Origin of the sequence: Hymenobacter ginkgonis (assembly GCF_009755225.1) — a bacterium.
Classification (GTDB): Bacteria; Bacteroidota; Bacteroidia; order Cytophagales; family Hymenobacteraceae; genus Hymenobacter; species Hymenobacter ginkgonis.
In genome coordinates this window covers 115344-173014 of the sequence record NZ_WQKZ01000006.1, presented here as the reverse complement: position 1 = coordinate 173014, position 57671 = coordinate 115344, and the positions used below count along the sequence as shown (strand labels likewise).

At 60.9% G+C, this 57671-nt stretch carries 41 protein-coding genes and 1 other RNA gene (2 of these 42 cut by a window edge); 18 read left to right on the top strand and 24 right to left on the bottom strand.

The annotated features are described in order from the left end of the window. Together GO988_RS20575 and GO988_RS20570 are read left to right on the top strand one after the other, a co-directional pair. Positions 1-92 carry the final stretch of a glycosyl hydrolase 53 family protein gene (locus GO988_RS20575; RefSeq protein ID WP_157569140.1) on the top strand. Its footprint begins 1651 nt before the window's first position, so only the last 92 of its 1743 coding nucleotides appear in the window; its start codon lies off the left edge, out of view; it ends in the stop codon at positions 90-92. A gap of 157 nt (positions 93-249) precedes the next feature. Next, the gene (locus GO988_RS20570; protein WP_157569138.1) at positions 250-1368 is read left to right on the top strand and encodes a T9SS type A sorting domain-containing protein; all 1119 of its coding nucleotides are present in this window, start codon (positions 250-252) and stop codon (positions 1366-1368) included. Positions 1369-1694: 326 nt separating this feature from the next. Here the strand turns inward: GO988_RS20570 and GO988_RS20565 are convergent, their stop codons facing one another. Beyond that, on the bottom strand, positions 1695-4607 hold the full coding sequence (locus GO988_RS20565; protein ID WP_157569136.1) for a DUF4961 domain-containing protein: 2913 nt from the start codon (positions 4605-4607) through the stop codon (positions 1695-1697). Positions 4608-4854: 247 nt separating this feature from the next. Here GO988_RS20565 and GO988_RS20560 point away from each other — a divergent pair, with 247 nt between their 5' ends. From GO988_RS20560 to GO988_RS20535, 6 genes are all read left to right on the top strand, one after another. Beyond that, entirely contained in the window at positions 4855-6042 is a 1188-nt protein-coding gene (locus tag GO988_RS20560; protein WP_157569134.1) for a Smr/MutS family protein, read from the top strand. Positions 6043-6234: 192 nt separating this feature from the next. Next, positions 6235-6669: a hypothetical protein gene (locus GO988_RS20555; RefSeq protein ID WP_157569132.1), complete on the top strand. Its 435-nt coding sequence runs from the start codon at positions 6235-6237 to the stop codon at positions 6667-6669. Between the two features lie 10 nt (positions 6670-6679). Then, positions 6680-7603, top strand: a complete 924-nt coding sequence (locus GO988_RS20550; protein WP_157569130.1) for a metallophosphoesterase — start codon at positions 6680-6682, stop codon at positions 7601-7603. Between the two features lie 142 nt (positions 7604-7745). Further along, positions 7746-8105: a cupin domain-containing protein gene (locus GO988_RS20545; protein ID WP_157569129.1), complete on the top strand. Its 360-nt coding sequence runs from the start codon at positions 7746-7748 to the stop codon at positions 8103-8105. A 15-nt stretch (positions 8106-8120) separates the two neighbouring features. Next, positions 8121-8519, top strand: an RNA gene (gene rnpB / locus GO988_RS20540) — RNase P RNA component class A. 146 nt (positions 8520-8665) lie between these two features. After that, positions 8666-9835 carry a sigma-54-dependent transcriptional regulator gene (locus GO988_RS20535; RefSeq protein ID WP_317164942.1) on the top strand — a complete coding sequence of 390 codons (1170 nt, stop codon included), beginning with the start codon at positions 8666-8668 and terminating at the stop codon, positions 9833-9835. A 121-nt stretch (positions 9836-9956) separates the two neighbouring features. Here the strand turns inward: GO988_RS20535 and GO988_RS20530 are convergent, their stop codons facing one another. Continuing rightward, positions 9957-10958 carry an acyl-CoA synthetase family protein gene (locus tag GO988_RS20530; protein ID WP_157569127.1) on the bottom strand — a complete coding sequence of 334 codons (1002 nt, stop codon included), beginning with the start codon at positions 10956-10958 and terminating at the stop codon, positions 9957-9959. 113 nt (positions 10959-11071) lie between these two features. Here GO988_RS20530 and GO988_RS20525 point away from each other — a divergent pair, with 113 nt between their 5' ends. Then, on the top strand, positions 11072-11650 hold the full coding sequence (locus GO988_RS20525) for a hypothetical protein (protein WP_157569125.1): 579 nt from the start codon (positions 11072-11074) through the stop codon (positions 11648-11650). A gap of 67 nt (positions 11651-11717) precedes the next feature. Here the strand turns inward: GO988_RS20525 and GO988_RS20520 are convergent, their stop codons facing one another. Beyond that, on the bottom strand, positions 11718-14144 hold the full coding sequence (locus GO988_RS20520; RefSeq protein ID WP_157569122.1) for an alpha-ketoacid dehydrogenase subunit alpha/beta: 2427 nt from the start codon (positions 14142-14144) through the stop codon (positions 11718-11720). A gap of 190 nt (positions 14145-14334) precedes the next feature. On the opposite strand from GO988_RS20520, the gene GO988_RS20515 reads away from it, so the two are divergent. The 3 genes from GO988_RS20515 to ald all read left to right on the top strand — a co-directional run bounded on the left by GO988_RS20515 (position 14335) and on the right by ald (position 16949). Beyond that, positions 14335-15105 (top strand): DUF1573 domain-containing protein, encoded by a 771-nt coding sequence (locus GO988_RS20515; protein ID WP_157569120.1) that lies wholly within the window; start codon positions 14335-14337, stop codon positions 15103-15105. Between the two features lie 122 nt (positions 15106-15227). Next, the gene (locus tag GO988_RS20510) at positions 15228-15746 is read left to right on the top strand and encodes a VOC family protein (RefSeq protein ID WP_157569118.1); all 519 of its coding nucleotides are present in this window, start codon (positions 15228-15230) and stop codon (positions 15744-15746) included. Positions 15747-15821: 75 nt separating this feature from the next. Then, entirely contained in the window at positions 15822-16949 is a 1128-nt protein-coding gene (ald, locus tag GO988_RS20505) for an alanine dehydrogenase (protein ID WP_157569116.1), read from the top strand. Positions 16950-17024: 75 nt separating this feature from the next. Here the strand turns inward: ald and GO988_RS20500 are convergent, their stop codons facing one another. Beyond that, on the bottom strand, positions 17025-17390 hold the full coding sequence (locus tag GO988_RS20500; RefSeq protein WP_157569114.1) for a winged helix-turn-helix transcriptional regulator: 366 nt from the start codon (positions 17388-17390) through the stop codon (positions 17025-17027). A 169-nt stretch (positions 17391-17559) separates the two neighbouring features. Between GO988_RS20500 and GO988_RS20495 the strand changes: the two genes are divergently transcribed. Further along, positions 17560-18432 carry an SDR family oxidoreductase gene (locus tag GO988_RS20495; protein WP_157569112.1) on the top strand — a complete coding sequence of 291 codons (873 nt, stop codon included), beginning with the start codon at positions 17560-17562 and terminating at the stop codon, positions 18430-18432. 689 nt (positions 18433-19121) lie between these two features. On the opposite strand, the gene GO988_RS20490 is transcribed toward GO988_RS20495, so the two are convergent. Further along, on the bottom strand, positions 19122-19880 hold the full coding sequence (locus GO988_RS20490; protein ID WP_157569110.1) for an SDR family NAD(P)-dependent oxidoreductase: 759 nt from the start codon (positions 19878-19880) through the stop codon (positions 19122-19124). 648 nt (positions 19881-20528) lie between these two features. Continuing rightward, positions 20529-21281 (bottom strand): SDR family NAD(P)-dependent oxidoreductase, encoded by a 753-nt coding sequence (locus GO988_RS20485; RefSeq protein WP_157569108.1) that lies wholly within the window; start codon positions 21279-21281, stop codon positions 20529-20531. A 106-nt stretch (positions 21282-21387) separates the two neighbouring features. On the opposite strand from GO988_RS20485, the gene GO988_RS20480 reads away from it, so the two are divergent. Then, a complete protein-coding gene (locus GO988_RS20480) occupies positions 21388-21741 on the top strand; it encodes a winged helix-turn-helix transcriptional regulator (protein WP_157569106.1) in 354 nt (117 codons plus the stop codon). Positions 21742-21948: 207 nt separating this feature from the next. Here GO988_RS20480 and GO988_RS20475 read toward each other — a convergent pair whose 3' ends face one another. Both GO988_RS20475 and GO988_RS20470 read right to left on the bottom strand, forming a co-directional pair. Then, positions 21949-22809, bottom strand: a complete 861-nt coding sequence (locus GO988_RS20475; RefSeq protein ID WP_157569104.1) for a fumarylacetoacetate hydrolase family protein — start codon at positions 22807-22809, stop codon at positions 21949-21951. A gap of 38 nt (positions 22810-22847) precedes the next feature. Then, positions 22848-23333 carry a type I restriction enzyme HsdR N-terminal domain-containing protein gene (locus tag GO988_RS20470; RefSeq protein WP_157569103.1) on the bottom strand — a complete coding sequence of 162 codons (486 nt, stop codon included), beginning with the start codon at positions 23331-23333 and terminating at the stop codon, positions 22848-22850. Positions 23334-23483: 150 nt separating this feature from the next. Here GO988_RS20470 and GO988_RS20465 point away from each other — a divergent pair, with 150 nt between their 5' ends. Next, on the top strand, positions 23484-24254 hold the full coding sequence (locus tag GO988_RS20465; RefSeq protein ID WP_157569101.1) for an AMP nucleosidase: 771 nt from the start codon (positions 23484-23486) through the stop codon (positions 24252-24254). 252 nt (positions 24255-24506) lie between these two features. After that, positions 24507-26183 carry an amidohydrolase gene (locus GO988_RS20460; RefSeq protein ID WP_157569099.1) on the top strand — a complete coding sequence of 559 codons (1677 nt, stop codon included), beginning with the start codon at positions 24507-24509 and terminating at the stop codon, positions 26181-26183. 73 nt (positions 26184-26256) lie between these two features. Here GO988_RS20460 and GO988_RS20455 read toward each other — a convergent pair whose 3' ends face one another. The 11 genes from GO988_RS20455 to GO988_RS20405 all read right to left on the bottom strand — a co-directional run bounded on the left by GO988_RS20455 (position 26257) and on the right by GO988_RS20405 (position 39916). Next, a complete protein-coding gene (locus tag GO988_RS20455; RefSeq protein WP_157569097.1) occupies positions 26257-26778 on the bottom strand; it encodes a DinB family protein in 522 nt (173 codons plus the stop codon). 45 nt (positions 26779-26823) lie between these two features. Next, entirely contained in the window at positions 26824-28254 is a 1431-nt protein-coding gene (locus GO988_RS20450) for an MFS transporter (protein ID WP_232341621.1), read from the bottom strand. Positions 28255-28368: 114 nt separating this feature from the next. After that, positions 28369-28986, bottom strand: a complete 618-nt coding sequence (locus tag GO988_RS20445; protein WP_157569096.1) for a nucleotidyltransferase family protein — start codon at positions 28984-28986, stop codon at positions 28369-28371. Between the two features lie 162 nt (positions 28987-29148). Then, positions 29149-31479 carry a xanthine dehydrogenase family protein molybdopterin-binding subunit gene (locus tag GO988_RS20440; protein WP_157569094.1) on the bottom strand — a complete coding sequence of 777 codons (2331 nt, stop codon included), beginning with the start codon at positions 31477-31479 and terminating at the stop codon, positions 29149-29151. Positions 31480-31614: 135 nt separating this feature from the next. Next, positions 31615-32595, bottom strand: coding sequence for an FAD binding domain-containing protein (locus tag GO988_RS20435; RefSeq protein WP_157569092.1), 981 nt, complete (start codon positions 32593-32595; stop codon positions 31615-31617). Positions 32596-32599: 4 nt separating this feature from the next. Continuing rightward, a complete protein-coding gene (locus tag GO988_RS20430) occupies positions 32600-33247 on the bottom strand; it encodes a (2Fe-2S)-binding protein (RefSeq protein WP_157569090.1) in 648 nt (215 codons plus the stop codon). A 260-nt stretch (positions 33248-33507) separates the two neighbouring features. Then, entirely contained in the window at positions 33508-33906 is a 399-nt protein-coding gene (locus GO988_RS20425) for a DUF983 domain-containing protein (RefSeq protein ID WP_232341620.1), read from the bottom strand. An 88-nt stretch (positions 33907-33994) separates the two neighbouring features. Continuing rightward, entirely contained in the window at positions 33995-34873 is an 879-nt protein-coding gene (locus GO988_RS20420) for a helix-turn-helix domain-containing protein (RefSeq protein ID WP_157569088.1), read from the bottom strand. A gap of 356 nt (positions 34874-35229) precedes the next feature. Further along, the gene (locus GO988_RS20415) at positions 35230-37653 is read right to left on the bottom strand and encodes a M1 family metallopeptidase (protein WP_157569086.1); all 2424 of its coding nucleotides are present in this window, start codon (positions 37651-37653) and stop codon (positions 35230-35232) included. 177 nt (positions 37654-37830) lie between these two features. After that, positions 37831-38433 carry a HupE/UreJ family protein gene (locus tag GO988_RS20410; RefSeq protein WP_157569084.1) on the bottom strand — a complete coding sequence of 201 codons (603 nt, stop codon included), beginning with the start codon at positions 38431-38433 and terminating at the stop codon, positions 37831-37833. 64 nt (positions 38434-38497) lie between these two features. Beyond that, positions 38498-39916, bottom strand: a complete 1419-nt coding sequence (locus GO988_RS20405; RefSeq protein WP_157569082.1) for a pectinesterase family protein — start codon at positions 39914-39916, stop codon at positions 38498-38500. Between the two features lie 271 nt (positions 39917-40187). Here GO988_RS20405 and GO988_RS20400 point away from each other — a divergent pair, with 271 nt between their 5' ends. Together GO988_RS20400 and GO988_RS20395 are read left to right on the top strand one after the other, a co-directional pair. After that, entirely contained in the window at positions 40188-43097 is a 2910-nt protein-coding gene (locus GO988_RS20400) for a glycoside hydrolase family 2 TIM barrel-domain containing protein (protein ID WP_157569080.1), read from the top strand. Positions 43098-43262: 165 nt separating this feature from the next. Next, a complete protein-coding gene (locus GO988_RS20395) occupies positions 43263-45020 on the top strand; it encodes a hypothetical protein (protein WP_157569079.1) in 1758 nt (585 codons plus the stop codon). Between the two features lie 25 nt (positions 45021-45045). Here GO988_RS20395 and GO988_RS20390 read toward each other — a convergent pair whose 3' ends face one another. The 5 genes from GO988_RS20390 to GO988_RS20370 all read right to left on the bottom strand — a co-directional run. After that, a complete protein-coding gene (locus GO988_RS20390; RefSeq protein ID WP_157569077.1) occupies positions 45046-48480 on the bottom strand; it encodes a DUF4450 domain-containing protein in 3435 nt (1144 codons plus the stop codon). Next, entirely contained in the window at positions 48480-50957 is a 2478-nt protein-coding gene (locus GO988_RS20385; protein WP_198172949.1) for a glycosyl hydrolase 115 family protein, read from the bottom strand. The genes GO988_RS20390 and GO988_RS20385 overlap by 1 nt, the downstream gene beginning before the upstream one ends. A 176-nt stretch (positions 50958-51133) precedes the next feature. After that, positions 51134-54136 (bottom strand): glycoside hydrolase family 2 protein, encoded by a 3003-nt coding sequence (locus tag GO988_RS20380; protein WP_198172947.1) that lies wholly within the window; start codon positions 54134-54136, stop codon positions 51134-51136. Positions 54137-54295: 159 nt separating this feature from the next. After that, positions 54296-55792 (bottom strand): RagB/SusD family nutrient uptake outer membrane protein, encoded by a 1497-nt coding sequence (locus GO988_RS20375; protein ID WP_157569071.1) that lies wholly within the window; start codon positions 55790-55792, stop codon positions 54296-54298. Positions 55793-55863: 71 nt separating this feature from the next. Next, positions 55864-57671, bottom strand: partial view of a SusC/RagA family TonB-linked outer membrane protein gene (locus tag GO988_RS20370; RefSeq protein WP_157569069.1) — the 3' portion only. The gene runs 1408 nt beyond the window's last position; the window shows 1808 of its 3216 coding nt (coding positions 1409-3216); its start codon lies off the right edge, out of view; it ends in the stop codon at positions 55864-55866.

Here is a 57671-nt window from a genome sequence, read left to right as displayed (position 1 = left end):
TCCCCGTTGCCAGCACCTTGCCAACCGGCAGTTACCTGGTGCGCATCGACTGCGGCGGCACCCGCTCGGCTCTGCGGTTCACTAAATGGTAGCCCCGATTGCGTATGCTAGGCCAATCAGCTGATAATTAACTCCTCAATGAGTGTTAGGTGGCCGAAATAGTTGCAGAATATCGGTAAATTTTATAACCAAAAATCGAATTGGTTCTTACATTTGCTCGCACACATTTCCCACCTAACTTCTCTTCTTATGAAGAATATTTTACCCCTGCTTACTGCTGGTGCCTTGATTTTTGCCTCGCTCGGGGCGCAGGCGCAAATAACCGTTGATGGCACCTTATCGGCAGCCGAAATCGGCACTGGCGTCGGCAAATACCAGTTGGCCGGCTCTTACACCAACACGCACTCCGACGCCGACCGGGGCTTGCAGAGCATGTACGTCGGCTACAGCGCTACTACCCTTAACATCATGCTGGTAGGTGCCATCGAGGCCAGCGGCACCACCTACAAGTCGCTGGTAGTGTACTTGAACACGCCCGGCCGCACCGGCGTGGCCCGCGGCACCAAGCTATCGGGCGGCGCCGACCCGCAGTCGCCGCTCAAGCACAAGCCCACCATGGATATGGAGGTCGACTACGGCTTCCGTCTGTCGCTGGGTGGCACGGGCAACGCGGCTACCGACGTGTATTTCAGCCGTGTATCGTACGTGTCGGGCACTACGGCCAGCGGCGCAGCCGTGCCGGCAGGCACCGACACCTACTTGGGCCAGGGTAGCAAAACCGGCGCCGTCTACACTGCCACCCTCGCCGACCTGCCCGGCTTGATGCTGGCTTATAAGAACTCGGCTTCCATCAGTGCCAATACGGCTAATAATGGACTGGAAATCTCCATCCCGCTGTCGGCCCTCAGCAGCACGACTACTGCGGTAGCCGCCGGCAGCCGCATCGACGTGTTTGGCGCCTACACCGACTCGGACGGCATCTTCACCACCGACGTGATTCCGCAGATTGCGAACCGCACCACTGCCCTCGGTGCCGACCCTGACTTCACGACCATTGCGGGCACGCAAACGGTAAGCTTTGTGCTGGGCACGGGCGTACTCGGTACGCGCAGCGAGGCCGCTACTGCGCTAGCTTTCAGCGTGTATCCTAATCCCGGCACGGCCGCTGAGGTAGTATACACAGTGCCACAGGGCAAGCAGAGCGTGGCCCTAAATATCTTCGACAACACCGGCCGCCGCGTGCGCTCGCTCGCTGCCGACCAGGCCGGGCCGCAGTCGTACGCCCTGGCTGGCCTAGCCGCGGGCATATATGTGGTGAAGCTCGACGTAGCCGACCAGCACACCAGCCAGAAAGTGGTTATTGAATAGCTGTCTGCCGCTTTTAACTTCTTAAAAGGGAGCCCGTTGCTGGGCTCCCTTTTTTATTGCGGCTTCCCTACCCCCTCTAGGCTGGCCCAGCCTACAGGCAGCGTGCTTTACCAGTGCAGGGCGCAGCGCTAACGGCCGCCGTTGGATAGTCGATTATTGACTCACGCGAAGGCAAGCCGCTCTCCCTATCCCAAAGCCCGCCCAGCAAGCTGCCTGCCAAAGCAGGGGGTAGGGAGGCACTAGACACCAAAAAAACTCCGGGTGGCAGGCCGAAGCTTTGCTTCGACCCGCCACCCGGAGCGGATAATACTAAGAGCAAGCGGCGATTATTGAACCAGCAAGCGCGTCGTTTGTGCTTGGTCGCCAGCCTGGAGCTTCACCAGGTACACGCCGGCGGCGAGGCCTTGCAAAGGCAGCGTCTGGGCCTGCGCACCGGCCGCCTGGCGGGCGGGGGCGAGCTGGCGCACAGTTTGGCCGAGCAGGTTTTGCACCGCGATGGTGGCCGTGGCGGCAGTAGGCAGCTCGTAGGCAATGGTGGTAGTGCCGGTAGCCGGGTTAGGCGCCAGGTTTAGCTTGAACACGGCCTCCGTCTGCTGGCGGGTGGCGAGGGTAGTGCCGGCAGGCACGCTAATCCGGCGGCTCGTGTATACGGCGTACTGGCCGGGCTGCAAGGTCATGGACGTAGCGGCCGTAGTCACGCTCAACTGCTGCCCCGTGAGGTAGTTGTACCACACGCCCGTTTGCGGGAAGGTAACGGTAGCCGTGCTGGCCACCACGTCGAAGTTACCCACCGATACCACGCTCAAGTCGGCGTTGGCAATGCTGATAGTCTTGACGGCGCCGCCCAGGTTCTGGGTATAGGAAGTAGGCGCGGCAAATACCGGCTGCTGCTTCAGCGTGATGAGGGCGCGGTAGGTATCGTAGAGGTGGCGGCGGTTGGCGTCCTTGTAGTAGTCCCACAGAATCGGCTTGTTGCCGGTGCGGCCATTCTGGTCGATGCTGATGTCGTAGCCTACTTCGCCAAACTGCCACATTAGGCGCGGGCCGGGCTGGGTGAAGAACAGCGCCGCGGCCAGCTCGTCGCGTTTGAGGCCCGTAGCGGGGTCTTTGGTCGAGTAGCTGCCGTTGGCGTTGCCGTAAGTGATGTTCTTAAACTGCATCCGCTCCTCGTCGTGGCTTTCCATGTAGGCGATGAAGTTGGGCTGGCTTAGGCCCCTACCCCCCCCGGTGGTGCCGTAGTAGCCACCGCTCAGGTCCCAGCTCGGGTTGGTGGCGTAGCCCATGGCGGCTTGCGTGTAGGCCGGGTTCTGGTTGCCCCAGAACATCATGCCGGCCGCCGACAGCACCTTGCCTTCATCAGTAGGGTTGGTGGCGCTTACCTGGTGGGGGAAGAACTCCAGGATGGGGTAGGACGTATTATCCACGCTCATCTGCGCGTTGTAGTAGTCCTGCCAAATGTTTACGCGCGACTGGTCGTAGTCTTCGTAGGTGCCCTCCGTTTTGGTTACCTGGCTGAAACCACCGGCGAGGTCAAAGCGATAACCATCGATGTGGTACTCCTGCAACCAGAATTTGATGACGTTTTTGGAGAAGTAACGCGTGTAGGGGCTCTCGTGGTTGAGGTCGTTGTACACGCTGTAGGGGTGCGGGGCGGCGGTATTAAACCACGGATTGTCGGCCGTGGGGCCGGTCGTTACGTTGCCGTAGAGCTGCACCATCGGGCTGTTGCCGGTCGAGTGGTTGAGGACCATATCGAGCACCACGGCAATGCCGCGGCGGTGGCATTCGTCCACCAGCGCCTTCAGGTCGTTTTTGGTACCGTAGTATTTATCGGGAGCGAAGTAAAACGACGGGCTATAACCCCAGTTCTCGTTGCCATCAAACTCGTTGACGGGCATCAATTCCAGCGTGTTTATGCCCAAGCGCTGCAAGTAGTTCAGCGAGTCGCGCACGGTGCGGTAGTCGTGGCGCGCCACAAAATCGCGCACCAGCAGCTCGTAAATAACCATGTTGGTGCGGGCCGGGCGCTGGAAGCTGGTCGTCTTCCAGGTGTAGGCGGCCTCGCCCGGCGACAGCACCGACACGAGGCCCGTGGTCTTGCCGGTGGGGTAGGCCTTCAAATTCGGATATACCGTGTAGGCCGCGGTGTTGATATACTGGTCGTTTTCGGAATCCAGAATCTTCTCGCAATATGGGTCAGCCACGCGCAGCTGGCCATCCACCAGAAACTGGTAGGCGTACTCCTGGCCCGGCACAAGGCCATCAACCTGCACCCACCAGCGGCCGGCGGTAGCATCAGTGGCCGAGGCGGGGTCGCTCAGGGTGCTGGGGCTGCTGGCCGTGGTGCGGCTCATGTAGCTGGCGGCGGTGGGCTGCCAGTTGTTAAAATCGCCCACCACGTACACAAACTGCTTGCGCGGCGCCGTGAGGGTAAGGATAGCCGAGGTGCCGTTATTGATATAGGTAATGCCGTCGGGCTTGGCGCCGGCCGGCAAAGCACTAACGGCCGGGGCCGCGTAGCCTTGCACTGCCGCCTGAATAGTAGCCGTGCTGCCGCCGCTCGTGGCCGTGGCGCTTAGCGTGCCGGCGGTGGTCGAGGTCAGCGTGATGGGCGCCGTGAGGGTCGTCACGTTGGCTTGCTGCGCCACCTGCGTGCCGTTGAGAAACAAGGTGATGGTGGCCGGCGTGCTCGTCGTCACGGTCACGTTCGTGGCCGTGTTCAGGGCAAAAAAGTAGGGCGGTGTGCCGCTTGGGCTCGTAAAGCGCAGGTTAAAGGCGTCCTGGGCCACGTCCACAAAAATGTCGCCGCCGGTGGCGCTGCGGCCCACCGTAGTGCCCGCTGCGTCCTTAAATATCATGCCCAGGCGGTAAATAGGCGTGCCGCTGGGCACCCCATAAAACGTGCGGGGCACGAAGGTGATGGTGTACAGGTTAGGGTTGGTGGTGCTGCGCGTCATCTTCGCCGCCGGGTCGGCCTGGCCGAAAGTGGGGCTCTTAACGTAGGTCCAGCCCGTGCCGGTAGGGCCACTCGTAACTACCCCCGTCCAGATGTACACGTCGCCGGCAAAATCCTTCAGCGCCGCATTGCCCTGGGTAGCATCGTAGGTGAGGGTCACGGACGTAGCATCCGTAAAAACCGCCGGATTGGTCGTAACCTGGGCCCAGGCCGCTGGGGCTCCGCCCAGCAGCAACAGGATTAGAGCCAGGAGCAAACGCCCGCAGAGTTGAGGTTTTTTCATAAAGTGGGTGGGGAAAGAGAAATACTACCGGGTGCCGGCTAGTGCCTGGTTAACCTAGTGTTCGGCTAAGATACAACTGGAATAAAGCCAGTTTCAGCGTTTTCACTTGTATTTCACCGGGAGGTTCCCCAAACGTTTGCGCTGCTAAAACCGGCGTTGCGCGGGTCGGCCGGGTGCCTACCCGCCCCCCCGCTTACCTTTATTGCCCGCTTCGCGTACTGTGTAGCATTGACAAAAATCGTGTTTTATGAACGTAGGAGATAGAGTACGGCTGCTTACGGGCACCGAAGAAGGCATTATTACCCGCGTGCTCGACAGCGAGCTCGTAGAAGTAGCCATTGACAACGACTTTACCATTCCGGTGCTGCTGCGCGAGCTTGTGCCCGTAGCCGCCGAAGAAGGCCAAGCCTTCCGCCGCGCCGCGCCCGAGCCCAGCCGCCCGGCCACCGGCAGCAAAAAGAACAAGCCCCAGGGCGGCCAGTCTAAGGCTGCCCGTCCAGTTGCCCCTACCCCTGCGGGCCGGCCCCAGCCCGCCGGCCCCAGCGCCGCTATGCCCCCAAAGCCGGCGGCGGCTACTCCCCCGCCACCGGCCGCCAAAGGCCTGTACCTGGCCTTGGTGCACCAAGCGCCCGAGTTGCTGGCCCTGCACCTGCTCAACAATACGGAAGTAGAAGTGGTATTCACCTACGGCGAGGAGCGCCAGGGCAAGTATCGCGCCTTGGCCGCCGACAAGTTGAAAGCCAAAGCGGCCAGCGCTGCCCTGGCTCATCTGCACCTCAAAGATTTTGAGCAGTGGCCCGCCGTGGTATTTCAGTTGTTGAACTTCAAGCTAAACGGCGACGCGGCCTACGACCTGCTCACCAAGCGGCAGTCGTTTAAGGCGACCACATTTTACACCAGCCGCCGCCCGGCGCCGGTTATTGGCAAGGAGGCGTACTTGTTTCAGCTCGACGAGAAGCCCGCGCCCGCCCTCAACCCCGAGAAACTGGCCGCCGCTGAAGCAGCAATTGAAGCTGCGGCTACTCCCCCGCCGGTGCTCGACTCCAAGCAGGCCAACGTGTTGCAGCAAGCCCTGGGCGGCGACAAGCCCCTAACCGTGCCGGCCGCCATTGCCCCTACCCCCCCCAAGCCGGCCGAGGCCCTGGTGGCACCGCCCCACGAATTCGACCTGCACATCGAAGCCCTGCGCCCCGAGGGTGCTGAGGGCCTGAGCAACACCGCCATGCTGCGCCAGCAGCTCGACGCGTTTGAGGATGCCCTGAGCCGCGCACTGGCCACCAACATGCACGAAATCATCTTCATCCACGGCGCCGGCAATGGCACGCTGCGCAAGGAAATTCACCGCCAGCTGAGCCGCAACAAGGACATCAAGTTCTTCGAAGATGCTCAGAAAGAGAAATTTGGCTACGGCGCCACGCTGGTCCGGCTGAAGTAGTGAAGCTGTTTTAAAATGTTACTAGCACGTCCTGCTCATCTGGCGTTTGTTTGCCGAAGCAGCTCGCCTCATTAACTAGATGCGGTAGAGACGCTACGGCAGGCGGACATCAGATAAGCAGGACGTGCTAATTTATGGTTGTAACACTTCTCAAACAGCTCCAGTAGTTGTCTGCTAATTCCCGCTTAGTTAATGCCTTGTATTATAAGATTCAGCGCGCCCAACTGCGACCTTGATGCGATAGCCGCTAGCCTGGATTTGGCCATTTATGGCTTGTACCGCCAAGGGCAGCTGCGAGCCGCGCACCAGCCCGAAAGAGGCGTTTTTATGACTTCCGGCTTTCAGGTAGCGGCCAGCGAGGCTCCGTTTGCAGATTTTAAGCAGCAGGTAACGGATACGCTGGATTTTATCAAGCTGAACCACCCGGCGTTGCGGCGCCTGGCCACCGCCGCGGCCGACTTAGCGGATAGCCAGTTTCTGTTTGATTTTGGCATTACTACCCGCATGTTCAAGGTCGGGGCACAAATTGATTTCTTTCCGCCCGAGTTAGTTCGGCTCGTGGGCGAGTTGGGCGCGGGCCTTATGCTTTCGCAATACCCACCGACTGAGGAGGAAAAATCCTCCTAATCTGCTGCTTATGTACGACCTTATTGGCGACATTCACGGCCACGCCGACGAGTTGCGGGCCCTACTGCACCACCTCGGCTACCGGCCCGATGCGGCCGGGGTGCCGCGCCACGCGGGGGGTAGGCAGGTCATTTTTTTGGGCGATTACGTGGACCGCGGCCCCAAAATCCGTGAGACCTTGCAGCTAGTGCGCGGCATGGTCGAGGGCGGGGCGGCCTTAGCCATCTTGGGCAACCACGAATATAACGCGCTGGCTTTTTGGCAATTTCACCCAGACGGCGGGCACTTGCGGCCGCACAAACCGGTGCACATCTTGCAGCATATCGAAACCATCAAGGAATTTCGAACAGAGAAGCTGTTTGCCGAATGGCTAGATTACCTGGCCTGGTTCCGTACCCTACCCCTGCTGCTGGAGCTGCCCGGCCTGCGGGCGGTGCACGCCTGCTGGGAGCCCCGGCACGTCGAGTACCTGCGCCGCGAATTGCCCAACTTGTGCCTCACGCCCGACTTTTTGCTGCGCGCCTGCCGGCGCGGCAGCCCCGAGTTTGCGGCCGTTGAAGTCACGCTTAAAGGCCGCGAAGTGCGGCTGCCGGGCGGCCTCTCCTTCGCCGATAAAGATGGCCACCACCGCACCCGCACCCGCGTGCGCTGGTGGCAAAGCCCTGCCACGGCGGCCGCCTACCACGAATATTTTCTCGAAGACCTACCCGAACTGCGCGGCCAACCCGTCGATTTGGCCAACCTCGACCCGTGGTATTATCAGGAGGAAAAGCCCGTCTTTTTTGGCCATTACTGGCTACGCGGCGAGCCCCGCATCTTGCAGCCCCACGCCGTGTGCCTCGATTACAGCGTGGCCCGCGGCGGCCAGCTCATCGGCTACCGCTGGGACGGTGAAACCACGCTCAGCGCTGATAAATTGGTGTGGGTTTCGTAGCAATCGCCGTTCACAAAAAAGAACGTCATGCTGAGCTGGTCGAAGCATCTCGCTCGCACCATTGAACGAACCCAGACGATGCGAGCGAGATGCCTCGACCAGCTCAGCATGACGTTCTTAATTAAACAAGTAACAATCAATCATGACCTATTCCACGCCCGCCTTTTCCCCCGCCGCTGACCTTCGCTGGGAAGAAACCAGCCCCGGTGTGCGCCGCACCCTGGTGGCCTACAACGACGACCTGCTGCTGGTGAAAGTAGCGTTTGAAGCCGGCGCGGTGGGCGCGCTGCACCAGCACGTACACAGCCAGATTTCGTACGTGGAGTACGGGGAGTTTGAGGTGACTGTGGGCGATGACATGCGGGTGCTGCGCACCGGCGACTCGTTTTATGCCGCGCCCAACGTGCCGCACGGCGTGGTGGCCCGGCAGGCCGGTGCGCTGCTCGATTCGTTTAGCCCGCTGCGCCAAGATTTTCTGCCCGCGGCCCTACCCCCCGCGTAGCGTACCTTTGCCCCCGCAGTGAGCCACCCCACCGCCGCGCCCAACGCAAATGCGGGCGGGGAGGAAAGTCCGGGCAACGCAGGGCACCCTGCTTCCTAACGGGAAGGACTGGCCAATCGGGCCAGGACAGCCAGTGCCACAGAGAATAACCGCCCGCAAGGGTAAGGGTGAAAAGGTGCGGTAAGAGCGCACCAGCGGCTAGGTGACTACGCCGGCTGGGTAAACCTCAGGGGTTGCAAAACCAAATAAGCGAACACGTTGGCGGCCTTCGGGCAGCTGGCACCGGGCGGCCCGCTCGGGTTCGCGGGTAGGTTGCTAGAGCCCGTCGGCGACGGCGGGCCTAGATAAATGGTGGGGCTGCTTCGGAGGAAACTCGGGGGCAGACAGAACCCGGCTTATCGGCTCATTGCTTAATTTAGGCGGCTGCTTTCGTTTTGGCGAGGGCAGCCGTTTTTAGTTGAATTATGAGCTGAAAAACTGTGAATTAGAAGTTAAGGCTTCTTTTCTCGCGCAGTGGCCAACTCTTACTCCCTACTTTTTTTACTTATACCTCCCCCACCGTGCCCCGCATTCTCATTATTGACGACGAAAAATCCATTCGCAACACGCTCAAGGAAATTCTGGAGTTTGAAGATTACACCGTGGACCAGGCGGAAGACGGCCCGGCGGGGCTGGATTTATTGATTCAGCAGAAGTACGATGTGGTACTCTGCGATATTAAAATGCCCAAAATGGATGGCCTCGAAGTGCTGGAGCGCGCCCGCACCCTGGCGCCCGATGCGGCCTTCATTATGGTATCGGCGCACGGCAACATCGAAACGGCCGTGGACGCCACCAAGAAAGGCGCCTTCGACTTCTTGCCCAAGCCGCCCGACCTCAATCGCCTGCTCGTGACGGTGCGCAATGCCCTCGACCGCAGCAAGTTGGTAACCGAAACCAAGACACTTAAGAAGAAGCTGGCCACTGCCGGCAAAACCGGCTCCGACATGATTGGCGCTTCCACCACGCTGGGCGCGGTGCGCAAAGCCATCGAAAAAGTGGCCCCCACCGATGCGCGCGTGCTCATCACCGGCCCCAACGGCGCGGGCAAGGAAATGGTGGCGCGGCAGCTGCACCAACTCAGCCCGCGCGCCAATGGCCCGCTGGTAGAAGTAAACTGCGCCGCTATTCCTTCAGAGTTGATTGAAAGCGAGCTTTTTGGCCACGAAAAGGGCTCGTTCACTTCGGCTGTGAAGCAGCGTATCGGCAAGTTTGAGCAGGCCGACGGCGGCACGCTTTTCTTGGATGAGATTGGCGATATGAGCCTTTCGGCCCAGGCCAAGGTGCTGCGCGCCTTGCAGGAAAATAAAATAACCCGCGTGGGTGGCGAAAAGGAGATTTCGGTAAATGTGCGTGTGCTGGCCGCTACTAATAAAAACCTGCTGCAGGAAATCGCCGACAAAAATTTCCGCGAAGACTTGTACCACCGCCTATCGGTAATTCTCATTCAGGTGCCCTCGCTGAATGAGCGCCGCGAGGACATCCCCGAGCTGGTGCAGAAGTTTCTGCAGGACATTGCCGCCGACTACGGCAACAAGCCCAAGAAAATTTCGACTGACGCGCTCAAATACCTCCAAGGCCTCGACTGGCGCGGCAACATCCGCGAGTTGCGCAACGTGGTCGAGCGCCTGGTAATCATGAGCGACGCCACGATTGAAGAAGCTGACGCCAAGGCGTTTGCGGGCAAATAGATTTTCCCTACTCCCTGTTATTCTTGCGAGCCCTACCCCTACTTGTTATTGCGAGCGAAGCGCGGCAATGACAAGTAGGGGTAGGGTTAGGATAGTATGAGCAAGGAGAATAATTTAGCAACTACACCAGTTGGCTGCATCCCCGAATATCGGAGTTATCCATGCGCCCCAGCACCTCAAACGAGCCGTCGGGGTGCATGCGGGCGAGGTCCTTGGTTTCGATAAAAGCGCAGCTATCGACGTTGGCTAGGTCGATGACGTTGATGGCACCGTCGGCCCGGTTTTCGGCTACCGAAAACGGGTCGGCAGGGTCGCGCAGCAGCACGCGCAGCTGCGGCGGGCAGTAAAATAGTCCCTCACCCGGCGAGTATGCCTGGCTCAGCAGCTCGGTCATGCCATACTCCGAGTGAATGGGCGCCGGGCCGAAGGCTTGCTGCAATTCTTGGTGCAATTCTTCGCGAATCATTTCGCGGCGGCGACCTTTCATGCCGCCGGTTTCGAGGATGGTAATGCCTTGTAATTCAGCCCTACCCCCGTATTCGGCGGCGAGGTCGAGCAGCGCGTACGTAACGCCAAAGAGCATGACGCGGCGGCCAGCCTGGGCTTTGGCTTCGCCCAGGGCTTGCACCAGCCCGGCGTGGTCGCGCAGGAAAAATGCTGGCTGCGCTTGCCCCGAGCGCTGGGCAAAATCGGCCACCATCGCTACCAGCGACGACTCACCTTGCTCCAAATAAGAGGGTAGCAGGGCCAAGAAAATCCAGTCGGTCAGCGGCCCGTATGCCGTTTCAAAGATGGCCGCCGCGTTGGCACGGTACAGCGCTGGGTCGCGCACAAGGTGGCGGCTGCGCTGCTGCATGGTGGTGCCGCTGCTGCGAAATACCTCCTGCGGCTGCCACTCGCCGGGGTCGGTGCGGACTTCGTGGGTTTTGAAAAACTCGATGGGTAGAAACGGAATGTCCACGGCCCGCGCCACACGGGCCGGCTGGCAGCCGAGCGCCGCCAAATAAGCGGTATAGGGTGGGCAGGCCACGGCTTGGTACTGAAACAGGCGCAGGGCCGCGGCATCGGCCGTGGCCGCCGTGACGAGGGGTAGGGAGTGGAGGTAATCGGCGCGGAAACTCATAGGGTGCCACAAGGGTTAGCAGGGTTCACAACAACCGGAGGGGGCACAACGTTGTGTGCTGGCGTATCTTCGGCTTCGGCTATCGGCGGGGGTAGCATCCTTAAATCTTGGTTATGAATCTGTTTCGACTTACACTAACAATGGGTGGCCTGGGCCTGCTGGCCAGTGGCTTGAGCAGTTGCCTGAGCGAGCCGACGTACTCGTCGACGCCCGTTATTGAGTTTGCGAGTATCAATCCGATTCGGGTGGCGCCGAAAGTTTCGGGCGGCCAGCCCGTTGATTCGGTCTTGATTACCATTCGCTACCAGGACGGCGACGGCGACCTGGGCCTGAGTGCGGCCGACCAAAAGCTGCCGCAGTATACGTTTCCGAGCCGTTTTAGCAAGAACTACTTCATCGAGCCACTCCTGAAAGTAGGCAACAAGTACCAATCGCTGGCAACCATCGACAGCCTGGCGGGCAATACGGCGTACGTGCGCGGCGGCTACTACGGCACCTTCGACCGCATCACCAGCCTGACCGACAACAAAAGCGCTCCTATTAAGGGTACGCTCACGCGCAACATCAACTTCGGCTACGGCGACGTGTTCACCGCGGGCCAAACCGTCCGGTTCCGCGTCAGCATTGCCGACCGCGCGCTGCACGTCAGCAATGTCATTACCACCGACAGCATCGTTATCAAACCGCGCTAGGCCAAGCGGTCAATTTAAAAAGTGGGGGTAGGGAATGGCACGGCGCCTCCCCTACCCCCGCTTTTTATTAGTAGATGGCCGGGTACTTGGCGGGCTCTACTTCGCGCATCATTTCGTACACCAGGTCGAACAAGTCCTCCACGTTGGGCTTCGAGAAGTAGTCGCCATCGGAGCCGTAGGGCGGGCGGTGGGCCTGCGCCGTGAGGCAGCGCGGGGCCGAGTCGAGCAATTGATAAGCATTTTGGTTATCAAGTACTTGCTGCATCATATAGGCCGTGGCACCACCGGGCACGTCCTCGTCGGCAAATACGACGCGGCCGGTTTTACGCAAGCTATCGGCGATGAGCTGGTCGGTGTCGAAGGGCAGCAGCGTTTGCACGTCAATCACTTCGGCCGAGATGCCGACTTCGGCCAGCTGCTTGGCTGCATCAAGCACGATGCGGCACATCGAACCGTAAGTAACGAGCGTAATATCAGCGCCTTCGCGCAGCACCTCGGGCTGGCCGAGGGGTAGGGTAAACTCGCCCACGTTGGTGGGCAGCTTTTCCTTGAGGCGGTAGCCGTTCAAGCACTCAATCACCAGCGCGGGCTCATCGCTACGCAGCAGCGTGTTGTAGAAGCCCGCCGCCTGCGTCATGTCGCGCGGCACGCACAGGTGCATCCCCCGAATGGCGCCCAGTATCATCTGAATGGGCGAACCCGAGTGCCACACGCCCTCCAGGCGGTGCCCGCGGGTGCGCACGATGAGCGGCGCCTTCTGGCCGCCTTTGGTGCGGTATTGCAGGCAGGCGAGGTCATCGCTTAGCGGCTGAATGGCATACAGCAGGTAATCAAGGTATTGAATCTCGGTGATGGGGCGCAAGCCACGCAGCGCCGCGCCGATTCCCTGCCCAATAATGGTGCACTCGCGAATGCCAGTATCAGTCACGCGTAGCTCGCCGAACTTCTCCTGCAAGCCCGCAAATGCCTGGTTAACGTCGCCAATCTGGCCCACATCCTCGCCAATGGCGAAGATGCGCGGGTCGCGCTCAAAGTTGGCCGTGAAGCACGCTTGCAGCACCTCGCGACCGTCTACCTGCGGCGCGTCGGCGGCATATTCTACCGGCACTTCTTCGATGTTGCCCACAGCCTCTTCGCTTTGGCTGAACAGGTAGGAATTGTAGTAATCGGAGCTATTGGCCAGGCACTCTTCGAGCAGGCGCTGAGTAGCGCGGCGGCCGGCAGTGGGCTTGTTGCCGCGCACAGCGCGCAGGGCCTTGCGCAACGTCCGCACAATGTCGGCCCGAATGGGTGTCACGTTGGTTTGCAGACCTTTGACCAATTCGGCCAACTGGTTTTCGGCGCCGTTGTCGGCCACCAGTTGATTGAGGACTACCAGAGCTTCTTCGCGCTCCTGCTGAATAGGATTGAAAAACGCGGCCCACGCGGCCGTGCGGGCCTGCTTGATGGTAGCGGCCGCGTTTTTTTCGATTTGAGCCAGCTCGTCTTCGCCCGCGATGCCTTCGGTGAGCAGCCACTCGCGCATCTTGGTCAGGCAGTCGTGCTCTTCCTCCCAGCTCAGGCGGGCCTTGGGCTTGTAGCGCTCGTGCGAGCCGCTGGTGCTGTGGCCCTGGGGCTGCGTCACCTCCGTCACGTGCAGCAGCACGGGCACATGCTGCTCGCGGCACACGGCCGCAGCACGCTGGTAGGTATCGAGCAGGGTAGGATAATCCCAGCCGCGCACCACGTAAATCTCGAAGCCGTCCTGGCCTTCGCCCTCGCGCTGCAAGCCGGCCATAAGGGCCGAAATGCTTTGCTTGGTCGTCTGGTACTCGGCGGGCACCGAGATGCCGTAGTGGTCGTCCCACACCGAAATCAGCAGCGGAATCTGGAGCACGCCGGCCGCGTTCAGGGCCTCGAAAAACATGCCTTCTGACGTGCTGGCGTTGCCGATGGTGCCAAACGCCACTTCGTTGCCGTTTACCGAAAAGTCGCTAAACGGATGCAGCTCGGGGTTTTGGCGGTACAGCTTGCTGGCGTAGGCCAGGCCCACGAGGCGCGGCATTTGGCCGGCGGTGGGCGAAATATCGGCCGACGAGTTTTTGCTCGACGTCTGGGGCTTGAAGTGGCCGTCCTCGTCGAGTAGGCGGGTAGCAAAGTGGCCGTTCATGCAGCGGCCAGCGGTGGCGGGGTCGGCCTCGGGGTCGGGGTGGGCGTAGAGCTGGGCGAAGTACTGCTCCCAGGTTAGCTCGCCGGCGGCCACCATAAAGGTTTGGTCGCGGTAGTAGCCAGCTCGGAAATCACCGGCCTTGAAGGCGCGCGCCATGGCGAGCTGCGGAAGCTCTTTGCCATCGCCGAAAATACCAAATTTGGCCTTGCCCATAAATACCTCGCGGCGGCCCGCCAGCGAGGCGTGGCGACTTTCCCAGCCCAGGCGGTAATCGTCGAGGATATCGGCTTTGGAAAGTGCAAGGAGGGCCGGGGCTTCGGTAGCAGCAAGCAAGGGCACGGACATAACGACTGGAGTTGGAGTGGGCGGGTGGGATGGAAGAAGGGTAGTACAAATCTACGAAATGGGCCGGGGGCGGGCTGTATATTTGCTAGGAAGGCCCACGCTGGCTGGGGGCAGCTTGCGCTCCTTTACAGCAACTGGTGGGCGGCCTTTGTTCAACTTATTGGCCTGGCTGCGGCCGGGCGCCCTCACTATGCGCTTCGCTTCTACCCTCGTTTTCTGCTTGTTGGCTTTGGCAGCCCGTGCCCAGGGTGTGCTCACGTTTGAGAGCACCGACCACGATTTTGGCAAGGTGCCCGAAGGCACGATGGCGACCTACGAGTTTAAATTTAAAAACACTGGCAACCAGCCCATCGTCATTGCCAGTGCGCAGGCGAGCTGCGGCTGCACCACCCCCGAGTGGACCAAAGCTCCGGTGATGCCCGGCAAATCGGGCGTTATTAAAGCTGTGTATAATAGTGCGGGCCGCCCCGGCGTGTTTGCCAAAACCGTAACGGTAATGAGCAACGCTACTGACAGCAACAAAATACTCAGCCTCAAGGGCACAGTGCTTACTAAAGAGGAGCTGCGCGCTACGCTTACCCCCGCCCAGCTGGCGGCCTCGCCCCGGCTGGTGCTCGAGCGCAGCAGCTACGATTTTGGCCGTATCGAGGTCGGGCAGCAGTCAATAGCCCGCATCGGCGTGCGCAATAACGGGCCTAAGGATTTGGTGCTGAGCACGCTGTCATCACCGTGCTACTGCGTGGGCTACCGGGCGGCGCCCGCCCCCATCAAGCCTGGCCAAAGCGTAGTAGTCGAGCTGGTGTATGCGCAGCGCACCGTGGGCGCGGCGGCCGAAGAAGTCAAAATCTCCTCTAATGACCTGCACGGCGATACCAAGCTGACGCTCAAAGCCAACGTGGTGAAGGACCTAGTGCCCACGAGCCTGGTGAAGGAAAGCGGGTCGTCGGTGCCGTTTAAATAACAAAAACTTCACGCCTTTGGCGTGGCAAGGGGGTAGCCCGGCCGATTGGGCAGGGCTATTTTTTTGGCTTGCTAATCAATGTAGGTACATTACTTTTGCAACTACACTTTGCGCTCGTACTCATGAACCCTACTGCCCCTACTCCCTCCCTTGCGCCGTACATTGCCCCGGCGGGCACCAGCATCGGCCACGTCCATTTGCAAGTCACGGACTTGCAGCGGGCGCTCGCTTTTTACCACGGCCTGCTAGGTTTTGAGGTGATGCTGCTGGCGGGTGGGCAGGCGGCATTTTTATCGGCCGGGGGCTACCACCACCACATTGGGCTCAATACCTGGCACAGCGAGGGTGGGCGCCCGGCGCAGCGCCAGGGGGTAGCGGGCCTCTACCACGTGGCTATTTTGTACGCCACGCGGCCCGAGTTGGCAGCCATCGTGAAGCGCTTGCTCGATGCGGGCTACCCCCTGCGGGGCGCCTCCGACCACGGCGTGAGCGAGGCGATTTACCTCGACGACCCCGACGGCAACGGCCTAGAGCTGTATTGGGACCGCCCCCGCGCCGACTGGCCCACCACGCCCACCGGCGAATTTACTATGTACACCCACGCTCTCGACCTGCCTGGGCTACTGGCGCTAGCCAGCTAAAGCGGAGCCCGAGCGTAGCGGGGATTGTATCTTTACGACACGTTTTTCCCCTATCTACTCCCCTCCCCTGCTCCCATGATTATTGGTGTTCCGAAGGAAATTAAAAATAACGAAAACCGCGTGGGCCTTACCCCCGCGGGTGTAGCCGAGCTGCGCAAAAACGGCCACTCGCTTTTTGTGCAAGCAGGTGCGGGCGAAGGCTCGGGCTTTACCGATGCCGAGTACGAGACGGCGGGTGCCATGCTGCTTCCCACCATTGCCGACGTGTACGGGCAGTCCGACATGATTATCAAGGTGAAGGAGCCAATTGCCGAGGAGTATCCGCTCATCAAGGAGAACCAGCTGTTGTTCACCTACTTCCACTTTGCCAGCGGCGAGGAACTGACCCACGCCATGATAGCGCGCAAGGCCATTTGCCTGGCTTATGAGACGGTGGAAACGCCTTCGCGGGCCCTACCCCTCCTCATTCCGATGAGCGAAGTGGCCGGCCGCATGGCCCCCCAGGAAGGCGCCAAGTACCTCGAAAAACCCCTCAAAGGCCGCGGCATCTTGCTGGGCGGCGTGCCCGGTGTGAAGCCCGCGCACGTGCTCGTGCTAGGCGCGGGCATCGTGGGCACACAAGCGGCGAAAGTGGCCGCCGGTCTCGGCGCTCAGGTTACGGTGATGGACATCAACCTGAACCGCTTGCGCGAGTTGGATGATTTCATGCCTAAAAATGTGGTGACGCAGTATTCCAACGAGTACAACATTCGCGAAGCCATTAAAACGGCCGACCTCGTGGTGGGCGCCGTGTTGATTCCGGGTGCGAAAGCCCCGCACCTCATCACCCGCGACATGCTCAAGACCATGCGCCCCGGCACCGTGCTCGTAGACGTGGCCGTGGACCAGGGCGGCTGCATTGAAACTTGCCGCCCCACTACCCACGAAGACCCGACCTTCATCATCGACGACGTGGTGCACTACTGCGTGGCCAACATGCCCGGCGCGGTGCCCTACACCAGCACGCTAGCCCTCACCAACGCTACCCTGCCCTACGCCGTGAAGCTCGCCAACAAAGGCTGGCAGGAGGCGTGCCGCCAAGACGCGGCCCTGCGCCTCGGCCTAAACGTGGTGCACGGCGAGGTAGTCTACAAAGGCGTGGCCGAAGCCTGGAACCTGCCCCTTGTGGACGTGGATTCGGTGCTGGAAGGCGCGACTGTATAGTGCCGCAGCGCGGACTACCAAGTCTGCATTTAGTTAAAAAAGGCCTGCCGGACGCTTGTCCGGCAGGCCTTTTTTTTAGGCGGGGCTAGCGCCAGCGTCCGGGCCCATAATCATTGCCCGGTGCTTCAGGCCCCAGTCGCGCAGGGCAAAAATGACAGGGTCAAGGCTATCGGCGTAGGGGAGCACCTCGTAGGTCACGAGCACGGGCGGGCCCTCCTGCACGGTACGTTTGATGAGCTTGTGGGCTTCGAGGTCCTTCAGCTCCTTGGCGAGTACTTTGGAAGAAATACTGGGAATGCTGCGCTCTATTTCGCGAAAGCGCTGGTGTCCAGTGGTAATAACCACCAAAATTTGCAGTTTCCACTTGCCGTTGATAACGTCGAGCGCATCGCGCAAGGGGCGAATAGACGAGATGCAGTGGCCGGGGGTGAGGAATTCCATGCGAAGCGAGTGGTTACGTCGGGGTAAGCGCTTACCTAGAGGTAGCTGCTGACTTTTGGTAAGCAAAGGTAGCGACCTTTGTCGCCTCCTCCAGCCGCGATTTGCGCTACTAGGCTGGGAGGGTTTTTCACCACAACCGGGGCTACCAGCCCTACCCCCCTTTAGTTATATGAGCAAAATACTCGTAACCGGCGCCACGGGCGGCCTGGGCAAAGCAGTAGTTGAGAACCTGCTGAAAACCGTCGGTGCCGACCAGATTTCCGTTTTAGTGCGCGACCCCGCCAAAGCTGCCGACCTACAAGCCCGGGGCGTAACCGTCCGCAAGGGCGACTATGCTGATTACGATTCTCTCACGGCAGCTTTTGCAGGCATCGACAAGCTGCTGCTTGTATCGGGCAACGACATCACGCAGCGCGTGCCGCAGCACACCAACGTGCTAAAAGCTGCTGCGGCCGCCGGCGTGCAGCACCTCGTTTATACCAGCGCGCAGCGCAAAACGGAAGATGGCTCTTCGGCAGTTGCCTTCGTGACGGAAGCCCACTTGGCTACCGAAAAGCTGCTGAAAGCATCGGGCCTCACCTACACCATTCTTAAAAACGCGCTGTACCTCGACGTGCTACCCCAGTTTATGGGGCCGGCACTCGAAATCGGCACTATCTACTTGCCGGCCGGCGAAGGGCGCGGTTCGTTTGCGAGCCGCGCCGACATGGGCGCCGCGTGTGCTGCCGTGCTCACGGGCACCGGCCACGAAAACCAGTCCTATGAGATAGCCAGTAATGAGTCGTTGTCTTTCGCTGATATCGCCAAGATTTTAAGCGACTTATCGGGCAAAGAGGTGCACTACGTGTCACCCACCGCTGAGGAGTTTGGTACGCAGCTGGCGCAAGCCGGCGTGCCGGCCGAAGGCATTCAGATGGCCGCGGGTTTTAGCGTGGCCATTGCGCAGGGCGAATTTGACCTCCCCAGCTCTACCCTAGAAAAGCTACTGGGCCACAAGCCCGAGTCAGCGGCCGATTTTTTGAAGGCGGCCTACCAGTTGTAAAGCGTAGGCCAACTGGTTAATTAACAGCCCGTCCCACTGGCGATAGGAAGCAACTCTACCGCTTCGCTGAACGGCGTGGCGGAGCTGCTTCCTGTCGTCAGCAGGACGGGCTGTTTTTTATTAACTCAAGTTGCGGAGTAGGCGGCTCCTAAAAAAAGTTTGTTCGGCGTAAACAGGCCAGGTTTGGATTTCTGACCTCCCAACCTACTATGCGCAAACAGACCGTTGCACTGCATTGCCTCCCAGACGATTTACTACCCCCGCCCCGCCGGCTGACAGACGCGCAGGTACTGACGACGGCGCTGGTGTGCCTGTCGAGTTTTACCTCTACGCTGGAAGCTAGGCCAACATCACCGGCCTGCGGGCCATGGCCGTGAATTTACTGATAGGTAGCACGTACTGCCTCGATGCCGCCTACACGACTATGCGCTGGAAGACGTGTTTGCCCAGGCCATAGGTAGCCCGCAGCAGACGGCGCGTCGCAAGCACAGTAAGCGTCCCTACCACCCGGTGCAGGCTTAGTTGCTTTAACACTTTCGCAAAGGCATTGAGACTACTGGTAACCTCTAGCTACGTCCATTAGCCCACAAAAAGCCCCGCCGGAAAATCCGAGCGGGGCCCTTGCCTTATTCTAGTCAACACCTAGCCGGACGTGACATCAGTATGAAGGTGCGTAGTACTACTACCCGTTAAAACCCATACATTCCACCCGAAACGGAAAGTTGCTCGCCCGTAATCCAGGCGGCCTCATCGGAAGCCAGAAAGACGACCGCTTTGGCAATATCTGCGGGCTGGCCTCGGCGCCCAAGCGGGGTGTTGGCAATAAACATTTTTTCGTACTCACTGCCCGCCGTGACGCCCGCACTAGCGGCCCCTTCGGTTGCCGTCGCGCCCGGCAAAATAGAATTGACCCGGATATTTTTGGCCCCCAGTTCTTTCGACAACGAAATGGTGATGGCATCCAAGGCCGCTTTCGTGGCCGAGTACAACGAGGCGGCTGGAAGCGGGTATTTGCTGGCCCCCGAACTGATATTGATGATATTGCCGCCCTTCTCGCCAAACAGTTTCAACGCGGCCTGGATAGTCAGGATAGGCCCCAACACATTGACGTTGAAATGTTGATGAAAAGCTTCGACCGATACCTGTTCAATTGGGGTGTATCCTTGAAAGACCGCGTTGTTAACCAGAATATCGAGAGTGCCGAACGCCGCCTTGGTTTCGGCAAACAGCCGGCTAACATCGGCTTCGTTCGATACATCGGCCTGCACCGAAATAGCCGTGCCGCCGGCCTCAGTAATGGCTTTCACCACCCGGGCCGCTCCTTCTCTACTGGAGGCATAATTTACCACCACGTTGGCCCCTTCGGCGGCAAAATAGGTCGCGATAGCCGCGCCGATTCCTTTCGAGGCCCCAGTCACGATGGCTACTTTGTTTTTGAGCTTGCTCATCTTCTAGTTCAGTTGAAAAATTGAGCTGCAAAGCTAGAATCACAATGTTACTTTTAGCAACTATGTATCAAAAAGTAACAGTAACCCCGGGGTAACACAGTAACCTATGCCGTGCAAATCCTGCCTGAGCGAAGATTTCAGAAGGGCAATAGGGACCGTCCAGGATGCCATGGATGTGCTAAATGGCAAAAGGAAGAGTGCCGTTCCGCACGTCCTCGGCTAAGTGCCTTTTATTGGCATCTCACCAATCAATGCGCTAGCTCAGAAAAGAATAGCGAGCTAGTCAAACGCCTGCCGAAATTTTTCGCTCCGTTGTAATAAGAAGCCAGCAGGTGCTCGTGTTACTGGCTTAAAGCAACTGCTACCTAGCGAAGGACTTATGGCAATTAACGTGTAGAAATCACCGAAAAAGAAAAGCCCCGGAGGCAATAGCTTCCGGGGCTTCTCTTGTACAGTTTCGACTTGTTCACTGGCACGAAATATAGAAGCTATTTAGGAAGTCGCCAGGTCGTCATGCTGAGCTTGTCGAAGCATCGCTACCGCTTCGTTGCACTAGCTCATACGAAGCGGTAAAGATGCTTCGACAAGCTCAGCATGACGTTCAAATTGACTTGCCTACTTCCTAAACTCGCCCCAGCGTGGGGCCCCTTACTTAGACAAATAGGTCATACCACCGTCCACGATGAGTTCAGCCCCAAGCATAAACGAAGAATCATCAGAAGCCAAGAAAACCGCTGTTTTACCAATGTCAGACGGTTGCCCGATTCTGCCTATCGGCATTTCACCCGCAAAGTGTTTTTTTAACGCGTCAATTTGTTCGGCGGGAACAAACTTGTCAAATGCCGGAGTATCCGTGGTACCTGGTGTTATGACATTTGCTCTAATCTTTCTACCTAAAAGGTCGCTTGAAAAGCCTTTTGCAAAATAGATGACGGCCGCTTTGGCAGCACCATAAAGCGTGAAATTTGGATAGGCCCGGTGCGCGGCATTGGACCCGATAAGAATAATAGAGCCCCCATCATTCATATGGGGCAGTGCTTTATGAACAGTGAAGTAGACGCTTTTCAGGTTTAAATCAATGGTCTTGTCAAAGTCGGCTTCGCCTAGACTTTCCACCGTTCCGACAGTTCCCCCACCCGCATTGGCTACCACCACGTCGATTTTACCAAATTTTTCAGCGGTTTCTTTAAACACCCTTTCTAGGTCGGCAGGGTTGGTTACATCGGCATTAATGGCGATAAAACTGTCGCCAAGCTGCGCCACCGCACCAGCTAACGTTTCCTGATTTCGGCCGACAATAACGCCTTTAGCACCTTCATTTTTGAATTCTTGGGCAATACCAAGCCCGATACCACTATTACCGCCAGTAATCACGGCAACCTTGTTCGCTAACTTGCTCATCTGCGTATTTCAGTGAAATTGTGAGCTGCAAAGGTCGGATTATACGGTTGCTTTTGGTAACTTTGTGTCGAAAAGTAACAGTAACCACGCGTTAACCAAGTAACCTATGAAGTGCATCATCCAGCAGGACGCCGAAAATAAACGGGCCATGCGGGCCGTCCAGGATTCCATGGACGTGCTGAATGGCAAATGGAAAATCGCCATCATATCCTCCATTTGCTGTTACCAAAAGCGGCGGTTTTCGGATATGCTGAACGACGTCGTCGGCGTCTCCAATAAGATGCTGAGCAAGGAATTGAAAGAGTTGGAAATCAATCAGCTGGTCAAGCGTACCGTGCTAAATACCCAGCCCATAACGGTGCAATATGAGCTGACGGAGCACGGCAAAACGCTCAAATCCATCATCGACAACCTAACGGAGTGGGGACTGGCGCATCACGATAAAATATTCGCGAAATAACTTTTGGGGTTCCTCCTGACCGCCACGCGAACCTGCCTGGCAAATACGACTTTTCCGCTTAGCCCCAGCTGGCTAAGGCCTCTCTTGATAAGGCGTTAATTGCCGCCTGGTAGCCGCCGACTAAACCCGAGCAGGGCTAAGTCGGCGGTTTCCCCCTTATTGTTTAACAACACCCTATAGTCCACAACTTGGGTTAATTAGACCACGCTAGGTGCGGCGAAACGGCACGATGCGCTGGCGCTGCGTGCCCAGCTCGCCGATGCGCAGCTCCACCTTGTCGCCGGCTTGCAGGTAGTGGGGCGGGTTTAAGCCCATCCCTACCCCCGCCGGACTACCGGTGGTAAGGATGTCGCCGGGCAGCAGCGTCATAAACTCGCTCACGTAGCTGATGAGCTTAGGCAGGGTAAAAAGCATGTCGCGGGTGCTGGCATCCTGGCGGGTTTCGCCGTTGACGGCCAGCCAAATGGGCAGGTTTTGCGGGTCGGGCACTGCGGTGGCGGGCGTGAGATACGGCCCCAAGGGTGCGAAGGTGTCGGCGCTTTTTCCCTTGGTCCACTGCCCGCCGCGCTCTAGCTGGAAGGCCCGCTCGCTGTAATCGTTGAGGATGGTGTAGCCGGCTACGTAGCTGAGCGCCTCGGCCTCCGGCACGTAGCTGGCCCGCCGCCCAATGACGAACGCCAGTTCCGCTTCGTAGTCGAGCTTGGTGGCATCGCGCGGAAGCACCACGTCGTCGTGGGGCCCGCTGATGGCCGAGGGGGCTTTCAGAAAAAATACCGGCTCTAGGGGCGTGCCCAGGCCGGTTTCGGCGCCGTGCTGCCGGTAGTTGAGCCCAATGCCGATGAGCTTGGACGACCGAGCCACGCACGGCCCCAGCCGCACGCCGGCCGGCAGGGGTGGGCATTCGGCGACGTGGCCGGGCAGCCAGGCGGCTAAGCGCGTCAGGCCATCAGTGGCAAAAAAAGCTTCGTGGTAATCTTCCCCAAATGCCGACACGTCCAGGTGTTGGCCGGCGGCGGTCAAAACACCCGGTTTTTCTTGGCCCACTGGGCCGAAACGAAATAATTTCATACCCCTACTTACGGGCACCGCTGGCGAAGGTAGCGGCCCTACCCCCCCAAGTCGCCGGGGGCCGGGGGCCCAAGCGCGGCAGCGTAGGTGGGTATTTCGGCCAGCCGCTCATTCAGCCCACGCTCAAAATCGACGCGCCAGCAGTAGTGCACCAGCCCGTTGGTGAGCAGCAGCAGTGGGGCGCGCAGGGTTTGGTTGTAGGTAGCCGCCTGCTGGGCCACGGCGGGCGTAATGGCCACCGTGGGCCGCTTGCACTCTACCAGCAGCAGTGGGCGGCCGTCGGGGCCGAGGGCTACGAGGTCGGTGCGCTTCTGGCGTTGGTTGTAGCGATGGCCGCGCTCTAGGCTTAGTAGGCCGCGGGGGTAGCCTAAGTGCTGCATCAGGTACTGCACCACGTGCTGCCGCACCCACTCCTCGGGGGTAAGCACCACGTACTTGCGGCGCAATTCGTCCCAGATTTCGAAGATATTCGCCGATGTTTGCCTAATTTTGGCATCGAAAGGCGGCAGGTCCAGCGCTTGCATCACCTCCAAAGGTATGGGTTTGGCTGTCGCGTTTCACTAGGTTTATTGCCCGTCGCGCCGCCGTACCCTACCGGGTAGGCGGTTTTTTTATTTCCTCTTACGCGCATACTCACCAAAACATTTTATCAAACAATCCTTAATCACCCTTTTATGAAGACCAAAGAAGACATCGTCAATAACTGGCTGCCGCGCTACACGGGCGTGCCGCTGAACGAGTTTGGCCAGTACATTTTGCTCACCAATTTCAGCAATTACGTGTATATGTTTGCCGAGCAGTTTGGCTGCGAAGTGCGTGGCACCGACAAGCCTATGCAAACGGCCACGGCCAACGGCATCACCATCATTAACTTCGGCATGGGCTCGCCGATGGCCGCTACGGTCATGGATTTGCTCTCGGCTATTAAGCCAAAAGCGGCGCTCTTTTTGGGTAAGTGCGGCGGCTTGAAAAAAACTAAGCTCGGCGACTTGGTGCTGCCTATCGCGGCTATTCGCGGCGATGGTACGTCGGATGATTATTTGCCCAAAGAGATTCCGGCCCTACCCTCCTTCCGGTTGCAACGGGCGGTATCGTCGATGATTAAAAAGCACGAGCTCGACTATTACACCGGTACCGTGTACACCACCAACCGCCGCGTGTGGGAGCACGACCAGGAGTTTAAGGATTACTTGCGCCGCGTGCGCGCCCTGGCCGTGGATATGGAGACGGCAACCATCTTCGTGGTGGGCTTCATGAACGACATTCCGCACGGCGCGCTGCTGCTCGTGAGCGACAACCCCATGACGCCCGAGGGCGTGAAAACCGCTGAGTCAGATTCGAAAGTAACCGCCGACTTTGTGAAAATGCACCTCAAAATCGGCATCGAGTCTTTGCTCGAACTGAAGAACTCGGGCGAGTCGGTGAAGCACATGAAGTTTGAATAGACCCCGGATGAACGAGGATTTAAGCGGATTTTGTAGTCAGCGCGCGGTCTGGTTGCAAGGCGCCATTTGCTGGTTTGAAGCTAGGTAGTCATCAAGGCCCATGCTTGGCATCCCCTCTCCTTTTCGGAGAGGGGTAGGGGGCGAGGCACGCGCTAGCACGTCCACATGATGGACGCATATTACTGCCCACTACTGCCTAAATCAGCTTCGGCCGTACTTTGCCTTTCGGAACTTAACATACTCTTTTGTACTATGCAGCTTGTCTATAAACTTGGGAGTGCCTTCTGCTTACTAGCGGCTTTGGGGGTAGAAAGCTGCCAGTCGAAGCGCGAAAGCGTTGACTTACTGGTTACTAACGCCACAGTATATACCGTTGACTCCACGTTTAGCAAAGCCCAGGCCTTTGCTGTGCGCGACGGGCGCTTCGTGGCAGTGGGTACTACCGCCGATTTGCAGCGCCGCTACCAAGCCGCACAGACAGTAGATGCGCAAGAGCAGTTTATTTACCCTGGCTTTTACGACGCGCACTGCCACTTCTACCGCTATGCGTTGGGCCTGCGCTCGGCCAACTTGGTGGGTGCCACCTCGTGGGCCGAAACGGTGGGGCGCCTGAGCCAGCACCGCCAGCAGCAACCGGGCGCCACCTGGCTCACCGGCCGCGGCTGGGACCAAAACGATTGGCCTGGCCAACGCTACCCCACCAAAGACACGCTGGATAAGCTCTTTCCCAATGTGCCCGTGCTCATCGCGCGCGTGGATGGCCACGCGGCGCTGGCCAACCAAAAGGCGCTGGATTTAGCGGGGGTCACGGCCACTACCCCCATCAGCGGCGGCGTGATTGGGCGCGATGCGCAGGGCCGCCTCACCGGCCTGCTCGTAGACAATGCTGTGAAGCTGGTGGCCGCCAAAATCCCCGAGCCCAGCCCCGCCGAGGCTGACGCGGCGCTGTTGCAAGGGCAGCAAAACTGCCTGGCCGTGGGCCTCACCAGCCTCGCCGATGCAGGCCTCAACAAGCCCGATATCGACCGGATGGCAGCGTTGCAGCAAGCTGGCAAGCTGCACTTGCGGCTCTACACCATGCTCAACCCTACCCCCGAAAATAAGGCGTACTACTTGCCCAAGGGGCCGTACTTTAGCGACAATCTCACTATCAGCGCCTTTAAGGTGTACGCCGATGGGGCGCTGGGCTCGCGGGGCGCCTCGCTGCTGGCGCCCTACACCGACCGGCCCGCCGAGCGCGGCTTTTTGCTGCAACACCCCGAGTATTACCGCGCGCTGGCCAAGGAGCTGGCGGCGACAAAATTCCAGATGAATACCCACGCCATTGGCGACTCCAGCAACCGGCTGCTGCTCGACATTTATGGCGCGGCGCTGCACGGGCAGCCCGACCGGCGCTGGCGCATCGAGCACGCGCAAGTGGTGAGCCGGGCCGACGTGCCCAAGTTTGGCCAGTACCACATTGTGCCCTCGGTGCAGCCCACGCACGCCACTTCCGATATGTATTGGGCCGGCGAGCGGCTGGGCGCGCAACGCTTGAAATACGCCTACGCTTACCAAGATTTGCTGAAGCAGTACGGCCAGGTAGCCCTGGGCTCCGACTTCCCCGTGGAGGATATTAATCCGCTCTACGGCTTCCACGCAGCTGTGGCGCGGCAAGATGCCAAGAACTTTCCGGCCGGTGGCTTCCAGCCCGAAAACGCCCTCACCCGCGAGCAAGCCCTGCGCGGCATGACCACCTGGGCGGCCCACGCCGCCTTCGAGGACAAGCGCAAAGGCCAGATAAAACCCGGTATGCTCGCCGATTTTGTAATCCTAAAAACCGACCTACTCACCGCACCCAACGAGCAGCTGCGCACCGCCCCGGTGCAGCAAACCTGGATTGGCGGCAAGCAGGTGTTTACTGCTAAGAATCAAGCAATAAAAAACTGAGGTAAAAAAGAACATCCTGCTTCGGCAAGCGCAGCAGGATGTTCTTTTTTACCTCTATTAGGCAGAAAGCATATTAAAAGCTGCCTTGCTCGTCGGCGCTGGGGCCGTAGAGGCCGGGCACCGGGACATCGAGCAGGCGCAGGTATACCGTGAGCTGGCCGCGGTGGTGAATGCTGTGGTTCAGCCCCATAATGCGGATGGCCGCCCCCTTGGTACGCTCCACAATGGTGTGCTCGCCCCGGTGCAGACGGAAATTGTGGGTCAGTTTTTCGTCGTCGGTTTCGTGCAGGGCTTGGCGCAGCTGCGCGCTGTAGTCGTCGAAGCGGGCTAGCAGCTCTTCGAGGCTGGTGGGCCGGGGGCCGGGCTTGGGCGCATTGGGGTCCAGAAAGTCGCGGCTTTCGTGTTGCACAAAGAGCGTGTTGAACGCCAGCAGGTTCACGACGTGGGCCGCGAGCTGGGCCAGGGTCATGCTCTTGGGGTGGGGTTTCCAGTCGGCCTGGGTGTCGTAGGGCACGCGCTCCAGAATGCGGCGAGTGGAGGCCAGTTCGAGGTCGAGCTCGGCGAGAATATTTTGTTGAATAGAAGCGGTATGCATAAGCGAGGGGGGTAGGAAAATGGATTTGCCTTAATCGAGGCTGAACTAGACGGTTTGCCGGCCGCCCATTTCGACAGCGGCTGAGGCGGGCGGTGGGGGCGGCAGCACAATGCCACCCGCTGGCTCGTCGCGCAGTTTTTTACCGCGCAAGGTCAGCAAAAACCCTAGGCCGAAGATGAAGAACACAATGAGCGAGAGAATGCTGTTGCGCATAGAGCCCGTGATTTGGCCAATCAGCCCAAAAGACAGCGTGCCGATGACGATGCCCAGCTTTTCTACCACGTCGAAAAAGCTAAAAAAGGCCGCGTTGTTGGACGTGTTTTCGGGAATAATCTTAGAGTACGTACTACGCGAAAGGCTCTGCACGGCGCCCATGGTGAGGCCGATGACGGCGGCCAGGGCGAAGAAGCTCCAGCCCTTTTGCACGAAGTAGCCAGCCACGCAAATGAGCATCCAGATAAATACGGCCCAGCTCAGGGCCCGCGTGTTGCCGATGCGCTCCGAGAGCTTGGCAAATAGCCAGGCGCCCAAGATGCCCACTATTTGCAATAGCAAGATGGTGACAATGAGCGAGGTACTATCGAGCTGTAATACCTTATCGCCAAAGATGGTGGCTACGTACATCACCGTTTGCACGCCCATGTTATAGGTGAAGTAGGCCAGCAGAAAGCGTTTAAGGTTGGGCAAATGCTTGAGCTGGTCCCAGACCTTGCCTAGCTCGCGGAAGCCGTTGAGCAGCCAGCCATCTTGCGAAACGGGCGCATCGGCGGGGCGCCCGGTGTCGGGGGGTAGGGTGAAAAATGGAATCTGGGCAAAGCCTACCCACCACACGCCGGTGAGCAGGAAGCTGAGCCGGGTAGCGGCCCCTGTGCTTATACCAAATAGGGCCACGCCCTCGGGCCCGCCCGCAATGTGCGGCCCCATGATGATGCCCAGGCAAATAACCAGCAGCAGCACCGAGCCGATGTAGCCCATCGAAAAGCCCCGCGCCGAGAGCGCGTCAAACTTCTCCTCGGAGCTGATTTCGGGCAGGTAGGAGTTGTAAAAAACGATGCTACCGCTAAAGCCCACCGTGGCGGCAATGAAGATAAACGTGCTCAGGGTGAGCGTGTCTTTGGTAAACAAAGCCAGCCCCGCGCAGCTGGCGGCCCCGAGGTAGCAAAAGATTTGCAGAAACAGTTTTTTGCGCCCCGAATAGTCGGCCAGCGACGTCAGAAATGGGCTAACCAGCGCAATAATGAGGAAGGATGCCGAGATGGCGTACGTCAGCAGCGACGACCCCGGCACCTGAAACCCCAGGAAATCGACCACGTCGGTGGGGTTGATATCCTTGGTGACGCTGCCCCAGTAGATGGGGAAAATCGAACTCGTAATGACGAGCGGGTACACCGAGTTGGCCCAGTCGTAGAACGTCCAGCCGGTAGTAACGCGTTTGTTGTCCTTCTCGACGGGCGGGGGGGGTAGGGTTGGCTGCATGTGGCGAGGAATTTGGGCAAAAATAGAAACGCGACACGTCGCGCTGGGCCGTTGCGGAAGCTACTGTCTTCGGTACAACGACCCGGCGCGACGTGTCGCGTTTCGGCAAATATATTACTTACTTAGCGCCTCGTACTGCGCCACCGTATCCACGTCGGTGGCACCGCCCGGAAAGTCTACGGTGGGCAGGTGGGCGTATTGCTGCAACAGTTCGCGGGCGCCGGCCGCACCACGCAGCTCCAGCAGCTGCGGGAAAATAGCGCGGCTAAATAGCGCCGGCACGCCCTGCGTACCCGCGTAGGCCGAGGCCACCACCGGCTGGCCAGTGGCTTGAAACTGCACAATCAGCTCGCCGATAACCTCGGGGGTAAGGAGCGGCTGGTCGCAGAGGATAACCACCACGGCATCGACCTGGGCGGGCAATGCGGCCGTTTCGGCGGCGGTTTCGAGCTCGGCTAGGCCGGCGGCGATGCTGCCGCCCATGCCATCGGCCCAGTTATCGTTGCGCACCACGTGGAAGGGCAGGCCGTCGATTTCGGGCAGCAGCTCGTCGTGGAGCGCGCCCGTCACGAGCACCAGCGGGCGGCAGGGAGTAGCGGCGGCCACTTCGGCAGCGTGGCGCAGCAGCGTTTGGCCCTGGTAAGGCAAGAGCTGCTTGGGGCGCGCCAGGCGCGAAGACGAGCCGGCAGCAAGAAGCAGCAAGCCAACAGTGGCGGTGGGGTCGTGGTGCATGGGGTAGGGAGGTTATTTTTTATCGAAAAAAGCCTGTCATTGCGCGGAAGAATGACGAAGCAATGTCTCCTTCGCGGTCGCTACGTTAGCTGCCGTAAAGGAAAGGTTGCTTCGTCATTCTTCCGCGCAATAACAGGCGTTTGTTCTTTTTTGCGAAGCTGCTTAGCTCGCCAGCCCCGCCATCATCACCTTGTCGGGCGTGAGGGGCAGGTCGCGCAGGCGCTTGCCGGTGGCGTGAAACACGGCGTTGGCCACCGCCGCTGCCACGCCCACCATCGAGATTTCGCCGATGCCCTTCACGCCCATGGCGTTGATGTAGGGGTCGTTTTCTTCCACAAACTCCACCGTCATGTCCGGAATATCGGCGTTGACGGGCACGTGGTAGTTGGCCAGGTCGGCGTTGGTGTAGCGCGAGTAGTTGGCGTCGCGCTCGGTGGCTTCCATCAGCACCGAGCCGATGCCGAAGATAGCGCCCCCAATAATCTGGCTGCGCGCCGTTTGGGAGTTCAAAATGCGGCCGGCGCCAATCACGCTCACCCACTTCGACACGCGCACGGTGCCCAGGTCCATATCGACCCGCACCTCGCAGAAGTGCGCGCCAAACGAGTGCATCGAGTGCGCCGAGGCCGACTCGGTGTTGTTGCCGGGGCCGGCGGGGCTGGCCGAGTGGCCGCTTTCGTAGCCGGGGCCGTATTTGCCCTGGGCCATGCCTTCCACGTCCGTGAGTTCGGCGCGCTTCATGAGGTCGCCAAAAGCTTCGCCTTTGCTGGCGTCCTTTTTGAGGAAGAGGCGGCCTTTTTCGGCCGTCACGTCTTCGGGCTTGGCTTTGTAGAGCGGCGATTTTTTGTCGGCCACGGCTACTTTAATCAGCTTCTGCCACACATCTTGCACGGCCAGGTACACCGACGATGATACCGTGCCAGCCGCCACCGAGCCCCCCGAGTTGGGGGCCGTGGGCAGGTTGGTATCGCCCAGCTCGAAGCGCACTTTATCCATGGGCAAGCCCAGCGAATCGGCGGCTACCTGCGTCATCACGGTGTAGGTGCCGGTGCCCAGGTCGGTGGCGCCGCTTTGCACCACAGCGTGGCCGTCGGCGTAGAGGCGCGCGCGGGCCGAGCCCTGCGAATTGTGCACCGGGTAGCTGGCCGAAGCCATGCCCATGCCCACAAGGTAGCGGCCGTCGCGGGTGGCGCCGGCTTTGGGGTTGCGCTTGCTCCAGCCAAACAGCTCGGCGCCGCGGGCGTAGCACTGCTTGAGGCTTTTGCTCGACCAAGGCTGGCCGGTGCTGTAGTCATGGTCGGCGTAGTTGCGCAGCCGGATTTCGATGGGGTCTACTCCTAGGCGCGCGGCCAGGTCGTCCATCGAGCACTCGAGGGCAAACGAGCCCGGCGCTTCGCCCGGCGCCCGCATAAATGTGGACGTCATGACGTTGGCCCGCGCCATCTCATAGCTAGCCTCGAAGGTGGGGGTAGCGTAGAGCAAGTCGATAATCTTGGAATTCGACTCGGCGTAATTGTCCCAGGGCGAAGTAGTCGAGACTTTGGTGTGAATCAGGGCCGTGAGCTTGCCGTCGGCGGTGGCTCCGAGCTGCACCGTCTGGCTTTGGTCTTCGCGGTGGCCCATGCTCGTAAACATTTGCTTGCGCGTGAGCATCAACTTTACCGGGCGGCCCACAGCTTTAGCGGCCTGAATGGTGAGAATGGTGTGCGGCCAAGTAGAGCCTTTGCAGCCAAAGCCACCACCTATGTACTTGGTAATGACCCGCACTTGCTCGCGCGGCATCCCCAGCATCGCCACCAGCGACGACTGCGTGCGCGTGACACCCTGCGTCGATTCGTACACCGTGAGGCGGTCGGGCGCCTCCCAGTGGGCGGTGGTCGAGCCGGGCTCCATCGGGTTGTGGTTGTACACGGGGTGCGTGTAGGTGGCCGTGAGTTGGATGGGCGCGCTGGCAAAGGCGCTTTTAGCATCGCCGCGCCGCTTGTGGCCATCTTCTTTGCCGTCCTGCACCTTCGCCGGGTTAAACAACTCGGCCCGCGAGTCGTGGAAACTAGCAATGGGCTTTTCGGCCTGGTACGTCACCTTCACCAACGTAGCGGCGTGGATGGCGTGGTCCAGGGTATCGGCCACAACCATCGCCACGGGCTGCGCAGAGTAAAAAATCTCGTCGCTCGTCATGGGCAAAAAACCCATGGGCGCGCCAATATCCTTTTTGCCGGCCGCGTCGTTGGGCGTTTTGGCCAGCTTAGGCAAATTTTGGTGGGTAAGCACCGCGATGACGCCCGGCTCGCGCGCCGCCGCCGTGGTGTCGATGTTTTGAATCTTACCCTTGGCGATGGTGCTGGTAGCTAGCACGCCGTAGGTGAGGCCCGGCAGCGGAAACTCGGCCGAGTACTTGGCCTTGCCAGTGACCTTTTCGCGGCCTTCTACGCGCACGAGCGGCTTGCCAACAACGCCACCGGGTTGGTCAAAAAATTGGGGTTCGGATGACATAATAGCGTGGAGCTAGCAGCTAGCTTTACCCCTACCCCGTCCTTGTTTAGGGAAGAAAGCCTAGGGCAACCAGCAGCTAGGCTGCTTTATTGATGAAATAATTTTGCTTGCTTCGGCTCTGCGAGGGGAGTAAGGCTAGGCCGCTACTTCCAACAGTGCCCGCACTATGGTGCGCTGGGCCAGCTCGAGCTTGAACTTATTGTGCTCGCGCGGGGAAGCATCGCGCACGGCCAGTGCGGCGGCCGCCCGGAAAGTGTCTTCGGTAGCGGACTTGCCCACCAAGGCTTGCTCCACGGCGGGCACGCGCCACGGCACGGTGCCTACCCCCCCTAGCGCCACGCGGGCCGAGCGAATGGTGCCCCCTTGCACATCAAGCCCCACGGCGGCCGACACCAGTGCGTAGGCGTACGAGGCACGGTCGCGCACCTTGAGGTAGTGCGAGCGCCGGGCGTGCGCCGCGGCCGGAATGGTGATGGCGGTGATGACTTCACCGGGCGCCAAGTGGTTTTCGATGTGCGGCGTCGAGCCGGGCAGCTTATAAAAATCGGCCAGCGGCACGGTGCGCGGTTGGCCTTTCGGGCTTTCGATGGTAAGCTTGGCTTCGAGCGCCACCAGCGACACGGCTAGGTCGGAGGCGTGGGTGGCAATGCAACTGGGGCTGCCGCCCAGGATGGCCAGCGTGCGGTTGTCGCCCGTTTGGGCGGGGCAGCCCGAGCCGGGCACGCGCTTGTTGCACGGAAACGCCGTGTCGCGGAAGTAGCCGCAACGCGTGCGCTGCAACAGATTGCCGCCCATGCTGGCCATGTTGCGCAGCTGCGGCGAGGCCGAAGCCAGCAGCGCCTGCGACACCACCGGGTAGTTCTGCACTACTTGCGGGTGCTCGCCCACGTCGCTCATGCGTTCGAGGGCGCCAATGCGCAGGCCAGCGGCCGAGTTTTCGATGCCCAGCAGCGAGAGTTTGTTGAGGTCAATCAGCAGGGTATGCTGCTCGATGTTCGACTTCATCAGGTCGATGAGCGAGGTGCCGCCGCTGATAAAAGCAGCCTGCTTATCGGCTTGCGCGGCGGTAGCGGCTTCCTTGGTCGAAGCGGCTTGGGTGTAGGCGAAGTTGTTCATCGGGTTAGCCTTTTACTTGTTGGCCAGCCACTTCGCGCACGGCGGCCAGGATGTTGGGGTAGGCGCCGCAACGGCAGATGTTGCCGCTCATCCACTCGCGGGTCTGGTCGTCGGTGGTAGCGTGGCCCTCTTTCACGCACGATACGCCCGACATAATCTGGCCCGGCGTGCAGTAGCCGCACTGAAAGCCGTCGTGCTTGAGAAAAGCCTCCTGCATGGGGTGCAATTCTTCGCCCTTGGCCAGGCCTTCGATGGTCGTGATTTGCTTACCCTGGCTCATCACAGCCAGCGTGAGGCAAGCGTTGACGCGGCGGCCGTCCACGTGCACGGTGCAGGCACCGCACTGGCCGTGGTCGCAGCCTTTTTTAGTACCCGTCAGGTCGAGGTTTTCGCGCAGGGCGTCGAGCAGGGTAGTGCGCGGCTCGAGGCGCAAGTTGCGCGCCTGGCCGTTGATGTTGAGGCTCACGTTGGTAGGGCCCGATACGATGGGGCTGGCCGGGGCCAGCTTGTCGGCCAGTGCTTCGGCCTGGCTGGCAATGGGCGGGGCCAGCGCCACCCCCAGCAAACCGCCGGTTTGCTTGAGGAAGGAACGGCGGGAAGGGCCAGGCGGCGTAGCGGCCTGGTCAGGAGTGTGGTCGTCAGGAGGTAGCATTCGGGTAGAAATAGCGCGTGGTGAGGCAGCTTTCTACTACGTAATAGCGCTCTCCACTGTTTGCCTACGCAGATGGAGTAGTAAGCTATTAATTATCACTGCAAAGCGTCAGATTGAGCACTGCAAATCGCAACTCTCCTACCCCTGTCTATTTAGCGCAGACTACGGACGGCTTAGTAGCTTCTCCTACGCAAAAAAGCCGGCCGCAAAAAGCAGCCGGCTTTTGCCGTAACACGAACAGCTACTCCTGGAAACACGCCTCAAGCCCGGCGCGCTACCCAAGTCGGATTATAGCTTACGCCCCCGAATAAATAGAGCATAATGGCCCGCGAGTAGCGAAAGACCAGTGGCGTCGAGAGCAGCGATACCACCGCCACCGTGCTCACGTACACCCACAGCGGCGGGTCGCCGGCCAGGTAGTACAGCGCCACGCCGCTTACCGCAAACACGGCTACGGCGAAGAAGTAGCTCACAAACATGGCGCCCCAGTAAAAGCCTGGCTCGGGCTCGTAGGCCTGGCCGCACACCGGGCAGTGTTCGGGCATATCGGCGAACTTCGTGAGCTTGTAAGCGGGGTAGGTAAATAAGTTGCCTTGGTGGCAGCGCGGGCAGCGCAGCGCCGCCAAAGCCAGCGTCGAGGATTCGAGAGGAGCAGCCATAGCCGAAATAGAAGCGTGAAGTACCCTACAAAATTACCCGGCCCCTACCCCCTCTAAAAGAGCCGAAGGCGGGCAAAGACCGCACAAATCAACGCTGTTTGCGAAAGGCTTCGGGCGTTAGGCCCACGTGCTTTTTGAAGGCGCGGCTGAAGTACGACGTATCGTCGTAGCCTAGGGCCGCGGCCACCTGCGCCACCGAATCGGCCGAGTGGCGCAGGCGGCGTTGGGCATCGGCCATCACGCGGGCCACGATAAGGTCGCGGGCCGGGTGGCCCACCACGCGCTGGCAAATAGCGGTGAGGTGGTTGGGGCTGACATTCAGTTTATCGGCATAGAAAGCCACCGTTTTCTCCTGCCGAAAGTGCTGATTGAGCAGGCGGCTGAACTCGCGCACCTGCTGCCGGCCCAACGCGGCAGCCGGGGCCATAGTGGCGGGGTAGCACCGCGCCGCCAGCTCCAGCACCAAGAAGAGGTAGGCGGCCACTACCTCATCGCTGGGCGGGGCCGCGGGCGGGCGGGCTTCCTGCCACAGCTGGCCTAGCAGCGGCTCGATGGCGTTGCCGGGGGCAGGCAGGTAGCACACTGGCAGGTGGCTAGGGTCGAAAAACGGGTAGCTCAGCAGGCGGCCGGCCGGGTAGTGCCGCTGGTAAAATTCGGCCTCAAAAAACACGATGTAGCCCGCTGCGTCGGCGCTCAGCTCCCAGCCATGCACCTGCCCCGGCGCCAAGAAAAACAAGGCGCCCGGCCGCAACTCATACGCCTGCAAATCAATGGTGTGCGTGCCGCTACCGCGCGTAATGTAGAGCAGCAAATAAAAGTCGTGCGCGTGCGGCGCACTCACGCCCGGAAACTGCGCCACGTGGGCGGCGAGCTGCTGCACATAGTAGGGATGCCGCGCCGCCGAGGCGGCAGTAGCGGGCGCTGGAAAAGCGGCCAGTGGCAGCACGGGCAGGGTAGCGGGCTTCATACGAGGCGCAAGAAACTACCGCGCCGGGCGAAAATTGCTGATTACCGGCTGCTGTTCGGGAGTTCGTGGGCGTTGTGCTGGCGTCGACCTCACCCCCCAGCCCCCTCTCCTTGGGGAGAGGGGAACTAGTTTTAACCTAATGTTAAATTATAAATCAAAAGGCTAGAGCAAAAGCCCAAACTAGAGTTAGTTCCCCCTCTCCCCAAGGAGAGGAGGCTAGGGGGCGAGGGTGATGCAATGGGCGACCTGCCCGCACTTATTACCTCAGCAGACCTCGTTACGTGGCAACCCCTACCCCCAACAAAAAGCGCCAGCCGAAACCGACTGGCGCTTTTTGCTTATTTAAGAAATCGTGGCTAGCGGCCGCTGGGGTTCGGCTTTTTCTCGCGCTGCTGCAAGGGCATGGCAGGCGCGGGCTGGCCGGTGGTGCCGGGGGTAGCGGGCGCTGGCGCAGCCGTGGTGGCTTGCTGCATGGGGTTGAGGGGCTGCTGGGCATTGTTGCCGGCCTGGCCTTGCTGGAACAAGTCGAAGCGCGAAGGCGTGGGCTGGCGGGGGTAGGCGTTGTTGCTCAGGTCGGTATCGGCAGTTTGCTGGTAGGGGTCGAGCACAAACGACACCACATTTTTGGGCGACACGATAATCTTGGTCACCTGCTCGTTGTTTTTGCGCCAGATTTCGGCCGGAATGTTCACGATATCCGAGCTGCCATCGTCGTAGGTCATCTGAATGATGACGGGCATCACGAGGCCACCCACGTTGTGCAGGTTCAGCTCATAAAGGTTGAGGTTGCTGTTGAGGCGGCCTTGCTGCTGCGGGTTGAGCGTGCTCAGGTACTGGAAGTAGCGCTGCTTGTCGGCCTCGCTCACGGCCAGCGGGTCGTAGCCGTTGTAGAAATCCTTGAGGTCGGGCTTCTCATCCACGGCGGTGGTTTTGAGGTCGGTAGCATTGCGCTGAGCCGAGATGCTGGGCAGCTGGGCCTGGCGCTCGTTCTGCAAGCGGGCGTTTTCGACGCCGGGGTTCTTGGTGTTGGGGCGGTAATATTTCACGCCATCGAGCGAAATATCGCAGCGCTCGGTAGTGTAGAACCAGCCGCGCCAGAACCAGTCGAGGTCCACAGCCGAGGCGTCTTCCATGGTACGGAAGAAGTCGGCCGGCTGCGGGTGCTTGTAGGCCCAGCGCTGGGCGTAGGTTTTGAAGGCGTAGTCGAATAATTCGCGGCCCATCACTGTCTCGCGCAGGATATTGAGGGCAGTGGCGGGCTTGCCGTAAGCGTTGTTGCCGAACTGCAATACCGACTCCGAGTTGGTCATAATCGGGGTTTGCAGGCTCTTATCGGTGCGCATGTAGTCCACGATGTTCTTGGGCTCGCCGCGGCGGCTGGGGTAGTCGCGCTCCCACTCCTGCTCGGTTAGGTACTGGCAGAAGGTGTTGAGGCCCTCGTCCATCCAGGTCCACTGGCGCTCGTCGGAGTTCACAATCATCGGGAAGAAGTTGTGGCCCACTTCGTGGATAATCACCGAAATCATCCCGTATTTCCGGTCGGCCGAGTAGGTGCCGTCCTTCTCGGGCCGGCCGCCGTTGAAGCAAATCATCGGGTATTCCATGCCGCCCACCGGGCCGTGCACCGAGATGGCCACGGGGTAAGCGTAGGGAATGGTGAACTTCGAATACGTCTTGATGGTGTGGGCCACCACCTCAGTAGAGTACTTGCCCCACAGCGGGTTACCTTCCTTGGGGTAGTAACTCATGCAGAGCACGGGCTTGCCGCTCTGCGTAATTTGCATGGCATCCCAGATGAATTTGCGCGAGCTAGCCCAGGCAAAATCGCGCACGTTGGTGGCGGCAAAGGTCCAGGTTTTGGTGCCGGTGGCGCGGCTGGTTTCGTTGCGCGTGGCCTCGTCCTGGCTCACGATGAGCACCGGCTTCTTGGCGTTTTTGGCTTGCGCCAAGCGCTTGATTTGGGTGGCCGTGAGCACCTGCGACGCATTTTGCAGCGTACCGGTGGCGCCCACAATGTGGTCGGCGGGCGCCGTGATGCTCACGCGGTAGTTGCCGAAGGGCAGCGTAAACTCGCCATTACCCAAAAACTGCTTGTTCTGCCAGCCCGTAGCGTCGGAATAGACGGCCATGCGGGGGTAAAACTGTGCCATTTCGTAGAGGTAGTTCTTGTCGGCCGGGAAGTACTCGTAGCCGCTGCGCTCGTTTATTTTGAGCTGGTCGCTGATGTTGTAGCTCCACTTTACCCCAAACGAAATGGCCTGTTTGGGCCGCAGGGGGGTAGGCAGGTCGATGCGCATCATCGTGTGGTTGATGGTGTACTTCAGCGCCTTACCACCCGCGTCGGTCACGGCCGCGATTTTGTAGCCGCCATCAAACTCGGCCACCGCCAGCTGGTTGTCGAGCTCCTGAAACGAGAGCCTACCCCCCGCTACCTGGCCCACATTGGTAGCCGCCGTGATGGAGTTTTTGGCCAGAATATTCTGGTCGAGCTGCACCCACAGGTAGGTCAGCACATCGGGCGAGAGGTTGGTATAAGTGATGGTCTCCGAGCCGGTGATGGCCTGCTTCTGGTCGTCGAGGCTCACCTTGATGTTGTAGTCGGCGCGCTGCTGCCAGTACTGCGGGCCGGGCGCGCCGCTGGCGGTGCGGTACGAATTGGGGGTAGGGAGCAGCGTTTCGAGCTGCGCAAATTTATCAGTCCCGGAGTTGGTCGTCTGAGCCCGGCCAATGGCGGGGGCCAGCAGTAGCCCCAGCCCGGCAGCCAGTAGCGAAATACGCATAGAAGAAGGGTAAAGAGAATCAGTGGGTATAGTCGGCGAAGATACACCGGGGGTTGCGGGAAGTGGAAGGAGGCAAGACCTATTTGCACGCAAAAGAGAAGAACGACCGGCTGCGCACTCTAGGTCGTTCTTCTTTCCTGATAACGTGCTTTCTTCTATTGCCTACCCCCTGTTTCCTTAGGCAAACATTTGCACAAGCAGTAGCGCGGCCACGCCCAGCGCCGCGCCGCTAGTGGTGAGTATCCAGTCGCGGCGGGCCACGCCGAAGATGCGCAGCATGATAAAGCCGAACAGCAAAATTCCACTTACTACTAATAGCTGGCCCATCTCAACGCCCAGGTTGAAGGACAGCAACTCGACCACCGGGCGGCGCTGACTCCCTAGCAGCGCCCGCAAATAATTGGAAAACCCCAGCCCGTGAATCAGCCCGAACGCAACGGCCAACGCATTGGGTGCCGACCAAATAAGGGGGGTAGGGCGGCGCGACTGCCGGGCCAGCGCCGGCCCCGCCTGGCGCATATCTACCAAGGCCGTGAGGAGGATGGTGACCGGAATCAGCGCCTCTACCACGGGCGCATTTACGCCCACGAGGCCCAGCGTAGCCAGCGCCAGCGTGATGGAATGGCCTACGGTGAAGCTCGTAACCAGCGCCACCACGCGCCGCCAGTCGGCCAGCACGTAGGGCGCGCACAGCGCCAGCAGAAAGGTGAGGTGGTCGGTAGCCTTCCAGCTGCAAATGTGCAGAAAGCCCAGTTGGAGGTAGGTCGTGAAAACGGACATCGCCCGCAAATTTGAGCAACAGCGCGCATATGTGGGGCGGCTGGCTATGTGAGCGGGGTGGCGCTTAATGACCGCGCACCACCGGCACGACCGGCGTGGTATGCGGCGCCAGCTTCTTTTTCGAAGCCACTACCTTATAGTAGTACGTAGTGCCGAGGGGGGGTAGGGCATCGCTCGCCGCAAAGTTGTAGAGCGAGTCGGTAGCCGCCGTTTGGCTGCGGATACGCTTAAACGTGCTGTTATCGGCCGAGCGGTAAAGGTCGTATTTAATGCCCGCCATCGCCCAGCTGATGTTCCATTGCAGGAGTGTTTGGGTGGCGGTTTGGGTGGCGCGCAAGTTGGATACGGCAATGTCGGGGGCCCGGTAGTGGCCAAAAACGGGCGCCACGGTGGCAGGGTCCCAGGCGGCACTCACGGGCGCGCCAGTGCGGGTAGCAGTGCCCGTGCCGGGGCCAAACAAGTTGGCGAGCGTGTACGCCACCGTATCAGCGGGCGCCAGTTGCCGCGCCCAGCCTACGCGCTGGGCGGTAGCTACTGGCTGGCCGGCCAAGTAACGGGTCTGGTATTCGCCGTAGGTGATTTTGGTGGTGTCGGTGCCCGCGTTCCAAACCACCCAGCCAGCCGGCTGAATCTCATTAGCGCCTACTTTGGTATGCAGGAAAATAACTTGAGGGTGCGACAGATTGCCCGCCGCCACCGAAAAGCCGGCTGCATTCTGCCAGGGCCGGCCCAGGTAATACAGGGTAGTGCCGTTGTTGGCGGGGATTTTGGCGTGCCGAAACAAGTAGCCGTAGCGCTGGGTAGGCGGTGTATTGGCGGCCGTGATGTAGGACGCCGCCGGGTTTACCACGCGGGTTTTGGCGTAAATCACGCAGTTGTCAAAAATAGCAATCGCGTTGCCGAAGATGAAATCGACGTTGCCATCAATGTAGCAATCTTGGAAGTAGTGACGCGATACGGCGCCGTTGCTTTCATAGGTCAGCAGCGTGTCTTGGTTGCCCAGAAAGCGGCAGTTTTGGAACGCCGCCCGGTCGGCGTACAAACTCACGGCCACCGCCTGCGAGCCGTCGCCAAACGAGTTGACGAACGTCAGGTTCAGGGCCGAAAAATCGGTAGCATTCACGACAATGCTGCCCGAGCCACCCGTGCCCACGGTGCCACCCTGGCCGTTGGGCGTCTTGTTATTGTCGTGCCAAGTGAGGATGGTATTGGCCACGCTTTGGCCCACGAACTGCAAAAAAGGCTTGGTAGCCGGCACGATAACCTTCTCGGTATAAATGCCATCCTTGATGAAGATGGTGTAAGTGGCCGTGCGCCCCTCGGGCGCCGCCGCCACGGCCGCCTGAATAGTGCGGTAGGTACCGCTGCCATCCTGGGCCACCGTCACGTCGTAGGCATAAAGCCGCGCGCCGCAGGTGGCCAGCAACAAATAGCCTAGCAGCGCCCAAAAACGGCCAGCTGGGCCAGTAGCGAATACAGTCATCACGAAGAAAAAGCGAGTGGGAATAGACGTCAATATTACCCAGCCTGACCGCCAGAAAAAGCCAGTCTTCGGCCTTTATTTATGCAATCGTTGCCAAAGCAGTGAGCGTAGTTGAGGCCGTGCTCGGGCGGTTTAGGGGGTACTAGGTGGGTTCGCCTTCTGCGGTGGGCCCTACCCCCCAGGCAGGACACTACAGGGCGCCGCGCCCGGCGCTGGCTCCTAAGATTGAGGCGCTAATTGCCTCACTTGCCGCTTCGCCTACCCCCACCCTATGCCTCCAGCCTTCGCCGCTTACCTACTCGGTTTGCTTCTATTGGTGCTGCCCGCCCTGGCCCAGCCCACCGCCCCGCAGAAGCAGGTGCAATACCTCTCGGGCCGCGACAATACCCACACCGTACCCTGGGATTTTTATTGCACCGGCGGGCGCAAAAGCGGCTACTGGACTACTATTCAAGTGCCTTCGTGCTGGGAGCAGCAGGGGTTTGGCTCGTACAACTACGGCCGCGACTACAAGACTTACGGCAAGAATTTCCGCTTTGCCGATGAGCAGGGCAAGTACAAACGCACGTTTTCGGTGCCCGCCGACTGGCAGCAAAAAGCGGTTTATATCGTGTTTGAAGGCGCCATGACCGACGCCGAAGTGCGCGTCAACGGCCAGTTGGCCGGACCCATTCACCAAGGCGCGTTCTACCGATTTAAGTACGATATCAGCCCGCTGCTGAAAGCCGGCCAGCCCAACCAGCTCGAAGTAACGGTAAGCAAAATGTCGGCCGACGCCTCGGTAAATAACGCCGAGCGCCTGGCCGATTATTGGATATTCGGCGGCATTTTCCGACCGGTTTACCTCGAAGCCTACCCCCGCCAATTCGTCCCCTACACTGCCATTAATGCCCGTGCCGACGGCTCGTTTGCCGTGAACGTGGGTTTGCGCGGCCTAAGCCAGGCCACCGACGTGCGGGCCGATATCCTCGACGCTGCGGGCAAGGTGGTGGGCACCGCTACCGGCCGCGCCACTGCCACCGATACCGTGGTGCAGCTGCGCACCCAAGTAGCCAAGCCCCTGACCTGGACCGCCGAAACGCCCCACCTCTACCGCGCCCGCTTCGTGCTGCAAGCCGCCGGCCAGCCGCTTTACCAAACCACCGAAACCTTCGGCTTTCGCACCATTGAGGTGCGGCGGGGCCAGGGCATTTTCGTGAACGGCACGCAGGTAAAAATGAAGGGCACCAACCGCCACAGCTGGTGGCCCGAAACCGGCCGCACCCTCAATGACTCGATTCACTTGATGGACGTGAAGCTCATTAAGGAGATGAATATGAACGCGGTACGCATGTCGCACTACCCACCCGACGCCGAGTTTCTGCACCTCTGCGACTCGCTGGGGCTGTACGTGCTCGACGAGCTGGCCGGCTGGCAGAAGGCCTACAGCACCAAGGCCGGCCGGCCCATCGTGCGCGAAATGGTGCGCAAAGACGTGAACCACCCGAGCATCATTTTTTGGGACAACGGCAACGAGGGCGGCACGAATAAGGAGCTCGACGCCGAGTTTGCGAAGTACGATTTGTCGAACCGGCCCGTCCTTCACCCGCACCACCGGCCGGGCAATGCGCACAGCGGCATCGACTGCAACCACTACGAGAACTACTACAGCACCAAGCAGATACTCGCCGATTCGCTCATTTACATGCCCACCGAGTTTCTGCACTCGCAGGACGATGGCGGGGGCGGGGCGGCCCTAGCCGACTTCTGGGATTTGCACTGGCACGCCCCGCGCTCGGGCGGCGGCTTCCTCTGGGCCTTGGTAGACGAGGGCATCGTGCGCACCGACCAGCGCAACATCATCGACGTGAACGGCGTGAACGCGCCCGACGGCGTGCTCGGGCCGCACCGCGAAAAGGAGGGTAGCTTTTTTGCTATTCGGGAGATTTTCTCGCCGGTACACATTGCCCTCAAGGAGCTGCCCGCCAAGTTCAACGGCCGCGTGGCGGTCGAAAACCGCTACCATTTCACCAACCTCAACCAGTGCTTTTTTCAGTGGGAGCTGGTGAAATACCGCCAGCCTGGCGAAGCTTTCGCCGGCTATACTACCCTGAAAAAGAGCCGCATTGCTAGCCCCAGCGTAGCGCCACTGGCCACCGGCCAGCTCGACCTCAAGCTGCCCAAAGACTGGCAGACCTACGACGCCATTCTACTCTCAGCCTTCGACCCGCAGAAGAACCTGGTGTACCAGTGGACCTGGCAAACGGGCGCCAATACTAGCTTGCTGCGCGACATCCTGCCTACCCCCCTCGCCAGCGCCAAGCCACTACCAACGGCCACCGCCCCCCCGCCCCTACCCCCCGTTGCCGTAACCGAGACCGATAGCCTCCTCACGCTGCAAGCCGGCGGCATCGCGGTCAGCTTCAGCAAATTGACGGGCCAGCTGGGCAAGGTAAAAGGCAACAACGGCGACAAGCTCAGCTTCGCCAACGGCCCGGTGCTGGTGGGCGGCGCGGCCACTTTCGCCGGCCTGGCGCACCACCCCGAGGCCGGCGCCGAAGTGGTGGAGGTGCGCTACCAGGGCGCCCTCACCACCGTGCGCTGGACGATGGGCCCCGACGGCTGGCTGCGCCTCGACTACACCTACGACTTGCCCAAGGGCGACTACCCCGCCGCGGGCTTGACGTTTACCTACCCCGAGAACTACGTGCTCGGCGCCAAGTGGCTGGGCAAAGGCCCCTACCGCGTGTGGAAAAACCGCCTGGCCGGCCCCACCACCAACGTCTGGGAAAATGCATACAATAACACCCAAACCGGTGCTGCGCCCTGGCTCTACCCCGAGTTTAAAGGTTATTTTGCCGACGTGGCCTGGCTCGAAATGAACACCGTAGAAGGCAAATTTCTAGTTGCTACCCCTGACAAAGGCCTGTTCGTGCGGCTGTTCGATTTCTACGGGCTGTCGGGCGTGGTACCCGCGCCGGCGCTGCCGCCAGGCAATTTTTCGTTTCTGGATGCTATTCCGCCCATCGGCACCAAGCTGGCTCTCAACCTCGACAACAACACCAAAAACCTGGGCCCGCTCAGCGAAGTTAACCACCTCGGCGGCCCCACCCGGCGCACACTGTATTTCTTCTTCGGCATCCCGAAGACGACCGGCAAGCCCCAGCCCTACACCGTGCCGGCCAAGAATGACCTGTTTTAGGGGGGTAGAGCAGTGAGTAAAACCTGATTATTACGCCTAAAAAGAACGTCCTACTGAACGCAGGGAAGCAGCTCGCTCGCATTACCCAAGCGCGATGTGGTAGCGATGTTTCCCTACTTTCAGCAGGACGTTCTGAGCATTTCATTTATGTAAATTATTCTGGCTATGAGCTACTTTTTGCGCAGCATTGGCGCAACACTGCTGCTACTTAGCGCAGGCTTAGGCAGCTTGGCCCACGCCCAGGCGAGTGGCCCTACCCCCCTGCCTAACACCGTCATCGTGCCGGCTTCGGATTTTTTGGAGGAGCTGCCGAAGGGCGACATTATCGCCACTGCCGGCGAGCTGAAGGCGCCGTGGCTGTTCAACAATACGGCGCTGGTGCTCAAGTCGAAAACCAACTTGCTCACCCAGGTGCAGGTGCCGGCCGCGGGCACCTACTACCTCTACGTGCGCAGCCAGGGCGGCCCCAAAACGTCGTTTCGGGTGGCCGTGAACGACCAGCTAACGGCTACCGCTTTTGGCCAGGGGCCGCTGAGCTGGCAGCCGGGCGGCACCTTCGCGCTGCCCGCCGGCCCGGCCGATATCAAGATTACCCGCGTCGAGCTGGGCGGGGCGTTTGACGTGCTGGTGCTCAGCCAAAACCCGCAGCTGGCGGAAGCCGACGTGCGGCCCCAGCAGCTAGCCGCCGATGTGCAGCTGCTGCACGAGTACCCTATTCCGGCTTCCAACGCCGTGAAGTTTGGCGATGTGACCGGCGACGGCAAGACTGATTTTGCCGTGCTAAGCCCCGATTTTTCGGTGCACGTATTCGACAACAGCGGCCGTGCGCTGTGGCAGTACCAGGCTCCTAGTGAGTACGTAAAAGAGCGCTCCGAATTTGAGGCGCCCGGCGTGGTGTGGGATTTTGACCACGACCGCCGGGCCGAGCTGGCGCACTGGCGCTTCCACGACGGCCGCGAGTGGCTGGTGCTGGCCGACGGCCGCACGGGCCGCATCCGCCGCGAGGTGCCCTGGCCTACCCGCCCACTACCCCACGACTACAACAACTTCCGGCTGGCGGTGGGCCGGCTGCACCCCGGCGGCGCCCCCAACGACCTGGTGGTGCTCACCGATATGGGCGGCACCATTTCGGTTTCAGCCTACGATGCCCAGCTAAAACCGCTCTGGACGCACACCGAACCGCGCAAAAAGGACAGCCTCGGCCACTACGTCTACCCCGTTGACCTCGACCAAGATGGTGTGGATGAGGTGCTGGTGGGCTCGCTGCTGCTCGACGCCAAGGGGAAGGAAATCTGGAACCGCTTCGACCTGCTGCCCGACAACCACGACCACGCCGACAGCTACAAATTTGCGGATGTGAACCACGACGGGCACCTCGACATCGTGACGGCCAACAGCGAAACCGGCGTCTTCGTGCGCCAGGCGTTCACGGGCAAAACCATTTGGCAGGTCACCGCCGAGCACAGCCAGCAAATTCAGGTGGGCGACTTTTTGCGTGCCGTGCCGGGGCCGCAAGTAGTGGTGGGCGGCCGCACCTACGGCAACCGCGAAGCCGGCGAGCCCTACCTTTCGAGCCAGCTCTATTGGTTTGACAGCCAAGGCCGCCGCGTGAAGAAATGGCCCGGCACCCCGCTCAACGGCAACCCCGATTTTGTGCGCGGCAACTGGCGCGGCGACGGCCGCACTACCGACTTGTTCTGGTACAAGTTTCGGCTCAACGATGCCGGTACCGGCGAGCTGTACTTCCCCGATCCGGTGTTTCACCTATTTGATTTTGAAGGTACCGGGGCCGAGCAGGTCATCACCCTTAGCCCCGGCTGGCTGCGCGTGTACGGCAGCCGCCAAGCCCAATCGAGGGGGGTAGACCTGAAGAAAAACCCGGAGTATCTGCAACGCACCGTGGTAAACCACACGCACTACTAGCCACAGCGGCGCTGTAGCGCGGCCGCTACTGGCGGCCCAGCGTCACGCTCATTAGGCCGATTACTACATCATTAGCCAACGCGTGCATAGTGAGGCTTTTGAGCTTCTTTTTCGGGTCGAGGGGTAGTTCCAGCACGGTGGCCGCGCCACCGTCGATGGCGCGGGTGCTGTAGCCCTTGAGGCTGGTATACTTAGCAAAATCGCGGGTGATGAGGCCCGTTTTGAGGTGCACCCGGTAGGGCTTGGGGGCGTTGGTGCGGAAGGCAAAGCCATCGTCCTGGTAGTCTTGCTCGATGGGCCACCAGTTGTCGGGGTTGCGCAGGGGTAGGGTGGCGGTGCTGCCATCGGTGTAGGCCACGGTCACTTCGCCGTTGGCAAACTGGCTTTGCATGGCGCTGGTGCTGCCGGCCAGCAGCAGCACGGCGCGGGCGGCCTGCCCGCGCAGGGGCACCGTGGCTTGGCGCGGGTAGTTATCCCACTGCGACACGAACAGAATATTCCTACTTCCGGCCGCGCTGGGCGTCCGAAAGGGCATCCCCGTAGGCAGTTGAATCTCGTTTTTAGTGCCCGCCAACCGGCGCAGACCGCTGTCGTCGATGTTGGCTTGGGTGAGGGGGTAGCACCAGTTGCCGATGCCCTGGGTGGGCAGCTCCAGCGTGGCCGTAGTGGCGCGCGGGCTCAGGTAGCGGTTCTGAAAAATACGCGTTACCTGGTCGTTGTAGTAGGGCGCGAGGTCCACGGTTTCCCACTTGGCGGACTTAGCCGGGGTAGCGATGGGCGCGGCGGCGAGCGGGCTTTGCACCGTTAGGGGCAGTGGCTCCCACCACTGGAAATCTCCTTGCTGAAGCTGCACGAAAGCGGTGCGGCTACCGGGTTGCCCGGCTACCTGGGCCGTGAGTTCGGTGCCGGTGGCTGGGGTTTGCACCTGGCGCAAGGCCTGCTGCGGGTCGCGCACCGGCCCTACCCTGGCCGGGGCAAACTGCGCCGCGAAGCGGCCACCGGGCGCCACCGTGGGCGCGGGCCGCGCCGGGCTGATAGCCGGCCCTTGCCACTGAATGGCCACCACGTAGCGGGCCGCCGGGGCACTCGTGACTTCGATAGTTGGCTGGCCCACCGCCCCGGCTAAGTTGTGCCAGGCAACCGGCTGGCCGTTCACCGTCACCGACTGGATGTGGTCGGCCAGGGCGGGCACTTGCAGCTTCAGAGCCAGCGCTTTGGCAAAGCTCGGCACGATGGTGTACACCTCGCGCTGGCCCTGCCGCCGAAACTGAAACGATACATCGGGCACCTTAAGCCGGGCCGAATCCCAGGCGGCGGGTAGGCCGGGGCGCACCCGCAACGTGTCGTGCAGGGCATCGGGCTGAATGCCGAACAAGCCCTCGACCAGCGAGCGGGCGGCTACCCCGATGGGGTCGGCAAAGTCGCGGTACAGTTCGCCGCGGTTGGCGTCGTAAAAGGAGATTTGCTGGAAATTGCCGGGGCTGGCGCCCAGGTACATGCTTTCGAGCAGGGCGCTTTTCCAAAGCAGAAAAGCCGCTTCGCGGCGCCCGGCCTGCCAGTAGGCGAGGGTGGCGTGCAGGTTTTCGGCCATCACCACGTTGTTGAGCGACCAGTCGTAGGGTTGCCAGTTGGTGGTCGAAAGCAGGTAGTAGCCGGCGTCGGGCAGGCCCGCCGCCCGCACCGGAATGTGCGGCAGCTCGGCATCGATGTAGCGCAGGGCCTGGTAGGCCTGCAAAGCATCGGGCACCTCCGAATCGAGGGCGTGGTAAATGGTCCAGAGGCCCGCGGCGGGGTGCAACTGCTTCAACCCCAAAGCATCCTGATACTCCGCGTACCAGCCCTGGCCCGGCAGCCAGAGGCGCTTATTAATCGCCTCGTGGATGCGGGCGGCCTCCTGGCGGTAGGGCGCGGCGTCTTCGTGCAGCAGCGCGGCCAGCTCGGCGGCCAGCTGGTTGGCGAAGTAGTTGTAGGCCGAGGTGTGCGTGACAGCGCCGCCGCTGTATTGGAGCGCGTCACTGGCCCAGATGGCGGCGTAGGCGTCGTAGAGGCCATCGCCGTCGGGGTCGAAGTTGCGCTTTTCCCAGGCCAGGTGGCGTTGCAGGGTAGGCCACAGCTCGCGGGCCTCGGCCAGGTCGCCGGTCCAGCGCAGATGGCGCAGCAGGGCATCCACGTACACGAGGTTCATGTCGTAGTGGTGGGGCCGAAAATCGCCGCCGGGGTTGCGGCTGATGTAGCCGCTGCTGAAGATGGCCGTGCCCAGCTTTTCAAGCTGCCGGGCCTCGTGCAGCGCCGTATCGGGCACCACCGGGCCGCTGGCCGGGCTCAGGAGCTGCGACTTGGCGTAGGCCCGAAAGTGCTGGCTGGCTCGGTCGTGCCAGCCCAGCGGGTCGGCGGCGTAGGGCCCGCGCCAGCCGTTGAGCCGGATGCGCCAGGCCACCGCGCCGTGCAGGTACGAGGGTGCCTCCCAAATGGCATCGGCCGCCACCGCCAGCGCCCCGCCCAGCGTGTTGATATACGCGTCGGGGGTGCTGACTTGCACGCGGCTGGCCAGCGCCGTCCGCGCCGCTTCGGCTTGCGCAAAAGCAGCGGGCAACTCTTTATAAGTTAACTGCTTAGCATCGCCTGGCTTCTGCACCTGGAAGTACAGCGCCTCGCCGGCCCGCACGGACATCACGCCGGCCAGCACCGGCGTGGCCGAGCCCTGAGAAGCCAGCAGCTCCTCCGGCGACGCTTGCTGCGCGGCGTCGGCCAGGCGGAGCTTGGCCGCGGGCGGCCCTACCCCCACCAGCACCTTGGGCGCGGGCGGCGGGGTAGGCGCTTTGGCCGGCTCCCCTACCCCATAGGTCAGCTGAAAGGTGTTGTCTTTCAGCACAAACGCGTTGCCTTGGCAATACTCCGGCTTGAGGTAAAAACTCGATTCAGGGTCGGCGCCGATGTCGCCGTCGCGGCTGAACTTCTTGCCCGTGGCCCCGCCGAAAACCCACAGCAGCTGCACCTTTTTGGCGGGCACATTATCGAACTGCGCTCTCACCAGCACGCCTTCGGCGTCGGCCAGGGCCAGCACTTCGAGGTGCAGCCGGCCAGCGCCCAGCAGCGGGTCGGTGATGTCGTAGAGCATGGCGCCGGGGCGATAGCGGGCGGTGATGTGCTCCGCCTTTAGCAGCCACTTGCTCTGGCCACCCGCGAGCAGGCCAAATTTTAGATTGCCGCCCATGCCGGGCAGGTAGAGGGCAAACTCGGGTAGGTCACCGGCCTCGACGCGGAAGGCGGTATTGGTGCCATAAAGGGCGCGGTTGAAGCGCCGTTCGCCGTTGGTAATGACAAAATCCTGGCCCTCGGGATGGTAGCGCAGCGTGCGCGGCTGGTTGTGCCAGAGCGGAGGGGTAGGCGCTACTTGCGCCTGCCCTACCCCCCTCAGCAGCCCCCACAGGAGCAAGAGCAACGTGCTTTTTAGCGTCATCAATCAAGTTGTAACTGGTTTAGCACTACCCCAGGGTCGAGTAGATACACGCGAATGGTAGCCGGCCCCGCGGCCGAAACCTCGTGGGTGGTCTGGCCCTGCGAGAAGCCGCGCAGCACGTTTTCTTTCCACTGTTTCGAATCGGCAGGCACGTTCACATCCACCACCTGGGGCGGGCCTTGGTTGACCGAAATGGCGTAGTGCAGGCCCCGGCCGGCGTAGAGCCCAAAGGTGGGCAGGCAGCGCACGGCAATGGTGTGCGGGCCGGCCGGCAAGTCGGCCCGGTACTCCAGGTAGGGCGCCTGGGTTAGGTCGGGGGCGGCAAAAGAAGGCACGTCGTAGGGCAGCCGGGTGAGGCCCTGGCCACCGAGGCCCAGGCCAGGCAGCTGGGTCAGCTTTTCGCCGGCGCGCTCCTGCTTATGGGTGTAGGCGGTGGCAGGGATGAGGCGCGGTGCCGGGCCAGCCGCGACGAAACTGGCTAGGGCAGCCGAGGCTTTACCAGCCGCCACCAGGGCGGGCGTGGCCACGGGCGGCATCTCAAATATCTTTTGGTCGCGGGGGTGGGCGCTCATCATGCCGGCCCACTTGCCGCCGGCTATTCCGTCGTTGTAGTGGCGCGTCAGGACTTGAATTTGGTCATAGGCGGCCTGGGCTTTTTGAGCGTAGGCGAGGGCTTCGCCTTGGCCCTGCTGGGCTAGCGCTAGGCTGCGGGCGGCGTAAAACACCTTCTCATTCAGCAGCCGGGCGCCCTGCGTGGGGTAGAGAATCAACTCAAAATAAGCCGCTTGCAAGGCGGCTGGCACTTGCTTTTGCAGGGCCTGCGCCTCGGCAGCAATCTTTTGATAAGCAGCCAGGCGCTGGTCTTGCTCGGCGGGCGTGAAGGCGACGCCGCTCAGGTGCTCGGGCTTGGCGGCGTGGCCCAGCCGGTAGTATTCTTGCTTGATATGGGCAATGGCGGGAGCCAATTTTGGGCCGAAGGTGGCGGTGGCCCAGTGCAGAGGGTAGCCCGCCGCCGTGGCCGGCGACCAACGGCCCACGTTCCAGGCCAAATCCATCGCAAATTCGGTTTCCAATTCGGCGGGCTTGATGTCGCCCACGTTCACCACCCACAGCCGCCGAGCGCCTAGGGCGTAGGCTTTGCTTAGCTCGTAGCTCACTAAAGAGGGTGAAATGCTCGACAGCCAGAGGTAGTCTTGCGGGGCGCCCCAGTACGAGAGGTGGTAGTAGACGCCGCTGCCGCCACTGCGCTTTTGTTCTTCTTTATCAGATAGTTGCCGAATGTAGCCGTGGTTGTCGTCGGCCCACACGATGGTCACGTCGTCGGGCAGTTTCAAGCCTTCCTGGTACAGCGTCAATACCTCTTTATAAGGGCAAAAAATCTGGGGTACTGGCTGCTGGTGGTAGGCCCCGAGCAGACGGCGTTGGTCGGTGATGATGCTGTCGAGCAGGTGCACCTTGGCGGGGCGGCTGGCGGGGCCGGGCATGCTGCCATCGTGGATGCCGCGCATCCCTACGGTGTATACCGACTCGTAATCAGCACTTTGCTTCACGCGGTCTTCCCAGTAGTGGTACATCTGGGGGCCGTTGAGGTCGTAGCGCCAAGGGCCGGGCTTTTGGCCGTACTCCTGCTGGTAGTTTTCGGCCCACTCAAACACGTTGTTGCGCAGCATGGGCTCGCAGTGGCTGCTGCCCACCACAATGGCGTAGCGGTCGGCCAGCACGGGGCTAGCGGGGTAGTGGTAGAAGGCCTTGGTGCCGGGGTGCATGGCGGGCCAGATGTAGTTGGCTTTCAGGCGCAGCAGCAGCTCGAAGATGTGTGCATAGGTCTGCGGGCCAATATCTTGCACGTCCTTGTCGAGGTGGCGGGCCGCCCAGGGGCGCAGGCCCCAATCTTCATCATTGAGAAAAATACCGCGGTACTGCACCGACGGCGGGCCCGGCGCCAGCCGGCCGGGCTGCACATACAGCGTCGCGTGGTGTGCGGGGGCCACATCGGCCCACCACACCCAAGGCGATACCCCCATGCGCCGCGCCACCTCAAACACCCCGAAAGCCGTGCCCCGCCGGTCGCTGCCCGCAATAACCAGCGCCCGTGGCACGCCGGGAAGCGGTCTCTCAACCACCTCTATCACAAAGCTTTCCCACTGCCCGCGCAGGTGGTCAGTTTTGAGCTTGCCGCTCGCCACGAGTTTGTCGATTAGCCTTGACTGCCCCAGCGTGCCGATGAGTACGGCCGGGCCGGCTGGCGGACGTCCTACCCCCTTTTGCAAAGCTGGGCGCACGCCTGTCACCAGGGCCACGTCGCCGGCAAAGGCTTCGGCCGCTACACGCACCACTTCGGCGTCGCGGGGGTCGAGGCAGAGCGGCGCGGCGCGGTGCGCGTGCACCAGCGGGAAGTTTTGAGGGGTATAGGTAGCCGTAAGCGGCGCGGTGAGCGGCGCCTGGGCTAAGGATGAGTGGCCGACTAGCAGTAGCACCAGAGTGGTTAGCCACAGACTCCGACGCCCTACCCCACCCCCAGCCCCTCCCCTTCGGGAGAGGAGAGCCGGACGAAATCTGACGTTCGCTAACGGTCGCCCCCCCTCTCCCGAAGGGGAGGGGCTGGGGGTGGGGTAGGGCGCCCGAACAGTGTTGCACATAGCAGTAAAATCAATTACGGCGCTAAAGCACCGGGAGCCTTCTCATATACTTCTACCTCCACCAGGCCCAGGGTGCCGGGCGGGCCGGGCTGGTCGGTGGCGGCGGTGGGCACTTTGGGCGCTTCCAACTCGGTGATGTTGAAGGCATCTTTGGCTTGGGTGCTGCCCGTTAGCTCGATGCGCAGCGTTTGGCCGGTGCGCGGGGCGAAGGTGGCGGTGTAGTAGCCCAAGCTGCGCGTGGTGGTGCCCCGGAACACCTCCTGCCCATCGAGCAAGATGCGCAGGGGGTAGGTGCTGGTGCGCCAGCCGGTTAGCTTCATCGCCACTTCGCTAATGCTGGCGGGGCGCGCCAGGGTGTACTCAATCCAGGGTTTAACCTCTTTGCGGTCGCTTACCCACTCCGACAGCTCGTTATCATCAAAGCTCAGCGCGGCGTTGGCGGCGTTAGAATTCGCGGTGGCCGACTTTACCGGCACCGCCACCCGCGACACCGTGAACGATGGCCCCGCCGGCGTGGGCCCGCGCTGCAAGCTCACCGGCAGGTCGCGGCCCGGTAGTTGGGTAGCTAAGCCATCTTTCACCATCACCGGCTGCGATTTCAAGCTAATGGCGGCCGGTTTCAGCCCCTCGGCCGTGGCCGATAACGTGATGTTGCCGGCCTGCGTGGTGGTGCGCACAAGCACGCGGTTCACGCCGCCTTCCACGGGTAGGCTTTTGGCCAAGATGTAGTTGCCAGGCCCTTGGGCCAGGCCGCCGCGCCACTCGGCGGGGCCGCTGAGGGCGAAGTTGACCATATTCAGCGCCGTGGGGCAGCGGCGGCCTTGGGCGTCTACGGCCTCTACTTGCACCAGGGCGAGGTCGGTGCCGTCGGCGCGCAGGCCGGCGGGGCTAGTGGTAGGCGTAAGGCGCAGGGCCACGGCCGGGCCGGCCGTTTGGTGTTCGGCTTCACTCACTTTCTGGCCCGCGGCGTCGTAGCTCACGGCGCGCAGCGTGCCGGGCTGCCAGGCTACATCCTTGAAAGTGAACAGGAACCGGTAGCTCTGCTGGCCAAAACCCAGCGACTTGCCGTTGAGAAACAGCTCCACTTTTTCGCCGTTCGATACTACGTCCACGTTCTTCACTACCCCCTGTTTATAGTTCCAGTGGCCGATGAGGTGGGTATGCGGGTGCTCGGGCTCGACCCAGCCATCCCACATCACCTGGTGAGCGTAGTAGCCGTCTTTGGCGATGCGCAGGGCATCGACTTCGCCGCTGCGACGGTAGTTTTCTTCGCCCCGGTAGTGGGTGTTGGTGTCGGAGAAAACGATGTTGACGCCGCCGGCGCTGCTGCGGGTGCCGGTGCCGGGGCGCTCGTGCCAGTAGTCGTACCAGCGCATGACGTCCTCGCGGGCCTGCGAGTCCTGGTTGCGGTTGTACTCGGCGGCGCTGGCGCCTTTGTAGGGCGGGCCGGCGCCGTCTTGGTGGTAGGGCGGCGTGAGTTCGTCCCAGTACTTGCGCAGGGCTTCGTCGCGCGAGTACTCCATGGCCCACAGCGGTTTGCCAGCGCTTTTATTGATGTAGAGCATCTCGCCGCCGTACTCGGCCTGGGCAATATCAAGCATCTCGCGCGAGCCAATGGCCCTACCCCCGTGCGGGTCGTAGAAGTTGCGAATGTCCTTCAGCTCCTGCATGTGGGCGGCGCTGATGCTCTCGTTGCCACCCTCGTAGAAGAGGATGCTCGGGTTGTTGCGGTTATAGATGATGGCGTCGCGCATCAGCTCTAGGCGCTGGCCCCAGCGGCGGTCGCTCACGTCCTTTTCGGCGTCGCCGGCGGGCATGGCCTGGGGCAGCCCTACCCTATCGCACGACTCAATGTCCTGCTTCCAGGGCGTCACGTGCATCCAGCGCACGAGGTTGGCGTTGCCGCTCACCATCAGGCCATTGCTGTAGTCGCTCAGCCAGGCCGGCACGCCCAGGCCCACGGCGGGCCACTCGTTGCTGGTGCGCTGGGCGTAGCCATGCACCATCATGGCGCGGTCGTTCAGTTTGATGAGGCCGCCCGCAAACTCCGTTTTGCGGAAGCCAGTGCGGGTTTTTACTTCGTCAACCACCTTGTTATCAACCAACAACTTGGTCGAAACGGTGTACAGGTAGCCGTAGCCCCAGCTCCAGAAATGCACGTCGGCCAGGCGGCCCTGGGCGCGCACGGTGCGGGTCTCGCCGGGCTGCAAGGTCGTTTTGCCGCCGGGCACCGTTAGCACGGTTTTGCCGGTGCCGTCGGCCACGGTGGCTTCGTAAGTGAAGGTGCGCGGCCCTACCCCCTCGTTTTTCACTTGGGCCTCGGCTACCACCGTAGCTTGGCCTTTAGCAATGTCAAAGTCCTGGGCATATACGTATACGCCTGTGGTGCCCAAGGCCGAAAACAGGGGTAGGGTCTGGTGCAACGGGCTCATTACGTGCAAGTACACATTCTTGGGAATGCCGCCGTAGTTGGCGTTGAAGTTGCGGTTGCTCCACTGGTAGGTTTGGCCGGTGGCGCGTTCCTTGTAGTCCCAGTCGTTGTCGGTGCGCACGGCCAGCACGTTGTCCTGGGGCGCGGGGCGCAGGTAGGGCGTGATGTCGTAGCCCACGGCCATTACGCCGTTTTCGTGCAGGCCCAGGCGCTGGCCGTTCAAGTAAAACTCGCCCGCCAGCCTTACCCCCTCAAACTCGACGAACACTTTTTGGCCCGCCGCACCGGCCGGCAGCCGGAAATGCTTGCGGTACCAGGCCACGCCGGTGCTCAGGTCCTTGATGTCTTTTCTAAACGCCTCGTCCTCGTTCCAGGCGTAGGGCAGCGTCACGGCTTTCCAAGTTTGGTCATCGAAGCCAGCGGCTTCGGCACCCTTGGGGTCACCCACTAGCACCCGCCAACCAGGATTGAAACCGTAGGTGGTGCGGCCGGGGATAGGCGCTGCGGCAGCCGGAGCCAGCCCGCCCAGCCAAAGTAGCGGCAGCCAGCCCAGGATGCACCAGCGGTAAAAATAGAAGCGGTTCATTCGCATAGGTAGCGGGGTGGGGAGGGGGTAGGCGAAGTAAGCAGCTGGGGCCACGGCTACTCTCCTGTACTGTGGCGCCCGGCGCGGGGCCACGCAAAAGCCCGGCCTTCGCGGGAATGATTTCCGCAAAGGCCGGGCTAGTTCAGCGGCGCTACTTACTTAATAACCAGGGTTCTGGTCGTAGAGGCCGGGGGCCGAACTCAACTCAACTTGCGGCACGGGGTAGAGCAATAAGTTGGGCGTGATGGGGCGGGTTATTTTGCCATTCACGTCATCGGTGAGCACCCAGGCGTTCATCACGTCCAGCACCCGGCCCGAGCGCATGAGGTCATACCAGCGCAGGTTTTCGCCAGCAAATTCGCGGCGGCGCTCGGCGAGCAAGCTGTTCACGTCGAGCGTGGTGAGGGCGGGCTGGGCGGCGCGGGTGCGCATGGGCGTCAGCAGGGCCGCGGCATCAGCGGGCGTGCCACCGGCGCCATTGAGTATGCACTCGGCCTTCATCATCAGGATGTCGGCGTAGCGCATCACGATGTAGTTGATGGGCCAGTCGGTACGGCTCACGCCACGGCCGGTGGGGTTCAGGTACTTCTTGTAGAAGGAGCGCGTTTCGGTGATGCCGGCGTAGGTGTAGCCCGGCTGAATGGTGAAGGCCTTGCGGGTATCGGTAGTAGCGTAGGCATTGGTTATCAGGTCGGTAGAGCAGGGCTTAATCCCCACCGAGCCGGCCGCAAACGGAATACCGCTCAGCGTGTAGTAGGCGTCGGGAATAACCACGTTGACGAACGAGCCGCCAATCGAGCCGTTGGCGATGTACTGGATATCGAATACCACCTCGGCGTTGTCTTCATTGGTGTACGAAAACACGTTAGGGTAGCTCGGCAGCACCGAGAACTTGGCGCTGTTAATCACATCATTCAGCAGCGGCAGGGCTTTGTCGTACTCCTTGCTAGCGAGGCCGGGGCCGTTGATGCCGTAGGTTGGGCCCGAGCGCGTGAGGTACACCAGGGCCAGCATGCCTTTGGCGGCGTACTGGGTGGGGCGGCCCACGTTGGCGGCGGTGTAGGTGGTAGGCAGGTTGGCAATGGCCGTTTGCAGGTCGCTGATAATGAGGTCGTACACCTTCGTTACTTCGCTGCGCGGAATCTGGGCCACGTCCTGCGGAATCAGCGCCTTGTCAATCACGGGCACTTTGCCAAACTTGCGCACCAGGTCGAGGTACATGAAGGCCCGAATAAACTTGGCCTCCCCTTCGTAGCGCGTTCGCAGCGAGCCCGTTACCCCGCCGTTGGTGGCCAACTGGTCGAGCAGCGTATTGGCCCGGAAGATGGTCGAAAAGTCCGAAGCCCAGGCATCGGCTACGTAGGGATTGATGGGGAGCAGCGACGCCGCGAAATTGTTGATAGGGTCCCAGTCGCGCGAACCGATATCGCTGATACCGTAGATGTTATCCGAGCGCAGCTCCGACAAGATAACCTCGCGGTCGGGGTAGCCGCGCAGCTGGCTGTACACCGCCGTCATGGCCTGGTCGAAGTCGGCGGCCGTTTTGTAGAAATCCGGGACCGAGCCGTTCGAGATGGGCGTTTGAATAAGTTCTTTTTCGCAGCCGCCCAACGCCAGGGTGCAGGCGACAGATAATAAGAGAAGGAGTCGTTTCATGGGAAGGGAATTCTGAAAAGCGAGGGGAGTAGGCCGGGCAGTTAGTCCGCCGCCCCTACCCCCCTTCCAGCTTAGAAGGTAAGATTGAGGCCCAAAATCAGCGTCTTCGACAACGGCAATCCGCCGTAATCAGTGCCCGATACGAAGGTGCCGGTGTTGCTGGTGTTCACGGCGTCGGGGTTGAGGCCGCCGTAGTACTTATCGTGGCCAAAGAAGTTTTCGGCCGTTACGTACACGCGGGCACCCTGGGCCACGCGCTTGTTGATGAGCAAGCCCAGGTCGTAGCCCACCGTGATGGTGCGCACCCGGTAATAGTCGGACGAGTACAGCCAGTCGGTGTTGCGGATAAAGCCGAAGCTGCCGGTAGCCTTGCCCTTCACGCCGTTGCCGGGGTTGTCGGCCGATTCCCAGCGGTCGCGCACGCGGCCCAGGGCGTTCTCCTTATAGCCTACGCTGGTGCGGTCGATGGCGCGGCCCAGGGTCGAGTAGATGGAACCGCCGTTCTGGCCCTGAATGAGGAAGCTCAAATCAAAGCCCTTGTAGCGCAGCGTGTTGGTAACGCCCCAGGTGTACTTGGGGGTAGGGTTACCCACTACCTGGCGGTCGTTGCTGTCGATTTTGCCGTCGCCGTTGGCGTCTTCGTACTTGGCATCGCCGGCAGTTTCGGAACCGAACAACGCCACTTTATTATCAATATCGGCTTGGGTGAGAATACCGGTTTGCTTCACTACAAAAATGCTGTAGATAGGCAAGCCCACGCGCAAAATATTGCTCGGCGTGTCGAGGCCGTTGGGCACTTCGATGGTGGCATCGCCGGGGCCCAGGTGCTTCACTTCATTCTGGTTGTGGCTCAGATTGAAGGAGGTAGTCCAAGAGAAAGCACCTTCTAAGTTGCGCGAAGTAGCTTCGAGTTCCCAGCCGCGGTTTTGCACTTCGCCAATGTTAACGAGGTTGGTGCCGAAGCCCGAGGCCGTGAGCACCGGCACGTTCAGGAGCAGGTCTTGGCTGGTTTTGGTGTAATAGTCGGCCGAGGCCGTGATGCGGTTCTTGAGGAAGCCCACGTCCACCCCGAAATCGACGGTGCGGTTGCGCTCCCACTTCAGTTCCGAGTTGCCTACTTTGTTGGGCGCCTGGCCCGTTACCTGGGTGCCCGCCGTGCCGCCAAAGGCGTAGTTGGCGAAACCTAGCGTGGCAATGCTGCTGTAGTCGCCAATGGTATTATTGCCCGAGTAGCCCAAGCTGGCCCGCAGTTTCAGGTCGCTCACGGCCGTGAGGGGCAGCATGAAGGCCTCTTGCGAAATGCGCCAGCCCGCTGACAAAGCCGGGAAGATACCCGCCTGGTTTTCAAAGCCGAAGCGCGACGAGGCATCGCGGCGCACGCTGGCCGACAGCAGGTAACGGCCGTCGAAGGCGTACTGCAAGCGGCCGAAGTACGAGAGCAGTACGCTCTGCGATTCGGTGGTGTAGTTGCTGCCCGTGCCCGAGATGTTGGTGGCCGCGTTCAGCGTCGTGACGGTGTTGTTGATGAAGCCGCCGGTGGCCGCCAAGGCCACGTTGTCGAGCTTGGCGAAGTTGTAGGAGAAGCCAGCCAGCGCCGAGAAGTCGTTCTTCCCGATGACTTTGCTATAAGTAGCCGTGTTTTCGTTCACGAACGTTTGGCGACGGAACGCGCTGTACGAGCCCGAGGCCAGCGACGTCGCCAGGTTGCGCGTGGGCGGCTGGTACGACTTAGACGTCACGTCGCTGTTGTCGAAGTTGAGCGTCGAGCGCAGGCGTAGACCCAGAACTGGCTGCAACTCGGCGAACACCGTACCCAGCGTGCGGAACGTGCGGGTGTCGCCCTGGTACGCCTTGATAACGCTGATGGGGCTGGCCGTGG

Excerpts from the sequence above, each read along its gene's own strand:
- GO988_RS20400 (WP_157569080.1), top strand. The coding sequence starts at position 40,188 with ATGCCTCCAGCCTTCGCCGCTTACCTACTCGGTTTGCTTCTATTGGTG.
- GO988_RS20475 (WP_157569104.1), bottom strand. The coding sequence starts at position 22,809 with ATGAAATTATTTCGTTTCGGCCCAGTGGGCCAAGAAAAACCGGGTGTT.
- GO988_RS20445 (WP_157569096.1), bottom strand. The coding sequence starts at position 28,986 with ATGCACCACGACCCCACCGCCACTGTTGGCTTGCTGCTTCTTGCTGCC.
- GO988_RS20470 (WP_157569103.1), bottom strand. The coding sequence starts at position 23,333 with ATGCAAGCGCTGGACCTGCCGCCTTTCGATGCCAAAATTAGGCAAACA.
- GO988_RS20480 (WP_157569106.1), top strand. The coding sequence starts at position 21,388 with ATGAAGTGCATCATCCAGCAGGACGCCGAAAATAAACGGGCCATGCGG.
- GO988_RS20560 (WP_157569134.1), top strand. The coding sequence starts at position 4,855 with ATGAACGTAGGAGATAGAGTACGGCTGCTTACGGGCACCGAAGAAGGC.
- GO988_RS20555 (WP_157569132.1), top strand. The coding sequence starts at position 6,235 with ATGCCTTGTATTATAAGATTCAGCGCGCCCAACTGCGACCTTGATGCG.
- GO988_RS20460 (WP_157569099.1), top strand. The coding sequence starts at position 24,507 with ATGCAGCTTGTCTATAAACTTGGGAGTGCCTTCTGCTTACTAGCGGCT.
- GO988_RS20380 (WP_198172947.1), bottom strand. The coding sequence starts at position 54,136 with ATGAACCGCTTCTATTTTTACCGCTGGTGCATCCTGGGCTGGCTGCCG.
- GO988_RS20490 (WP_157569110.1), bottom strand. The coding sequence starts at position 19,880 with ATGAGCAAGCTCAAAAACAAAGTAGCCATCGTGACTGGGGCCTCGAAA.
- GO988_RS20435 (WP_157569092.1), bottom strand. The coding sequence starts at position 32,595 with ATGAACAACTTCGCCTACACCCAAGCCGCTTCGACCAAGGAAGCCGCT.
- GO988_RS20375 (WP_157569071.1), bottom strand. The coding sequence starts at position 55,792 with ATGAAACGACTCCTTCTCTTATTATCTGTCGCCTGCACCCTGGCGTTG.
- GO988_RS20500 (WP_157569114.1), bottom strand. The coding sequence starts at position 17,390 with ATGGAATTCCTCACCCCCGGCCACTGCATCTCGTCTATTCGCCCCTTG.
- GO988_RS20395 (WP_157569079.1), top strand. The coding sequence starts at position 43,263 with ATGAGCTACTTTTTGCGCAGCATTGGCGCAACACTGCTGCTACTTAGC.
- GO988_RS20430 (WP_157569090.1), bottom strand. The coding sequence starts at position 33,247 with ATGCTACCTCCTGACGACCACACTCCTGACCAGGCCGCTACGCCGCCT.
- GO988_RS20415 (WP_157569086.1), bottom strand. The coding sequence starts at position 37,653 with ATGCGTATTTCGCTACTGGCTGCCGGGCTGGGGCTACTGCTGGCCCCC.
- GO988_RS20550 (WP_157569130.1), top strand. The coding sequence starts at position 6,680 with ATGTACGACCTTATTGGCGACATTCACGGCCACGCCGACGAGTTGCGG.
- GO988_RS20465 (WP_157569101.1), top strand. The coding sequence starts at position 23,484 with ATGAAGACCAAAGAAGACATCGTCAATAACTGGCTGCCGCGCTACACG.
- GO988_RS20565 (WP_157569136.1), bottom strand. The coding sequence starts at position 4,607 with ATGAAAAAACCTCAACTCTGCGGGCGTTTGCTCCTGGCTCTAATCCTG.
- GO988_RS20425 (WP_232341620.1), bottom strand. The coding sequence starts at position 33,906 with ATGGCTGCTCCTCTCGAATCCTCGACGCTGGCTTTGGCGGCGCTGCGC.
- GO988_RS20450 (WP_232341621.1), bottom strand. The coding sequence starts at position 28,254 with ATGCAGCCAACCCTACCCCCCCCGCCCGTCGAGAAGGACAACAAACGC.
- GO988_RS20440 (WP_157569094.1), bottom strand. The coding sequence starts at position 31,479 with ATGTCATCCGAACCCCAATTTTTTGACCAACCCGGTGGCGTTGTTGGC.
- GO988_RS20520 (WP_157569122.1), bottom strand. The coding sequence starts at position 14,144 with ATGTCCGTGCCCTTGCTTGCTGCTACCGAAGCCCCGGCCCTCCTTGCA.
- GO988_RS20510 (WP_157569118.1), top strand. The coding sequence starts at position 15,228 with ATGAACCCTACTGCCCCTACTCCCTCCCTTGCGCCGTACATTGCCCCG.
- GO988_RS20495 (WP_157569112.1), top strand. The coding sequence starts at position 17,560 with ATGAGCAAAATACTCGTAACCGGCGCCACGGGCGGCCTGGGCAAAGCA.
- GO988_RS20570 (WP_157569138.1), top strand. The coding sequence starts at position 250 with ATGAAGAATATTTTACCCCTGCTTACTGCTGGTGCCTTGATTTTTGCC.
- GO988_RS20545 (WP_157569129.1), top strand. The coding sequence starts at position 7,746 with ATGACCTATTCCACGCCCGCCTTTTCCCCCGCCGCTGACCTTCGCTGG.
- GO988_RS20525 (WP_157569125.1), top strand. The coding sequence starts at position 11,072 with ATGAATCTGTTTCGACTTACACTAACAATGGGTGGCCTGGGCCTGCTG.
- GO988_RS20405 (WP_157569082.1), bottom strand. The coding sequence starts at position 39,916 with ATGACTGTATTCGCTACTGGCCCAGCTGGCCGTTTTTGGGCGCTGCTA.
- GO988_RS20410 (WP_157569084.1), bottom strand. The coding sequence starts at position 38,433 with ATGTCCGTTTTCACGACCTACCTCCAACTGGGCTTTCTGCACATTTGC.
- GO988_RS20420 (WP_157569088.1), bottom strand. The coding sequence starts at position 34,873 with ATGAAGCCCGCTACCCTGCCCGTGCTGCCACTGGCCGCTTTTCCAGCG.
- GO988_RS20485 (WP_157569108.1), bottom strand. The coding sequence starts at position 21,281 with ATGAGCAAGTTAGCGAACAAGGTTGCCGTGATTACTGGCGGTAATAGT.
- GO988_RS20530 (WP_157569127.1), bottom strand. The coding sequence starts at position 10,958 with ATGAGTTTCCGCGCCGATTACCTCCACTCCCTACCCCTCGTCACGGCG.
- ald (WP_157569116.1), top strand. The coding sequence starts at position 15,822 with ATGATTATTGGTGTTCCGAAGGAAATTAAAAATAACGAAAACCGCGTG.
- GO988_RS20515 (WP_157569120.1), top strand. The coding sequence starts at position 14,335 with ATGCGCTTCGCTTCTACCCTCGTTTTCTGCTTGTTGGCTTTGGCAGCC.
- GO988_RS20390 (WP_157569077.1), bottom strand. The coding sequence starts at position 48,480 with ATGACGCTAAAAAGCACGTTGCTCTTGCTCCTGTGGGGGCTGCTGAGG.
- GO988_RS20455 (WP_157569097.1), bottom strand. The coding sequence starts at position 26,778 with ATGCATACCGCTTCTATTCAACAAAATATTCTCGCCGAGCTCGACCTC.